General features: G+C 63.8%; 36 protein-coding genes (1 of these 36 running past the window's edge). 17 read left to right on the top strand and 19 right to left on the bottom strand.

Features of this window, described 5'->3' with window-relative positions:
• Positions 1–139: 139 nt before the first annotated feature.
• Positions 140–3,070: a bifunctional diguanylate cyclase/phosphodiesterase gene (locus tag I2H36_RS20305; protein ID WP_196263137.1), complete on the bottom strand. Its 2,931-nt coding sequence runs from the start codon at positions 3,068–3,070 to the stop codon at positions 140–142.
• Between the two features lie 274 nt (positions 3,071–3,344).
• Between I2H36_RS20305 and I2H36_RS07015 the strand changes: the two genes are divergently transcribed.
• Positions 3,345–4,259, top strand: coding sequence for a hypothetical protein (locus I2H36_RS07015; protein WP_196263136.1), 915 nt, complete (start codon positions 3,345–3,347; stop codon positions 4,257–4,259).
• 66 nt (positions 4,260–4,325) lie between these two features.
• Here the strand turns inward: I2H36_RS07015 and ssb are convergent, their stop codons facing one another.
• Positions 4,326–4,823 carry a single-stranded DNA-binding protein gene (ssb, locus tag I2H36_RS07010; protein ID WP_196263135.1) on the bottom strand — a complete coding sequence of 166 codons (498 nt, stop codon included), beginning with the start codon at positions 4,821–4,823 and terminating at the stop codon, positions 4,326–4,328.
• A 220-nt stretch (positions 4,824–5,043) separates the two neighbouring features.
• Here ssb and I2H36_RS07005 point away from each other — a divergent pair, with 220 nt between their 5' ends.
• Positions 5,044–5,853: a class I SAM-dependent methyltransferase gene (locus I2H36_RS07005; protein ID WP_196263134.1), complete on the top strand. Its 810-nt coding sequence runs from the start codon at positions 5,044–5,046 to the stop codon at positions 5,851–5,853.
• Positions 5,854–5,929: 76 nt separating this feature from the next.
• Here the strand turns inward: I2H36_RS07005 and I2H36_RS07000 are convergent, their stop codons facing one another.
• From I2H36_RS07000 to I2H36_RS06990, 3 genes are read right to left on the bottom strand one after another with little or no spacing between them, the layout of a single operon-like run.
• Complete coding sequence (locus I2H36_RS07000; protein ID WP_196263133.1) at positions 5,930–6,205, bottom strand: hypothetical protein; 276 nt, start codon at positions 6,203–6,205, stop codon at positions 5,930–5,932.
• Positions 6,206–6,234: 29 nt separating this feature from the next.
• Positions 6,235–6,621 carry a hypothetical protein gene (locus I2H36_RS06995; protein WP_196263132.1) on the bottom strand — a complete coding sequence of 129 codons (387 nt, stop codon included), beginning with the start codon at positions 6,619–6,621 and terminating at the stop codon, positions 6,235–6,237.
• Positions 6,622–6,653: 32 nt separating this feature from the next.
• Positions 6,654–7,262: a hypothetical protein gene (locus tag I2H36_RS06990; RefSeq protein ID WP_196263131.1), complete on the bottom strand. Its 609-nt coding sequence runs from the start codon at positions 7,260–7,262 to the stop codon at positions 6,654–6,656.
• 293 nt (positions 7,263–7,555) lie between these two features.
• Here I2H36_RS06990 and I2H36_RS06985 point away from each other — a divergent pair, with 293 nt between their 5' ends.
• The 3 genes from I2H36_RS06985 to I2H36_RS06975 are packed head-to-tail and all read left to right on the top strand — an operon-like array spanning position 7,556 to position 10,667.
• Positions 7,556–7,852, top strand: a complete 297-nt coding sequence (locus I2H36_RS06985) for a hypothetical protein (RefSeq protein WP_196263130.1) — start codon at positions 7,556–7,558, stop codon at positions 7,850–7,852.
• A complete protein-coding gene (locus I2H36_RS06980) occupies positions 7,849–9,669 on the top strand; it encodes an AAA family ATPase (protein ID WP_196263129.1) in 1,821 nt (606 codons plus the stop codon). The genes I2H36_RS06985 and I2H36_RS06980 overlap by 4 nt, the downstream gene beginning before the upstream one ends.
• The gene (locus I2H36_RS06975) at positions 9,666–10,667 is read left to right on the top strand and encodes a metallophosphoesterase family protein (protein WP_196263128.1); all 1,002 of its coding nucleotides are present in this window, start codon (positions 9,666–9,668) and stop codon (positions 10,665–10,667) included. Before I2H36_RS06980 ends, I2H36_RS06975 begins: the two co-directional genes overlap by 4 nt.
• On the opposite strand, the gene I2H36_RS06970 is transcribed toward I2H36_RS06975, so the two are convergent.
• Positions 10,664–11,314 (bottom strand): hypothetical protein, encoded by a 651-nt coding sequence (locus I2H36_RS06970; protein ID WP_196263127.1) that lies wholly within the window; start codon positions 11,312–11,314, stop codon positions 10,664–10,666. The two genes, I2H36_RS06975 and I2H36_RS06970, sit on opposite strands and share 4 nt — an antisense overlap.
• A 364-nt stretch (positions 11,315–11,678) precedes the next feature.
• Here I2H36_RS06970 and I2H36_RS06965 point away from each other — a divergent pair, with 364 nt between their 5' ends.
• Positions 11,679–12,350, top strand: a complete 672-nt coding sequence (locus I2H36_RS06965) for a trna delta -isopentenylpyrophosphate transferase (RefSeq protein ID WP_196263126.1) — start codon at positions 11,679–11,681, stop codon at positions 12,348–12,350.
• Between the two features lie 92 nt (positions 12,351–12,442).
• Positions 12,443–14,632: an SF1B family DNA helicase RecD2 gene (gene recD2, locus I2H36_RS06960; RefSeq protein ID WP_196263125.1), complete on the top strand. Its 2,190-nt coding sequence runs from the start codon at positions 12,443–12,445 to the stop codon at positions 14,630–14,632.
• A 175-nt stretch (positions 14,633–14,807) separates the two neighbouring features.
• On the opposite strand, the gene I2H36_RS06955 is transcribed toward recD2, so the two are convergent.
• Positions 14,808–16,691, bottom strand: coding sequence for a glycosyltransferase (locus tag I2H36_RS06955; protein WP_196263124.1), 1,884 nt, complete (start codon positions 16,689–16,691; stop codon positions 14,808–14,810).
• Positions 16,692–16,833: 142 nt separating this feature from the next.
• On the opposite strand from I2H36_RS06955, the gene I2H36_RS06950 reads away from it, so the two are divergent.
• Positions 16,834–17,643, top strand: a complete 810-nt coding sequence (locus tag I2H36_RS06950; RefSeq protein ID WP_343234409.1) for a transporter substrate-binding domain-containing protein — start codon at positions 16,834–16,836, stop codon at positions 17,641–17,643.
• 102 nt (positions 17,644–17,745) lie between these two features.
• Positions 17,746–19,479 carry a lysine--tRNA ligase gene (locus I2H36_RS06945; protein WP_196263122.1) on the top strand — a complete coding sequence of 578 codons (1,734 nt, stop codon included), beginning with the start codon at positions 17,746–17,748 and terminating at the stop codon, positions 19,477–19,479.
• A gap of 3 nt (positions 19,480–19,482) precedes the next feature.
• Here the strand turns inward: I2H36_RS06945 and I2H36_RS06940 are convergent, their stop codons facing one another.
• Entirely contained in the window at positions 19,483–20,115 is a 633-nt protein-coding gene (locus I2H36_RS06940) for a S24 family peptidase (RefSeq protein ID WP_196263121.1), read from the bottom strand.
• A 154-nt stretch (positions 20,116–20,269) separates the two neighbouring features.
• On the opposite strand from I2H36_RS06940, the gene I2H36_RS06935 reads away from it, so the two are divergent.
• Both I2H36_RS06935 and I2H36_RS06930 read left to right on the top strand, forming a co-directional pair.
• The gene (locus tag I2H36_RS06935) at positions 20,270–20,614 is read left to right on the top strand and encodes a DUF952 domain-containing protein (RefSeq protein ID WP_196263120.1); all 345 of its coding nucleotides are present in this window, start codon (positions 20,270–20,272) and stop codon (positions 20,612–20,614) included.
• A complete protein-coding gene (locus I2H36_RS06930; RefSeq protein WP_196263119.1) occupies positions 20,611–21,696 on the top strand; it encodes a quinone-dependent dihydroorotate dehydrogenase in 1,086 nt (361 codons plus the stop codon). The genes I2H36_RS06935 and I2H36_RS06930 overlap by 4 nt, the downstream gene beginning before the upstream one ends.
• 9 nt (positions 21,697–21,705) lie before the next feature.
• Here I2H36_RS06930 and I2H36_RS06925 read toward each other — a convergent pair whose 3' ends face one another.
• A complete protein-coding gene (locus I2H36_RS06925; RefSeq protein ID WP_196263118.1) occupies positions 21,706–23,043 on the bottom strand; it encodes an MATE family efflux transporter in 1,338 nt (445 codons plus the stop codon).
• An 8-nt stretch (positions 23,044–23,051) separates the two neighbouring features.
• Positions 23,052–23,315, bottom strand: a complete 264-nt coding sequence (locus tag I2H36_RS06920) for a DUF6460 domain-containing protein (RefSeq protein ID WP_196263117.1) — start codon at positions 23,313–23,315, stop codon at positions 23,052–23,054.
• Between the two features lie 95 nt (positions 23,316–23,410).
• Here I2H36_RS06920 and I2H36_RS06915 point away from each other — a divergent pair, with 95 nt between their 5' ends.
• On the top strand, positions 23,411–24,352 hold the full coding sequence (locus I2H36_RS06915; protein ID WP_196263182.1) for an alpha/beta hydrolase: 942 nt from the start codon (positions 23,411–23,413) through the stop codon (positions 24,350–24,352).
• 292 nt (positions 24,353–24,644) lie between these two features.
• Here the strand turns inward: I2H36_RS06915 and I2H36_RS06910 are convergent, their stop codons facing one another.
• From I2H36_RS06910 to I2H36_RS06895, 4 genes are all read right to left on the bottom strand, one after another.
• The gene (locus I2H36_RS06910) at positions 24,645–25,316 is read right to left on the bottom strand and encodes a response regulator (RefSeq protein ID WP_196263116.1); all 672 of its coding nucleotides are present in this window, start codon (positions 25,314–25,316) and stop codon (positions 24,645–24,647) included.
• Positions 25,317–25,444: 128 nt separating this feature from the next.
• Positions 25,445–25,897 (bottom strand): secondary thiamine-phosphate synthase enzyme YjbQ, encoded by a 453-nt coding sequence (locus tag I2H36_RS06905; RefSeq protein ID WP_196263115.1) that lies wholly within the window; start codon positions 25,895–25,897, stop codon positions 25,445–25,447.
• 2 nt (positions 25,898–25,899) lie between these two features.
• Entirely contained in the window at positions 25,900–27,618 is a 1,719-nt protein-coding gene (locus I2H36_RS06900) for a cisplatin damage response ATP-dependent DNA ligase (RefSeq protein ID WP_196263114.1), read from the bottom strand.
• Positions 27,615–28,670 (bottom strand): ligase-associated DNA damage response exonuclease, encoded by a 1,056-nt coding sequence (locus I2H36_RS06895; protein WP_196263113.1) that lies wholly within the window; start codon positions 28,668–28,670, stop codon positions 27,615–27,617. The genes I2H36_RS06900 and I2H36_RS06895 overlap by 4 nt, the downstream gene beginning before the upstream one ends.
• Positions 28,671–29,487: 817 nt before the next feature.
• Between I2H36_RS06895 and I2H36_RS06890 the strand changes: the two genes are divergently transcribed.
• On the top strand, positions 29,488–30,453 hold the full coding sequence (locus tag I2H36_RS06890; protein ID WP_246718676.1) for a class I SAM-dependent DNA methyltransferase: 966 nt from the start codon (positions 29,488–29,490) through the stop codon (positions 30,451–30,453).
• 1 nt (position 30,454) lies between these two features.
• Here the strand turns inward: I2H36_RS06890 and I2H36_RS06885 are convergent, their stop codons facing one another.
• A complete protein-coding gene (locus I2H36_RS06885; protein WP_196263112.1) occupies positions 30,455–31,273 on the bottom strand; it encodes an SDR family oxidoreductase in 819 nt (272 codons plus the stop codon).
• 270 nt (positions 31,274–31,543) lie between these two features.
• On the opposite strand from I2H36_RS06885, the gene I2H36_RS06880 reads away from it, so the two are divergent.
• Together I2H36_RS06880 and pdeM are read left to right on the top strand one after the other, a co-directional pair.
• A complete protein-coding gene (locus I2H36_RS06880; RefSeq protein ID WP_196263111.1) occupies positions 31,544–34,192 on the top strand; it encodes a ligase-associated DNA damage response DEXH box helicase in 2,649 nt (882 codons plus the stop codon).
• Positions 34,189–34,890: a ligase-associated DNA damage response endonuclease PdeM gene (gene pdeM, locus I2H36_RS06875; protein ID WP_196263110.1), complete on the top strand. Its 702-nt coding sequence runs from the start codon at positions 34,189–34,191 to the stop codon at positions 34,888–34,890. Before I2H36_RS06880 ends, pdeM begins: the two co-directional genes overlap by 4 nt.
• A 65-nt stretch (positions 34,891–34,955) precedes the next feature.
• On the opposite strand, the gene I2H36_RS06870 is transcribed toward pdeM, so the two are convergent.
• The 4 genes from I2H36_RS06870 to I2H36_RS06855 all read right to left on the bottom strand — a co-directional run bounded on the left by I2H36_RS06870 (position 34,956) and on the right by I2H36_RS06855 (position 40,917).
• On the bottom strand, positions 34,956–35,933 hold the full coding sequence (locus I2H36_RS06870; protein ID WP_196263109.1) for a nitrilase family protein: 978 nt from the start codon (positions 35,931–35,933) through the stop codon (positions 34,956–34,958).
• An 80-nt stretch (positions 35,934–36,013) separates the two neighbouring features.
• Positions 36,014–36,775 carry a TIGR02186 family protein gene (locus I2H36_RS06865; RefSeq protein WP_196263108.1) on the bottom strand — a complete coding sequence of 254 codons (762 nt, stop codon included), beginning with the start codon at positions 36,773–36,775 and terminating at the stop codon, positions 36,014–36,016.
• Positions 36,772–37,701 (bottom strand): sulfite exporter TauE/SafE family protein, encoded by a 930-nt coding sequence (locus I2H36_RS06860; RefSeq protein WP_196263107.1) that lies wholly within the window; start codon positions 37,699–37,701, stop codon positions 36,772–36,774. The genes I2H36_RS06865 and I2H36_RS06860 overlap by 4 nt, the downstream gene beginning before the upstream one ends.
• Before the next feature lie 102 nt (positions 37,702–37,803).
• Positions 37,804–40,917: an SEL1-like repeat protein gene (locus I2H36_RS06855; RefSeq protein WP_196263106.1), complete on the bottom strand. Its 3,114-nt coding sequence runs from the start codon at positions 40,915–40,917 to the stop codon at positions 37,804–37,806.
• Between the two features lie 364 nt (positions 40,918–41,281).
• Between I2H36_RS06855 and I2H36_RS06850 the strand changes: the two genes are divergently transcribed.
• Positions 41,282–41,692 carry a MerR family transcriptional regulator gene (locus tag I2H36_RS06850; protein WP_196263105.1) on the top strand — a complete coding sequence of 137 codons (411 nt, stop codon included), beginning with the start codon at positions 41,282–41,284 and terminating at the stop codon, positions 41,690–41,692.
• 287 nt (positions 41,693–41,979) lie between these two features.
• On the top strand, positions 41,980–41,991 hold the start of the coding sequence (locus I2H36_RS06845; protein ID WP_196263104.1) for an acyl-CoA dehydrogenase C-terminal domain-containing protein. 1,782 nt of this gene lie beyond the right edge of the window; only the first 12 of its 1,794 coding nucleotides appear in the window; the start codon lies at positions 41,980–41,982; its stop codon lies beyond the right edge, outside the window.

Genomic DNA, 41,991 nt, shown 5'->3' with positions numbered 1-41,991 from the left:
AGCAGCCCGGTAGCTCGTCAGGCTCATAACCTGAAGGTCACAGGTTCAAATCCTGTCCCCGCAACCAAACCTCATCAACCCAAAACCCTCGAATGGCCCAGCCTTCGAGGGTTTTTGCTTGGCCAAAACACCGCCCACCTCAGCGCAGACGAAAGCGCCTAAACAGTCCAGGGACCGCCAACCCAGGCAAAGCCTCAGAGTACAAATAACCCTGAGCGTAGTCGCAGCCAAGACGTGAAAGGCGTTGCGCTTGATCATGCGTTTCAACACCTTCGGCGGTGATCTTCATATTTAGACTTCGACCGAGGCCCGTGATGGCTGCGACGATCGCCTCATCGTCCGAATTCTGAGCGAGATCCTCAATGAACGTCCGGTCGATCTTCACGTGATCGACCGGGAAGTGCTTGAGGTGCATGAGAGACGCGTAGCCGGTCCCGAAGTCGTCCAAGGCAATGCTGATGCCGCTTTGGCGGAACTGCTTGAGTATAGCCGATATGCAGTCCGAGCTTCTGCCCAGCAGGACAGTCTCGGTGATCTCGACTTCGAAAGCCTCCGGTTGGACGTGTGCTCTCTGGAGAACTTCGAGGACTTCCTCCACCAGCCGCGGCTGGCTGAAATCGGCTGACGAGAAGTTCACAGCAACGCGGCCGAAGGGCAGATTGTCTTCACGCCAGAGGCGCATGTCGGCTGCGACCTTTCCAATGAGCTGTCGCCGGATCGCCGGAGCGAGATCCGCATCCTCAAAGGCAGCTCCGAAGATAGCCGGACCGAGAACACCCTTCATCGGGTGCTCCCAGCGCGCCAATGCCTCGAACCCGACAATCCGTCCGGTCGCAAGACAGATCTTGGGTTGGTAGTACGGAGTAATCTGGTTTCGGGCCAAACCCTCGCGCAGTTCAGTCCCCAGAGAGACACGCTTTTCGATCTCGCGCCGCATGGCGGGCGAGTAGGTCAGAACCCGGTTCCGGCCCTGCGCCTTGGCGCGGTAGAGGGCAATGTCGGCACTCTTCATCAAGCCTGCGGGATCGGAGTCGTGCTCCGGAAAGGCCGCGACGCCAATGCTGGCCCGGCTGGAAACGGTGCGCCGCTTATAGGTGAACGGCTCGCGCAATGCCCCTAGGATGCGCTCAGCACATTGTGCGGCCTCGTCCAGCATTGTCGGCCACGCCAGAAGCACGGCGAACTCGTCCCCTCCCAATCTCGCGACGATGTCGGAAGGGCGTACGATGCCGGCAAGGCGGCGGGCTGCCTCTTGGAGCAGGGCATCCCCGGCATCGTGGCCGAGAGTGTCGTTGACGTCCTTGAAATCGTCCAGGTCGATCAGGAGAAGGCTGACGCATGTCCTGCCGATCTTGGCGTTTGACAGAGCCTGTTCAAGGCAGTGGTGGAACAGCCCTCTGTTCGGTAGCCCGGTGAGGGAGTCGTGATTGGCTGTCCGCCAGATCGCTTCCTCCGCTGCTTTGCGGTCCGTAATGTCGAACGTAACGCCGATCACCCGATCGGGCGAGGCAAGCTCGGCACGAGAGCCGAACCAGAGCATCTTTCCGCTCGGGAGGATGTACCGGAACTCGGACGTGTAGGATCCCTGGGTCTTCACCACCTGGGCGAAGTGCTGGCGCAGAGCCCGGTCTTCGGGATGCACCTTGTCGAGAAACTCCGTCAGGGGACCAGACCCGACCCCGAGAAGGGACACGGCGTTCTGGGAGCGGGTGATGTAGTCCGTCCGAAGGTCCTGTTCCCAGGCGAACATGCGCCCTGCATGGAGGGCAAGCCGCAGCCGCTCCTCGCTCTCCCGCAATTTCTCCTCGACCTGCTTGCGGTCGTGAATGTCCGCAACGCTGCCGACCCATTCCCGGATGGTCCCGTCTGGATTCCGGAGGGCAACCGCATTCGCGAGCATCCAGCGGTATTCGCCGTCAGCAAGCTTGATCCGGAATTCATTCTGGTATGGGGTTCCTGAGGATACGGCCCACAGCCAAGCTGCCTTGACCCTGGCCAGATCGTCGCGGTGAACGAAGTCGAGCCATCCCTGACCCGCATACGCATCGCCGACGAGGCCGCCGATCTCAAGGGTGCCTTCGAGATGCGTCAGCGTTCCATCGGGGGCGGCAAGCCACAGCACAACGGCGCTCGCCTCTAGCAGGGCCTTATACTGCTCCTGCCGCTCTGCTGCGACCCGTTCAGTCGATTTCCAATCATGAATATCCGTGTAGGTGCCGAACCATCGCTCGATCTTTCCCTGTGAGTCGTACGAGGGCAGCGCCCGTGCTAGGATCCACCGATACTCACCCGAGTGGTGACGCAGGCGGCAGGTGGCCTCATAGGGCTCACCAGTGCGGGCGGAGTGCTGCCACCGAGCCCAGGTTCGCTCGCGGTCATCGGGGTGGAGCATCTCGATCCAGCCCAGACTTGTCGAGGTGCCAGCTGGTGCACCTGTGAACTCATACCAGTGCTTGCTGGTATATTCATCATATCCGTCGCTGTGGGCCCACCAGATCATGTGTGGCAGCGCGTCAGCGAGGGCTGCGAATGATCGTGGTTCCTGCGCAACGGCCTGCTCGGCCTGTCTGAGCTTGATCAGGTTCATCACGGAGGCGGCGAGAGCCAGGAGAGTCTCGGATTGCGCCTGCGTCAGACCTTCGGGTCTGGGCGCGGCATCGAGAACGCAGACAGTTCCGAGAGGAAGGCCGTCATCTGTCCTGATGACGGCTCCGGCATAGAAGCGAAGCCTGGGTTCGGCTTGCACGAAGGGATTGCCGGTAAAGCGCGGATCCTCAAGGGCATCCGGCACGATGAAAAGCTCGCTTTGAAGGATGCCTTGGGCGCAGAAGGCCATGTCCAGGGAGGCCTCCCGGAGATCGACCCCAACAGCAGCCTTGATCCACTGCCGCTGCTCATCCGCGAGGGTGATCAGGGCGATCCGTGTTCCACAGATGTGAACTGCAATCTTCGCGATGTCGTCGAAAGCCTTCTCAGGCTCCGCTTTCACAACAGCAAGGCTGTGCAGAGCCGCCGGACGATCAGCAGCCGCCCAGCGATGGGAAGGAGCTTCGACGACAGGTTTGGTCATTGCCATCCAGACCCTAACAAAAGGATCCTGCCGAAGAGGAAATGGCGGGGTGCCAAGCAACGCGGTAATTTAAATAGTGTATCATTTCATAAAATCTCAGGAGAGTTGTCAGGACAATACATCAGATTGTTTCCTAAAAACTGAATCTCAGATGTGGCCTATTCTCTACCCGGATCTCGGGGTCGGCTTTGAGAAGAGGATGGGATCCAATCCTCCGTAAGGCTGTTGTGACTTCAGGGTTGAGATTCATCATGATCTGAAAAGCCGATCCTCCATGGAGATTGCTTCCGCCTTCCGGATCATTCCGTCTGACGATGACGAAAAGCCGGGTGCCTATGCGGTCTTTCCTTACGACCGCGATCTGGTGCGGCGCTTTCGTGAAGCGTTCACGCGGGCCCGGTGGCGTGGAGCCGACGAGCGCTGGTTCGTTCCAGGCACGACGGCTGTCCAGCGGCTCAACACGTGGATGGCAAATGAACTGCAGAATCTGGATCGGCATGCCGACGAGAAGGGGCGTGATGCTTTTGCCTTCGAGCCTCTGGAAAGCCCCTATCTGACCGTCGCGGACGACCTGAGGGTTCGTACGCCCTATTCCCGCACGGTCGTGGAGGCGCTTCGGTCTATTCCATGGGCCTATTGGGACCCCGAGGAGCGGATCTGGCGGGTGCCGTTCCGATCCTATGAGGAACTTAAGGCGCGCTGGCCCGACATCGAAGAGGCGGCTCGACGCAATGAGCCGGCTGCCCGCCAGAAGCGGCGCGAGGAGCAAAGGGCTCACGTCTCTGAGGAAACAAACCGGCTCCAGACCGAGCGCCGCCGCAGGCGCTTTCCTGTGCCGGGGGACGACCTGCCGCCGATGGGCTTCCCAGTGTCCACTGAGCGGTGGGGCGTCGTGGTGTTCGAGGACATCGAGAGCGATCCCATTGAGGACCCTGGAATGGCTGATCTCTATCCGCATGTGCGGAGTGATCCGCCCCGCTACGTCTGGGCCCGATGGCGTATGCCGACCCTACAGGAGGTCTACCACACGAGGCCATCCCGTACAGACGAGGATCCTGAGCTTCGCACGAGCCGTGGGTGGTGGTGGTCAGGCCGCGAGGAACTGCGGGAGAGGGCGCGCAGGCTGCGCGAGGTGGAGCGGGCGCAGCGCGCTCGCCATGAGGCGAGGAAGGCCTCCGCCGAGGTTTAGGGCTACATCGGCATGAAAAATCCGGGCGTGGAGCCCGGATTTCGAAAAGTCTCAGTTCTGCGGTGATCAGAACGGGATGTCGTCGTCAAAGTCGCTGTGGCGGGAGGCGCCTGCCGGCTCGGGCCTGCGCTCCATCGGCGAGGATCGTCCGAAGTCGCCGCCTCTTGCGATCTGGCCCGGCTCCTCGTCGCCGAAGTCGGACCCGCCACCACCGCGGCTGTCCAGGATCGTCAGCTCCCCGCGGAAGCGCTGCAGCACCACCTCGGTCGAGTACTTCTCCACCCCCTGCTGGTCGGTCCACTTGCGCGTCTGCAACTGGCCCTCGATGTACACCTTCGAGCCCTTCTTCAGATACTGCTCGGCCACCCGGGCCAGGTTCTCGTTGAAGATCACCACCGAGTGCCACTCGGTCTTCTCCTTGCGCTCGCCCGAGGCCTTGTCCTTCCAGGTCTCGGAGGTCGCAATGCGCAGGTTCACCACCGGATCCCCGCTGCCCAGCCGGCGAACCTCCGGGTCCCGCCCCAGATTGCCAACCAAGATCACCTTGTTCACAGATCCAGCCATAATGGCCTCTCCACTTCATCGCTCCTGAACAGCTGCGGCATTCGCAGATGCCGCACGTTTTCAGGTCGGTTGCACATTCCTGCCCCAAGGTGGGCATCACCTAATGTTCTATATTTGTTCCACGTGAAACACAAGAGGCGAGTTGATCGTCCAACCCATTGAGGAGGGATACGAATGAGTTAGAACAAGGGCAGCCAAGCTGAACCTCCGGAGCCTTGCCATGACCGATGAGACCTTGAACGACGCGGCTGTCGCGGCCGCGTGGGATCGCAATGCCGCTCTCTGGACGGAGGAGGTACGGGCCGGGTTCGACTTCTACCGCGAGTTTTATACGCTTCCAGCCTTTCTGGATTTCATGCCGCCTGTTGCGGGACAGCAGGTCATCGATCTGGGCTGCGGCGAAGGCTCAAACACACGCCGCTTCGCGCAGCGGGGTGGGCTCATGACCGGGATCGATCTCTCTCGTGAGATGATCAAACGGGCCCGCGAGAAGGAGGCCGAAGAGCCTCTCGGTATTAATTATGAGCTTGGCTCCTTCAGCGCGCTCTCGCCTTTTGCAGACGAGCAGTTCGACTGCGCCGTGTCCACCATGGCGCTCATGGACGGTCCCGACTTTCCGTCTGCCATGCGTGAGGCCTGCCGGGTTCTGAAGCCTGGCGGGAGCGTATACTTCAGCATTCTCCACCCCTGTTTCGTCACTCCAGCTCTCCAGTGGCAAGCAAACGAGGAGGGTTCTTATCTGGGCCTGCGTGTTGGCCGCTATTTCGACAAAACGCCTTTCGTCGAACGCTGGCGGTTCGGCAGGCGTCCTCAGACGGCCAAGCTCGTTGCCTATGACGAACCCTTCGAAGTGCCGCGCTTCCCGCAGACGCTCTCCGACTACATCAATGCTGTCAGCGCAGCGGGGTTTCGGATTGTGAAGATGGAAGAGCCGCGGCCGAGCGCGGACTTGGCGCGCGAGCACGCATGGCTGAACCGGTGGTACCAGCATGCGCCTCTCGTGTTGTTCATCCACGCTGTCAAAGCGTGACGCCGATCAGCTGGGAGCGTCGGCGGATACAAAAAATAGCGGTGATGGGGATCACCGCTATTCTTAGAATGAATCGTTACTCGGCCGCTTGCAGATAGACCACCCTCGACTGCTCGTTCTTCACCTCGCGTAGGGTACGCGCCATGTAGGTGAGTTGCTCGATGGCCTTCTCGAGATCGTCTTTGGTGCCGACCTCGAGATCGTAAGCCTTGCGTCCCCGGTAGAGCCGGTTGACTTGGCTTTCCATCTCCGCGGCGGCTTCGCGGATGCGGTGAACGAGATTGTCTGCAATGACATTGGCGTTGCCGTCGACAACGCAGAAGCCGACGTCGCTTGCGCGAACCTTAGCCATGGGTTGATACCTCTTCTTGTTGTTTCGTCTCAGGCAACGGACCGCTCTCCATGCGCGGCATAGATGCCGAGGCGGCGGGCCAGAGAGTGCTTCGTTACGGGGCCGATCCAAGGCAGCGTCGCGAGATACTGCAGCTTGTCCGGGCTTGCGGTGTATTCCGCGAACAGGCGCTCACGCTCGTGCCAGACCCTATCGACGGCTTCGGCCTTCGCCGGATGGCGAAAACCCACGCGGGCCGTAGAGCCGAAGCTTAAAGCGCGCATGCAGCGCTCGAACGTGCGACGGCCGATGGCGGGCGTCACACTGGCATGGCAGATCGTCTCGATCACATGCTGCGCAAACTCGTCCGCCGTTTCAGGCATTGACGTCTCCACACCGGAGATGTCGGCCTGAAAGGCGCTTGCGTCGTTGCGCATGATCTCTTCAAGCCCAAAGCTTGGCATTGCTCTCACCGTATGTTCCAGGCCGCCTGCAGCAGCCGAACAAGCTTCGTTCCGGTTTTTCGAATCCGGCGCGGCGCCTGCCAGGAGAGGCTGGCTTCACGAGCTGGGTTCAGGCGTTCGGAACGTTGACGCGGGTTTTTCAAAACGAGGCGCGCACCTAACTCGGTACGAATGCGCCAGGCACCACTCGGGCTCTGAAAACCTTGACCATTCATGGGTTTAGGTGCAGAGCGCGGCTTCACTAAAATGGGGCTGGTACCCGTCTGGTGCAAGGGGCGCGGGACCGCCGGCACGGAGCCGGAAACGGTTCTCGCGGCCTTCGGCCAGACCGAAACTTCACAGCGCGCCACCTTCAGGCTCTGCGCCAATTCCACGCCTGTTGTGCCGATGCCGAAGACCGAGAGGGCGCAGGTGAAGGCTTCCGAGAACGGCTGCATGCCGCACCAGCTCTTCTCCGCCATGTGCAGAGGCCACGACCACAGGCCATCCTCACGCCGCTGGCCGAGGCTCTCGCGGTCGATGAAATAACCGGTCGTCTTATGTTCGAGGCCGCCCTCGCTCAGGAGCCATTCCTCGTTCTCGAAAATCGGACGCTCTTCCGTCATGGCGCTCATCGCGAGATCCTTGTGCCAAGGGGCCGTTCAGCACTGCCCTAATGAGGTCACATCCACGACGCATACAGGTGATGTGAACAAACCAAGAACATATCCTCGGCGGGCGCTGTGTCAAGCAAAGTCCGCTGTTTGAGACTGTAATCTTGGAGTAACGGACACTATGTGGAGGGTCGGGTGCCAGGATTGAAGACATCGTCCCCGATCCAGACCAAAAAGAGGCGAAGTCGTTGCGACGAAATAGCGCTGACGATAACTGAAGCTCGACCATTCCTTTGCAGCGGAGCCGCGATTCCATGACCAGCCTGTCACGCCTCGAAACAGACCAGCTTCGCCGCCTCGAGGAGATGCGCAAGACCTTCGACAAGCTGCGGGCAGAGCGCATCAGGGCGGAGGGCGAGGTCGAGCGGCTGACGCGCGAATTCGCCGACGCGCGCGCACTCGCCAAGGCCGAGCTCGGTACCGACGACGAAGCGCAGATCCAAAGCCTGATCGAGGAAGCGCAGGCGCGAAATGCCAAGCTCGCAGACGAGTTCGGCGTCGCCATGCGCGAAGTCGAGACGCGCCTCAAGCAGCTCGGGGACGAGCGTTGATCCTGTCGTCTTCCATTCATGATGTCACCCGCGCGGAGGCATTGCTCGCGCGGCTTGAGGGCCGGCGCGATGCCATCCGCGCGCGGGTCGTAGAGCTGACGCGCGAGATCGAGTTTGCGAAGGGCCGCCTTGCGGTCAAGGACGAGGTGGAGGCCTTCATCGAGGCCGTTCACGGCTCGGCGAGCCGCCGCAGCCTGTCGGCCTTCGAGACGCTGCTGACGGCGCTCGTTCAGGAGGTGTTGCCGGGCGAAAAGCCCGTGGCGCTGGAGCTGTCGACCGAGCGCGGGCTGGCCTCCCTCGACATCAGCCTGCGGCGTCCGGACGGCTCCCTCGAAGACGTGCTGGAGGACAATGGCGGCGCGCTCACCAATGTGATCGGCATGGCCCTGCGCCTGATCGCTGTGGTCAAGGCGGATGTGGCGCGCTTCCTGGCGCTGGATGAAGCGGATTGCTGGATTGCGCCGGAGCGCGTGTCATCGTTCTATACGGTGCTGGAGGATGGCGCAGCGCGGCTCGGCGTGCAGTGCCTGGCGGTCTCGCACCATGACCTGTCGCAGTTCTCCGGCAAGTTTCACATCGCCCGTATTGCCGGAGAGCCCGCCACCGGTGTCGAGGTACTGTCCTCCGATACCAGCCAGCTCTGGAATGACACGCAGCCGGGCCTGCGCTTCATCCGTCTCGTCAACGTGCAGGCCTACACGGATGCGACGCTGCATCTGAGCCCGGGCGTCAACGCGCTCATCGGGCCGAATAACCGCGGCAAATCCACCTTCATCCGTGCGCTTCGTGCGGTGTTCTACGGCGAAGCGCGCGACAGCCTCGTGCGCGCCGGCGCGAAGTCCGCCATGGTGGAGATCGGCGTTGCCGGGCAGCGGACCTTACGCTTCACCCGCCAGCCCCGCCGCTCGCCTGTCAACATCTGGTCGCTGCATGAGGTAGATGGTTCGGTGGTCGAAGTGCAGGGCATGCGCTACGAGACCGGCGGGCGCGCTGTGCCCAATTGGGTGGCCGATCTCATCCGCATCCGCAAGGTCGAGGATCTCGACGTCCATATCGCGCACCAGAAGTTCCCCGTGTTCCTACTCGGCGAGACGCCGTCGCGCCGCTCCGCCGTTCTCTCGATCGGCCAGGAGGCCGGCTATATCCGCGACATGCTCGTCATCCATCGCGAACGCTGCCGTCGTGACAACGATCTTGTGCGCAACGGCGAGCGCGAACTGATCGCGTTGAGCGAAACGCTCGACGGGCTTGCCGAACTTGGACCACTGAAGGAAAAGATTTCTGCTGCGCGCCGGCAGGCGGAGCGGTTAGCGATAGAAGCCGCGCAGCTTGAGCGGCTGCAGAAGCATGCGGCGCAGCTTGCCACGACTCGCAGGATGCTGGCGACCGCCGAGGCGCGCGCGCGCATCACCGAGGCCCTTCCTCCGGCGGAACAGCTTGCCGATCTCACCCGCTTGGTCGAGCGTGCCCGCGAGCGCGAGCGCATCGGGCGGCAGGTGCTGCAACTGAGTCGTGACTTGAAGCGCAGCCAAGCACGGCTGAATGCGCTGCATGGCTTACCCGAAGCCGTGCCGGCACTTGAAGACACTGCTTCGGCAAAAAATTTTCTGAAACGGATGAACGACCTGCGTGCGGCCTCTCAGATTGCCAGAAGCCGCATGGCACAGGTCGACGAGGGACTGACATCTCTGCAGGCCGAGATGGCGCGCCTCGTCGAGGAAACCGGCGGACTGTGCCCCACCTGCGGTTCGCCCGTGAAGCCCGAGACCCTGCTGGACCACCACACCCATTCGCCCACGGAGCGGCTCACTGCATGATCCTGACCGGAGATCGTCTCACCCCTGTTGCCTGCAACGGCATTCTCGTAATCGGGGATCCGCATGTGGGCTCGCGGCGTCCCGGGCGGCGCAAGGATGTGGTCTGGCCTCAGGCTGTGCTCGGCAAGCTGGAACGCTGCGTTGCCATCGCCAATGAGCGGCAACTGGCTGTGGTCATCCTCGGCGATCTCTTCGACCGGCCGGTCGAGACCGACATGGCGCTCAAGAACCAACTCGTCCGCATCCTCAAGAACTTTCACCATCGCCCCATCGTCAATGTGGGCAATCACGATATCCAGCACACGACCCTCACCGACAGCGATTCGCTGGCGCTTCTGGGCCTGTGCGATGTTGTCGACGTGGTGGCCGCATCGGCTCCGGTAGCTGAGTTCCAGATCGGAGCCCGCAGGGTCGGTGTCGGCATGACGCCTTACGGTCAGGCCATTCCCACCGATGCGCGCGGCTCCTTTTCCGGTGCCGATCTGCAGGCGTGGTTCACACATCACGACATTGCCTTCGACGGCGGGTATCCCGGCGCCGTCCCGCCCTTCGCGGTCGAAGGCTGCGATGTGCTCATCAACGGGCATATTCATAAGACGCAGAAGGCCGTTGTTGCGGGCCGCACCCGCTGGCTCAATCCCGGCAACATCACGCGCCAATCCGTTGACCTCATAGATCACGTGCCGCGCGCCTGGGTCCTCGATGGCGACGGCGAATTGGAAGCGCAGGCGCTGCCTTTCGAGAGCAACGTGTTCGATCTCACGGGGCGGGTGGTCGATGCCGCCGATGAGGCGCTGGTGGCGCGGGAAGTGGAGAGCGCCTTCGTGACCCTGCTCCAGGCGGAATCTTCGACCGAGTTGAAGCGCAGTGGCGACGGCTCGATCATCCGCGACGAGATCGAGGCGAAGTTTTCGGCCGACAGCACCTCCGATGACGTGCGCGCCATCGTGCGCTCGCTGCTGGGCGAGGCTGTGGAGCGCCACGCATCACAAGGCTAGAAGGCGAACGGATCAGCGAAGGGCAGGTGGCGCCGGCGCACCTGCGTCTCTGGCAGGATCGGGCGGCTGATATCGACAGCAACCAAGCCCTCGCAGGCGAGCGCCAGAACGGCCGCGACCCCATCCTGCGTGTTCATGACGGCGCTGGCGCAATCGACAAGCCGCATGGTGCCAAGTTCGTCGAGCTGGTGCAGGATGCGCACCCGGTCGCCCGCCGTCACCGGCGTGCGCTTGCAGGCCATAATCAGGCGCATGGTGGTAAAGCGCGGCTCCGCACGGATGCTCGCAGCCGTCTCAAACAAGAAGGGACGCCCGTCGGCAGCGGTAATGCCATGGATTGCAGCCGCGCGCAGCGGATGGACCAGCAGGTCGTCGTCCGTCACCACATCTACCAGATATGCCGACCCGTCGCGGACGATCTCGAAATCGGCTACATGCTCGACCATCTCGTCACCGATCGCGAAGGTTGCCGGATCGGCCGGCGCGCGAAGGGATTCCACATCCGCATCGAGTTCGCAGAGCGCCAGGAAATCCGCAACGAGGGCGTTTCGCGTGAGCGGCGTGGCCAGGCGCTTGGCAGCCCGACGGGCGCCGCCACGGCGGGCAGGGCGTCGATCCGAAAGGTCGAGGATCGCTTGCGCGGACATCCGGTCCTCCAGGGTGGCGGTTGAGACGAGGGTTCAGGCTGCCTCGGACAATACGGCGTAGGCTAAAATCCTGACTAATGAGAACATATATAGAACATGCATGTTGTGGTCAAATCATGACGCAGTCTTTGCACGCCCATGTGGATCTCATGATTCGAGCGATGACAACCCATTGTTGAGACAAAATGGCACACTGGCTAAGTCATTGGTGCAAAAGACCTAAATAAAAATTTCTATTACCGAACGATTGGACCTGAGAGCTAAAATTTGGTATAGAACAAAAAACGAACACGCCAGTTGCGCAAGTCGAGGTCGAGAAGAGCGTGAGCCGATATGCGGGCCCTGATAGAAGTTAGGATCGAGGATGAATACGACCGATAAGAAAATCTCCGAGGTGCTGGCCAAGTTTGGTGAGCCGATGGCCGGTAATGTTTGGCGGGTCCAGGGAACGGCCGTGGTCTATCACAAGACGCTTGAGCGGATTGCCGCCCAAGCCAATGTGGTCTTTGACGAACCCAAGATCATCCGCGCCGAGCGCGACGAGGCGGTGATCCAAGTCACCGGCCGCATGGGCGAGCGCATCGAGTGGTCGATCGGCGAGGCGTTGATCGGCGTGAACTACCGCGTCTCGGGCAAACAGGCGGCCTATGTCTATGCCATGGCCGAGAAGCGCGCGAAGGACCGCGTGATCCTCAAGCTCATCGAGCTGCATGGCTACGTCTATTCCGAGGAAGAGGCGGACGAGTTCAAGCAGGGTCGTCCGGGCTTTGCCGATCCGCATGTGGAGATCGAGAAGACCGAGTTGCAACCGCAGAAGAGCAGGGTCGAGGCCGCTGCCGCCGACGGCAAGGTCGAGGATGACCTGAAGGCGAAGATCAAAAAGGCCAAGACCATCAATGCGGTCACGGACCTGATGCTCCATGCCGACACGCAGAAGGTGCTCGCCGAACTGCCGGAGGGCATTCGCGACGAGATCCGTGACTACGCCAAGGCGCGGCTTGTCGAACTCGGATGGCCGACCAAGAAGGCAGCCTAACTTTCGCTGCGATCATGGGCGAGACGGAACGAAGCCGTCTCGCCCTTTTCTTTTTCTCGATGGCGTCCCGGCGCTTGTGGTCTCGCTGATCGATGCCGAAATCCTCCGCAATTGCGGCCTCCGATCAGGAGGCACTGCTCCTCTCCGAACATCTCGTCGGCTCCATCGAGCGCGTGACGTTCCACAACGATGAAACCGGCTTCTGTGTGCTGCGGGTCAAGGCACGCGGGCACCGCAAGTCCGTTGTCGTCGTGGGTCATGCGCCGTCGGTCGCCATCGGCGAGGTTGTCGAGGCGAATGGCGGATGGCTGCACGACCGCAATCATGGAGTCCAGTTTCGCGCGAGCGAGCTGATGACCTCGGCGCCAACCACTGCGGAAGACCTGCAGCGCTTTCTCGGCTCCGGTCTCCTGAAAGGCGTTGGGCCTTCCCTGGCCCAAAGGCTCATCGCATCGTTTGGCGCGCGCATCCTCGACGTGATCGAGACGAAGCCGCATGAGCTGACGCGCGTGCAGGGCATCGCGATGGCCAAGGCGCTCAGCATCGGTGAGGCCTGGGCCGAGCACCGGGCGCTGAAGGATATTGCCGCGTTCCTCAATGCCCATGGCATCGGGGGCTTTCTGCTCACGCGCATCTATCGCGCCTACGGTGTCGGTGCCATCGACATCGTGAAGGCCAACCCCTACCGGCTCGTCCTCGACATTCCGGGCTTTGAGTTCGCGCTCGCCGATCAGGTGGCGCTGCAGCTCGAAGTGGAGCCTGCCGCCGCCATCAGGTTGCAGGCCGGTCTCACGCATGTTCTCTCGGAAGCTGTGAGAGAAGGCCATTCCGGGTTGCCGGCGGACGAGTTGCTGCGGCAAACGAGCCGTCTGCTCGAAATTCCTGAAACTGAGTTGAAGCCCGCGCTCGATGCGCAATGTGCGGCAGGCCAGCTCGTCTCGGATGAACTCGATGGCCGCCGCAGCATCTTCCTCAAAGGCCTCTACGGCGCTGAACTCTTTATTGCGCAGCGCCTGAAGGAGATCGCACAGGGACTGCACCCCTGGCATGGGTTCGACCCTGAACAGGTAATCGCCGAGGCAGAAGCCGCCATCGGTGTGTCGTACTCGCCGAGTCAGCGCGAGGCCCTGGCCTCCGCCTGCCGCTCAAAGGTGCTCGTGGTCACCGGTGGCCCCGGTGTCGGCAAGACAACGCTGATCAGGAGCCTGACGCATCTGTGCACGCAGCATGAGTTGACGATTGCCCTGTGTGCGCCGACTGGGCGGGCCGCGAAGCGGTTGTCGGAAAGCACGGGCTTTCCGGCCAAGACCGTCCACCGCTTGCTTGAGGCAGCGGAAGGGGGCTTCCGGCGCAATGCGAAGATGCCGCTCGACTGCAACCTTCTCGTGGTCGACGAAACCTCGATGCTCGACATCCGCCTGATGGCCGCCCTGCTGCGTGCGCTGCCGGATGAAGCGTCGCTCGTTCTCGTGGGCGACGTGGACCAACTGCCCTCCATCGGTCCGGGACAGATCTTATCCGATATCATCGCGTCCGATGCCATTCCGGTGGTGCATCTGAGGGAAGTGTTCCGGCAGGAGCGGGAGAGCCGCATCATCACTGTGGCTCATGCGATCAACCGCGGCCTCGTGCCCGATCTCGGACATCAGCCGGATTCCGATTTCTACTTCGTCGAAGCCGACACGCCGTCGGAGGCCATGGCCAAGATGACAATCCTGATCCGCGACCGCATTCCGCGGCGGTTCGGCCTCGATCCGGTGCGCGATATTCAGGTGCTGTGCGCGATGAACCGCGGGCGCCTCGGCACGCATATGTTGAATGGAGAACTGCAGCAGCTCTTCAATCCGCCGGGTCTTGAGAGCCTGCACCGGGCCGGATGGAGCTATGGGCCCGGAGACAAGGTCATGCAGGTCCGCAACGATTACGAGCGCGACGTCTATAACGGCGAGGTCGGCATCGTGCGCGAGGTGCGCCGCGATCACGGGGAGCTCACCGTTGCCTTTGACGACAGGCTGGTCGTCTATTCCCTCGCGGAACTCGACGAGCTGGTGCTCGCTTACGCGGTGACGATTCACAAAGCGCAAGGATCCGAGTATCCGGCCGTCATCATTCCCGTTGCCCTGCAGCAGGCCTCGATGCTGCGGCGCAAGCTGCTCTATACAGGGGTGACGCGGGCAAGCCGGCTGGTAATCCTCCTGGGCAGCCGAGCCGCCCTGGTTCAGGCTGTCGGCTCGGAAGAGGAGCTGCGCCTTTCTCGGCTCCGGCAATGGCTCCAGGGCTGATCCCTTCCGCCTAAGCACAAAGAGCTCTATATCTGATCCTGCACAGGCAGCATCTAGAGCAGCGAATGAGCACAGAGACCGAACACACCGACCACCAGGAGCAGCGGACCCGCCTGGGCCTCATTGCGGGAGCGGTCCTGTGCCTGGTGGCCTCGGGCGGTCTTCTATGGTGGCGCTATGGCGGCGCCGTGTTTAATGACTTGGTGACCTCCACTCTGGCCTGGTGCTTCTGAAACAGCCCGGCCCGCGACGTGCGGGCGAGACCATGACTCGTCTTGTTCCAGCGGAACGGCGCGATGGCCAGTTCCCACAAGCCTCTCCAGGCAGCAACACTGACGAGGCCGTAATACAGCGGCAGCAGCAGGATCCAAGGCAGGAGCCGCCAGAGCTTGCGTCGGTGCAGGGCCACGCAGGCCGGGATGAGCACCGAAGCTGCGCCGGACAGAAAGAGTGTCAGGGCATAAGCGTTGAACGCCGCTGTCCAGCGCATGTCTGGAAAGTGTTCGGGACCAACAAGCCATGATCCCACGTAGAGTGCAGTGAAGAGCGGATAGACTAGGGCGCTGAACACGGCTCCCCAGGTCAGGGCGAGGGCGCCGGAGAAGCGCCAGAGCCCGAGTTGGCGCAGCAGGACCCAGGGCCTGCGCGTATGGCTCGCGGCGGTCTGCACGTAGCCTTTCATCCATCGCGTCCGCTGCCGCATCCAGAGGCGAAGCGTGCCCGGTGCCTCCTCAAGGGTGGAGGATGGAAGATCCTTCACCTCGTAGCCGAGCCTAGCCAGGCGAATGCCGAGATCGGCATCCTCGGTGACATTCCAGGCATCCCAGCCATGGACCTTCCGCAGCACGGCGGTGCGGAAATGGTTCGAGGTGCCGCCCAGGGCAATAGGACTGCCGATCTCCGCCAGCCCCGGATTGAACACGTCGAACAGGGCCGCGTACTCGACGGTGAAGAGTCGCGTGAGCCAAGTGTCGTCCGTGTTGTCGATGGTGAGCCGCGCCTGCAGGCAAGCGACGCGCGGCGGCGCTTCGGCGAAGCGCGACACGGCCAGGCGCAGCTGACCCGGGTCGGGCACATCCTCGGCGTCGTAGATCACCGTGTAGCGGCCTCGTGCCAAGGGCAGGGCGACGTTGAGCGCGCGAGGTTTCGTGCGCGGCTCGCCCGGCGGCGCTATCAGGATATCGATATTGCCTGGAACATCGATGGAGCGCAGAGCCTCCAGCGTCTCGCGGTCGTCTGCCTCGAGCATAAGCTTGATGTCGAGTTTCGAGGCGGGATAATCGAGCCGCGAGAGGGCCTCAAGGAAGCGGGCGACGACCCGCTTCTCCCGATAGAGGGCTGCGATGATCGTGTAGACGGGCAGGTCCGCATCCTCGATGCGGTGGGTATGATGGTTGAGCTCGATAGGATTGTGCAGGGATGCCGTTGCGATCCGCAAAATGATCATGCTGAGAAACAACGGACCCAGGAGGATGCCCATGATCCCGGTGCTCAGTTCAGGGGCAAACCCCAGGCCGAACACGATCAACGTCAGAGCCACAAACAGAACGGCGATCTGCCCATAGCTGATATCCGTCGCGAGGTGAGGGGCCTTGTCGGCCAGATCATGGGCAGCCCGCCGGGCGATCAGCGGGCTTTGGGCGCGAAAGACGGCTTCCCTCAATCGCGTGGGTGTGGTGATCGCGAGCAGCCGGCGCCGTGAGCGGGTCTTGAGAAGGTCCACTAGGGCATGGCCGCGCGGCGCGGCGACGAACTTGAGCCTTGCCGTTGCCAGAGGCGCCAAGCCCGCCAGGACACTGTCCGGATAGCGAACGTCCGATGGCAGGCGCGGGGCTACAACGAAGGGCAGGCCGAGTTCGACCGCGAGAGCCCTGTAGAATTCATCCTCGGAGACCATCCCCTCCCGGATGAGGAATTCATCGGCCCCAACACCGGCCGCCTGGGCGAAGACGGCAGCCTGCCACAGGACTTCGGGGGCATGCCCGTGGCTGCTGAGAAATCCAATCTCGATCGGCAGTGCGGTTGACTGTGCGGCCCTGTCCGCTAGACCCTGCCTCATGAGCGTCGGATGCTTCCTGTGGGCATTCCTGAGCAGCGCAAGGGCAAGAGCAAGGAATGTCGCGTCGATGGTCCTAAATATCGTTACATTGGTCGCCTGCCTTTTCCATAAGATCAAGTCCCTTGGCCTTGCCGGGATAGTCGTGCCTCTGATTTTTGCCCTCACCGCCAGCGCAGCTCAGGCTCAAGGAGTGAACCTCCCGAATTTCTGGGATCCGAGGACGCAGATGGAACGTCCGGAGCTGCCTGCTACCCGCACGATCCGCTTTCTGGTCGACGACGACTTCCCGCCACTCCACTTTCCGGGTCTCGACGGCAACCCGACCGGCCTGTCGGTGGAACTCGCCCGGGCTGCATGCGAGCGCCTAGCCCTTGCCTGCACAATTCAGGTGCGCCGCTTCGATACGCTTCTGAGCGCTCTCAGCGAGAAGCAGGGCGACGTCGTGGCGGCCGCCATTCCCATCACGGCGGAGCTGCGGCAACGCTTTGCCGTCTCCGGTGCCTATTTCAAGATCCCGGCCCGCTTTGCGGTGCGAAAGGACAAGAGTCAGCCGACGCCGGACGCGAGGGCATTGCAGGGCAAGACCCTTGGCGTGGTCGGCGGTACGGCCCACGAGGCGTATGCCAAGGCATTCATGGGCGGTGCTTCCCTCAAGCCCTATCCGGAGCTGGCAGCGGCGCAGACCGCTTTGAAAGCCGGTGAGATCGACTACCTGTTTGCCGATGGCCTCGGTCTCGCCCTCTGGATCGGTGGTGAGGAGGCGGCGGGATGCTGCGACTTCTCGGGCGGTCCGTATCTCGAGAGCCGCTTTTTCGGCGAGGGCATCGGCTTCATCGCCCGCACCGAGGACGACGCCCTGCGGCGAGCCCTCGATTTCGCCCTCCAGCAGCTCTGGCGGGAGGGAAAATACGCCGAGCTCTATCTGCGCTTCTTCCCCACGAGCCCCTACTGAGGCTTTCAAGCCCTCAGGGAACGGGTTTACCGCATTGACCCTCGCGGGTGTCATCCCTAGTGTGCCGCGCTTCTGGAAACATTTTCCGCAAGCACTAGGCCCATGTCTCGAACCCTGTCTCTCGATCCTGCCCTGATTGAAGCCGCCCAGACCGCCAATGCCTGGCCCTTCGAGGAGGCGCGCAAGCTTGTCGAGCGGCTCAAACGGACGGACAAGAAGGAAGCGTTGTTCGAGACGGGCTACGGCCCCTCGGGCCTGCCACATATTGGTACCTTCGGCGAAGTGGCGCGCACCAGCATGGTGCGGCACGCCTTTCGGGTGCTGACGGGCGACACCATTCCGACCCGCCTCGTCGCCTTTTCGGACGATATGGACGGCCTGCGCAAGGTGCCGGACAACATCCCCAACAAGGATCTGGTGGCCGCCTCCCTTGGAAAGCCCCTGACTCAGGTGCCGGACCCGTTCGGCACCCATGAGAGCTTCGCGCACCATAACAATGCGCGGCTGCGCGAATTCCTCGATGCCTTCGGCTTCGATTACGAGTTCATGTCGGCGACCGAGTGCTACAAGGCCGGCAGGTTCGATAAGACGCTGCTCACCGTGCTCGAGCGTTACGATGCCGTGATGGCGATCATGCTGCCGTCACTGCGCGAGGAGCGCCAGCAATCCTATTCGCCCTTCCTGCCAATCCACCCGAAGACTGGCATCGTGATGCAGGTGCCCATCGACGAACGCAAGCTGGATGCCGGCACCATCGTGTGGCGCGATCCTGAGACGGGCGAGCGCTTCGAGACCCCGGTCACCGGCGGCCATGCGAAGCTGCAATGGAAGCCCGATTGGGCCATGCGCTGGGTGGCGCTCGGCGTCGATTACGAGATGGCCGGCAAGGACCTGATCGACAGCGTGAAGCTCTCCGGGGAAATCGCCAAGGCGATTGGCGGCCTGCCGCCGGACGGGTTCAACTACGAGCTATTCCTCGACGACAAGGGCCAGAAGATCTCCAAGTCGAAGGGCAATGGCCTCACCATCGACGAGTGGCTGACCTACGGCACGCCGGACAGTCTGCGGCTGTTCATGTTCAACAAGCCGCGCGAGGCCAAGAAGCTCCATTTCGACGTGATCCCGCGGCAGGTGGACGACTACCTGACCTTCCTGGAGAAGTACCCGGCGCAGGATGCGAAGATGCGCCTGATGAACCCGGTCTGGCATCTTCACGCAGGCGCGCCGCCGGCACCCGAGCTGGTGTCGTCTGAGGGCTCCAACCAGCCGGGCACGACGATCTCCTTCTCAATGCTGCTCAACCTCGTGGCGGTGGCGAACTCCGAGGACCCGGCGGTGCTCTGGGGCTTCATTCGCCGCTATGCACCGGGCGTTTCGCCGGAAACGCATCCGCGCCTCGACAGCCTCGCGAAGCGCGCAGTGCGCTACTTCGAGGATTTCGTGAAGCCGCAGAAGACCTATCGTCTGGCGGACGAGGTGGAGGCCGCATCCCTGCGACGCCTGGATGAGGTGCTCGGATCCTTCGAGTCAGGCGAGCGTCCCGCAACGGCGGAGGCGATCCAGGACGAGATCTACAATGTCGGCCGCGCCGAGCCGCGCTACCAGGACTTCAAGGCCAAGGGCGCCACGCCCGAACGTCCGGGCGTGTCCATCGAGTGGTTCAACACGATCTATCAGGTGCTGCTCGGAGAGCCGCGCGGTCCGCGCTTCGGCTCGTTCGTTGCCCTCTATGGGGTGAAGGAGACGCGCGCGCTGATCCAGAAAGCCCTCAATGGCGATCTCGTGCGCGGCCACGAAGACTTCCTGAAGCAGCGTGAGGCGAACCGCGCGGCCTGAACCTTACTGCCGCGCCCACATGATCCGGGCCGCCCAGGCGATCTCCTCGGTGGGGATCACCTGGTCCTCCTGGTCCTTCACGAGAGAGGTCATCTCCAGGGTCTTGGCCGAGCGGCGCTTCAGTTCCTTGGCCAGGATCTGCCCGCTCGTGGTGCACACCACTAGCCGGTCTCCCTTGCGGGTGCTGGCGGTGGGCGAGACGATGAGCACATCCCCGTCCCGGTAGAGTGGCGCAAGCGTGTCGCCGGTGACCTCGAGCGCGAAAACCTTCTCCTGGCCGAAGTCGGGGAACTCAAGTTCGTCCCAGCCGGAGCCTTCCGTCGGCGTGCCGTCTTCGTTGAGGATCTTCGCCGACGTTGCTTCCTCCATGCTGATTAGGGGGATCATGGAGCGACGCAGGGAGCCAGTGGGTTCGACGAGGCGCAGGAAATCCTCGAGCGTGGCACCGGTCGCCTTCAGGATTTTCGAAATCGACTCCGTCGAGGGCCAACGCTCTCGGCCCTCAGGGCTCACACGCTTTGATCTGTTGAAGCTTGTTGCATCGAGACCGGCCTTGCGGGCGAGGCCCGATGCGGTCATGCCATGACGTGATGCTAACGCATCGATCGCAGCCCAAACGCGCTCATGGGACAACATTGTAAAAAACCTTCGCTAGAAGCGAATAACTGAAAGCGAACCTATGATTAGGAATTAAGATTGTTCTAAGGCATAGACAATGGGATCCCACCTCTTGAGACAATATGTCTAATCAGGATTGCTCCTGAAGCGACGCACAAGTAATTGGATTATCATGCGCATAATCTACAAAATCTGCCCGTCAGTGCTCTGGCAAGAAGCTGAAAAGGTCGGTTTCTTCACGGGCGCACCTATCGATATCCAAGATGGGTACCTCCACTTCTCAACTGCCGAACAGGTTCGTGAGACGGCGGCCAGACACTTCGCAGGCCAAAGCGATCTCCTGCTGATCGCTATTGATGCCGACTCGCTTGGGTCCACCCTGCGTTTCGAGCCGTCCCGAGGCGGTGATCTCTTCCCGCATCTCTATACCCATCTACCCCTATCGGCTGTCCGGTGGGTGAAGCCGCTGCCTCTGGGCGCGGACGGTCAACACCTGTTTCCGGATCTCGACGCATGATCGGCGCACTGTTCTCTCTCGCAAAACCCGCACTGCATGCGCTTGATGCCGAGACGGCACATCAGCTGACGATCAGGGGGCTGTCGCTGATGCCGGTGATGCCAACGCCTGCGGACGATCCCAGCCTGTCCGTCGAGGTGTTCGACAAGACCTTCCCCAATCCTGTTGGACTTGCTGCCGGTTTCGACAAGCAATGCGAGGTGCCGGATCAGCTTCTTGGTCTCGGCTTCGGTTTCGTCGAACTTGGCGGCGTCGTGCCGAAACAGCAGGCGGGCAATCCGCGTCCGCGGGTGTTTCGTCTCACGCAGGATGAGGCGGTGATCAACCGCTTCGGGCTCAACAGCGACGGCCTCGATGCGGCATGCCGGCGCCTGACGCAGCGTCGCGGGCGTCCCGGTATCGTCGGCGTCAATATCGGGGCGAACAAGGACTCGGTCGACCGCATCGCCGATTATGTCCTGTGCATTCAGCGCCTGTGCGGGCTTGCCGATTTCCTGACCATCAACGTGTCCTCGCCCAACACGCCGGGCCTGCGCGATCTGCAGGGCGAAGCGTTTCTCGACGATCTTCTCGCCCGCAGCATCGGGGCGCGGGACAAGGCGGACCAGGGCAGGTCCAAGACGATCATTCTGCTGAAGATCGCGCCTGACATTTCGCTCGATACGCTCGATGCCATCGTGGCCACAGCGCTCAAACGCGGCATCGACGGGCTGACCGTTTCCAACACCACCGTCGCGCGGCCGGAGAGCCTGAAGGAGAAGGCGCTGGCATCTGAAACCGGCGGCCTCTCCGGCAAGCCCCTCTTCGTCCCCTCCACGAAGCTTCTGGCCGAAGCCTTCCTGCGGGTCGAACGCAAGATCCCGCTCATCGGCGTCGGCGGCGTGGATTCCGCAGAGGCCGCCTGGGCGAAGATCCGCGCCGGTGCCAGCCTCGTGCAGTTCTACTCGGCCATGGTCTACAAGGGCCCTGGCCTCATCGGGGACATCAAGAGCGGTCTGGTGCAGACGCTCACGCGTGAAAAGACATCGCTGGCGCAGGCGATTGGCCGCGACGCATCGGCGATAGCCCGGGGAGAGTTCTGAGATCCAACCTCACCCGAGGCTGGCGAAGGTCTTTCTCGCTAGCTTCGGGTAGAGGATGAACTGGCCCAGGCCTCTCGCGCTTAAGAAAACGAGCAGCGCAATCCAGAGCGCCGTGTTCCCGAGATTGCCGACGGCGAGAAGAATGCCGGCATAGATCACGAAGGCAATGACCATCAGGTCACGCATCGAGCGGGTCCAAGTCGCACCCGTGTAGATGCCGTCGAAAGCGAAAGCCGCAGCACCGACGAACGGGGTCAGGGCTGCGAAGACGAGATAATCCCGCGCATAAGCCCGCACGTCCGGGTTGGTCGAGACGAAGTCGATGAAAGGTCCGCCGCCGATCAGGAAAAGCGCCGAAACGGCAAGACCGAAGCCGAGGCTCCATCCCAGGCTCAAGCGGATGGCGCGGCGAAAGCTGCGCTCGTCGCGGGCGCCGATGCTCTGACCGCACAGGGTTTCGGCCGCGGTGGCGAAGCCGTCGAGGAAATAGCCGCCGATGAGGAACATGTTGTAGAGCACCGCATTCGCTGCGAGCGTCACGTCGCCGGAGCGCGCCCCCATGGCGCTGAAGATCGAAAACGCCAGGATCAGGGCCACGTTGCGGATCATGATGTCCCGGTTCATGGCGAGCGTCTGCAGCATCGCCGCCCGGTTCAATACCTCCGCCCAGGTGACGGCCAGCGGATTCGAGCCGAGCCGGCGCAGCACGAGGATGCCGAGGCCCGCACCCAGCACCTCGGCCAAAGCCGTACCGATGGCCGCACCAGCGATGCCGTAGCCAAGACCCAGCACCAGCGCCATGGTCAACACGATGTTGGCCACATTGATCGCCACCTGAAGCAGCAGGCCGAGATCCGTGCGGCCGCGCCCCAGGGTGGAGCCCAGAATGACGTAGTTCGCCAGGGTGAAGGGCGCCGCCCAGATGCGGATGAAGAAATAGGTCGAGAGCGCCTCGGTCACCGCCTCGCTCGCGCCCGCCATCGAGAAGGCAAAGGCGGCAATCGGCCATTGCAGAAGGATCAGCAGCAGACCTGTGATCGCTGCCACCAGAAACGCACGAGCGAGCGTCACGTCGACCTCATGCCGGTTGCCCGCTCCGGTGGCCTGGGCCGTGAGACCGGCGGTCGCCATGCGCAGCGATCCGAAGCTCCAGAACACGAAATCGAAGATGACGGCGCCGAGCGCCACCGCGCCGAGAAGATGCGCCTCGCCCAAGCGGCCGATCACCGTCGCGTCGACGAGCCCGAGCAGGGGCGTCGTCACATGCGACAGGGTCATCGGCAGCGCCAGCGCCAGGATGCGCCAGTGGGAGATGTCCAGCCGTTGCGTGCTCGAAGAGCCGTGCATCGTGAACCTCAGCGCCGGCTGCCGAACAGGCGGGAGATGAGCCAGAGCGGCACCACGATGACGGCGCCGTAGAGGATCCAGAGCCCCACCTCCTGGACGGTCTCGAAGCTGAGGTCGAGAACGGAGGCGATCCAGTCGAACAGGCCCTCGATCAGCCCCAGGGGCGTGATGCCCAGGAAGGCCAGGAAGGCGCCGACGAGGAGCGACAGGAAGATCAGCTTCACCAGCACCGAGCCGGGAGAGCCGCCGAGAAAACGGTTCAGGTTGGACATGCTTCTCATCTTGTCAGAAAGCGTAATGGACCTTGGGCTTTGCGTGTGCTTCATCGCAGGGGCCGGCGATGAACGCAACCCAACCCGAGCTCCGCATGATCGATCCAGCCCTCTTCGATCCCTCCGCCATCAGCGAGGAGATCCGTGCCCAGAATGCCGAGATCGTGGCCAAGCTCTCGAAGCTCGGGCGCTACTGGGAGGCGCCTCCGGCCCTGATCCGGGAAAACCGCCGCAAGGGCATCGGCCCGTTCCCGCTCATGCCCTTCAGCAGCAGGGCCCAAACCATCATCATCGACGGACCCGACGGCCCCATTCCGCTGCGCATTATCGCCCCGGAAAACCCGCGTGGAGCCTATCTCCACATCCATGGCGGCGGCTGGACCATCGGCACCGCCGACGAACAGGACCCCTGGCTCGACCGGCTGGCGGAGCGGTGCGGCCTTGCGGTGATATCCGTGGAGTATCGGCTTGCGCCCGAGCATCCGTTCCCAGCCGGTCCGGACGACTGTGAGGCGGCGGCCCTCTGGCTGATGCGTGAGGCGGAGAGCCGCTTCGGAACTTCGCGCCTGTTCATCGGCGGCGAGTCGGCGGGCGCCCATCTCTCGGCCCTGACCCTGCTGCGCCTGCGCGACAAGCACGGGCTCAGCCCTTTCCGGGGCGCGAACCTCTTCGCCGGCTGCTACGATGTCAGCCTGACCCCGAGCGCCGCCAATTGGGGCGACGAACCCCTCATCCTCAACACTCCTGGCGTCAAGATCTTCGCCGACAACCTCTGCGGCCCGGACCTCGACCGGTGCGATCCCTCCGTCTCGCCGCTCTATGCCGATCTGAAGGGAATGCCGCCTGCGCTCTTCTCGGTGGGAACGCGGGATCTGCTTCTCGACGACACGCTGTTCATGGCCTCCCGCTGGGTCGCGGCGGGCAACAAGGCGGATCTCGCGGTCTGGCCGGGCGGGTGCCATGTGTTCATCCGGTTCGACAGTGCACTCGCCGAGCAGGCGCTGTCGCAGATCGACAGCTTTATCGAGGGGCTGTAATGACGCTCATTGCTATAAGTGAAACACAGGCAATGAACGCAATGAATGTGACAATTCTCGGCCAATAAAGACCTGCTCTTTTGGCCTCTTCCAGCCAAGCGATGCTGAAGATCCTCATTTGCCAGTTGGGGTTATACAGCCAGAGAAAAGAATATCTCTTCCCCTCTCGACGGCATACATCTCGAATAATGAGATCGTCCAGGATGACTTGGAGAAGAGCCAGCACGCCTCCGACAATGAACAATACAGCCGTCGTGCTGTTCACTAAGGCGTTCCTGTGCCCGCCTGATCGTCAGTCCGCCCCGCCCTGGGAGGGGCGCTGTGTGACGCCGATCTTGGATGCGGCGATGACGGCCTGGGTGCGGCTGTCGACTCCGAGCTTGTCGAGGATGGCGGAGACATGGGCTTTCACGGTGGCTTCCGAGACGCCGAGCTCGTAGGCGATCTGCTTGTTGAGCAGGCCCTCTGACAGCATGGTGAGCACGCGCACCTGCTGCGGGGTCAGGGTGCCGAGGCGACGGACGAGGTCGGCGGTTTCCGCATCCTCGGCGGCCGAGAGGTCCACGTCCGGCGGGGTCCAGGTATCGCCCGCGAGCACCGCCTGGATGGCACCGCCGATGCTGTCGATGTCGATGGATTTCGGGATGAAGCCGGATGCGCCGAAATCCATGGCCCGGCGGATCACGGTCGGCTCTTCCGTTGCGGAAACGATCACCACCGGCAGCTCGGGATACTGGGCTCTCAGGGACATCAGGCCGGAAAAGCCCTGGACGCCCGGCATGGTCAGGTCGAGCAGGATCAGGTCGACGTCGCGTTCCTGGGAGAGGATAGCGTTCAGGTCATCCATGCCGTTCGCTTCCATCACCCGGGCCTGGGGCATGATGGAGGCAACCGATTGCCGCAGCGCACCGCGAAACAGCGGATGGTCGTCGGCAATGATGATCGTGGTGGACTGACTTTGCACGTGTGCCTACTCCCACGAGACGCTTGCCCTGTGCCTTAGCCGGAACCTTGATAGAATGGCAAGGCGGCATGAGCTGTTCCTGGCCATTCTAGGGGAATCTCCGGAGGCGTCCCATTCAATCATGTGGATTACGCCCCGATCAGGTGCACGATCAGGTCGCGGGTGTGCGGCCGGTCCCGGTGCTCGGCCAGGTAGACCCCCTGCCAAGTGCCCAGCACCATCTGGCCCTCCACCACGGGGATGCTCAAGGAGACCCCGGACAGCATGGTCCTGATATGGGCCGGCATGTCGTCCGGCCCCTCGGTGGAATGGACATAGCCGGCCTCGCGGGGCGCCAGACGGTCGAGAGCCGTCAGCAGGTCCTGGCGTACATCAGGGTCGGCGTTCTCCTGGATGAGCAGCGAGGCCGAGGTGTGACGGCAGAACACCGTCAGCAGGCCGTTCAGGATTCCGGTGCCGAACACCCAGCGCGACAGAGCCTCCGTGATCTCGATGAAGCCAGGGCCTTCGGTCTCCACCACGAGCCGGCCGTTCACCTGTTGGGTCACGCTCGCCTCGGAGAGGGTTTCCACGTTCAGCATCGTCAGGCCTCCTGATCCTTCAACGGATGAACCTCCTGTTCGCCCCGCTCCAGGATTTTCTCCAAGGTCTCGATCCTGTCGGCCTCGGCCGCGGGCTTGTCCCAGCGGATGCGGTTGATGCGGGGAAAGCGCATGGCCACGCCGGATTTGTGCCGGGTCGAGCGCTGCAGGCCCTCGAAGGCGACCTCCAGCACGAGGCCCTTCTCCTTGCCGTATTCCACCTCGCGCACCGGGCCGAAGCGCTTGACCGTGTGGTTGCGGACATAGCGGTCGAGCTTCACCAGCTCTTCGTCGGTGAAGCCGTGATAGGCCTTGCCCACCGGCACCAGCTCCTCGCCGCTTAGGCCCTCGCGCCAGACGCCGAAGGTGTAGTCGGAATAGAAGGACGAGCGCTTCCCGTGGCCGCGCTGGCCATACATCATCACGGCATCGACCAGGTAGGGATCGCGCTTCCACTTGTACCAGTAGCCCTTCGGGCGGCCGGGCAGATAGGGGCTGCTCGCCCGCTTGATCATGCAGCCCTCGATGGCATCCGCATCGAGGCCGGCCCCGACGGAGGCCGGGTCGGTGCGGGCTGCCGCCAAGTCCTCCCAGGTCTCGAAGGGCACCATGGGCGAGAGGTCGATGCGTGGATCGTCGAGCTTTGCGACAAGCGCCTCCAGGCGCCGGCGCCGCTCGGCGAAGGGCAGGGCGCGCAGGTCCTCCTCGCCCTCGAACAGGATGTCGTAGACGCGCAGATGTGCGGGAAACTCGGCGATGAGCTTCGGCGTCACGGCCTTCCGGTTCAGGCGCTGCTGCAGCACGTTGAAGGTCTGGACGCGTCCGTCGCGCACGATCAAAAGCTCGCCGTCGATGGCGCCCTCGAAGTCGAGCGCCTCTACAAGGTCGGGAAAAGCGCGGGACACGTCCTCGCCGGTGCGGGAATAGATCCGCCGCACCGGGCGCCCGTCGCTCCCACGGCCGGCAGCGGCCTGGAGGCGGATGCCGTCCCATTTCCACTCGGCCAGGAACTCCGACGCTTCGAGCTTTGCAAAGTCCTCATCCTCCAGCGGATGCGAGAGCATCGACGGGCGGAACGGGGCGGGATTGCCGGATTCCGGCTTCTCGCCCCGGCCTTCGACCCAGGCGAAGAGATCCTCGTAAGGCGCCTCCAGCCCGTGCCAGACCAGCTCGACCTCGTCGGGCTCGATCCCGCCGAGCTGGGCGACGGCCGTCTTGGCGAGGCGCGCCGACACGCCGACGCGCAGCTCCCGGGTGATCAGCTTGATCAGCGCCCAGCGCCCGGTCTCGTCCAGCGCGTCCATCCATCCGGCGACCCGGGCCGGCAGGTCGCTTTTGCTGGTGGTCGCCAGAGTCTCGATCACCTCGGTGAGGGTCGGGACATGAGGCGGCGGGTTGTTGTGGCCGATGGTGGGTGTGCCGTCGGCCGGTGCCACGCTCTCGTGCCCCGGCGCAGGCCAGATCAGGGCCACGGTCTCCGCGAGATCGCCCACATAGTGATAGGACATCCGGAACAGTTCAGGGTCGGTCCGCTCCTCCACGAGGCCGCGGATCAGGCCGGGCTTGGCCTCCTTGAACATCAGCGCGCCGGTCATGGCGGCCAGCGCATAACCTCGGTCGGGATCGGGGGTGTGGCGGAAGTAATCCACGAGCAGCCGCAGCTTGGCGTTGCGGCGAGGCTCGTAGCCGAGGCGGTCGAGGAGGGCGGCGAAGCGGTTCATGCGTTGCCTCCCGCATCCGCCGGGGCCGCGGAAGCCTCCTCCGCCTCACCCTCGTCGCCATAGCCCAGCATGTGCAGGGGACGCGCCTTGATGCCGTGAGTGGTGCACCAATGGACCAGGGCGTCCTCCTGGCCGTGGGTGACCCAGACCTCGCCGGCGCCCGTCTCCTGGATCGTGCGGCAGAGATCGTCCCAGTCGGAATGGTCGGAGATCACCAGGGGCAGCTCCACGCCCTTCTGCCGGGCCCGCGCCCGTACCCGCATCCAGCCGGAGGCGAAGCAGGTGACGGGATCGGGAAAGCGGCGGGACCAGAGATCCTGGATCGAGGAGGGCGGGCAGATCACGATGGCGCCAGCGAGCTTCGAGCGCTCGGCGGCCACGACCTTGGGCGTTTCACCGAGGGGAATGCCTTCCGATTTATACAACTCGGTCAGGCGTTCCATGGCGCCGTGAAGATGGATCGGCTGGTCGTAACCCTCCTCGCGCAGGAGTGCCATGACCCGCTGCGCCTTGCCGAGCGCATAGGCCCCGACGATATGGGCGCGTTCCGGAAACAGGGCAACGGAATCGATGAGCTTGCGCACCTCCGCCCGGGTGTTCGGGTGGCGGAACACCGGCAGGCCGAAGGTCGCCTCGGTGATGAACACGTCGCAGGGCACGACCTCGTAAGGCAGGCAGGTCGGGTCCTCGGCCCGCTTGTAGTCGCCCGACACGACGACCCGGGTGCCGCCGGCCTCGATGGTGATCTGCGCCGAGCCCAGCACGTGGCCGGCCGGCGTAAACTGCACGGTCACATCGCCGATGCGGATGCTCTCCTGCAAGATCGCTTCCTGCGTCGAGTCGGCGAAGTCCTCGCCGTAGCGCACGCCCATGATCCGCAGGGTCTCCCGCGTGGCCATGACGGAACGATGCCCCGAGCGGGCATGATCCGAGTGGCCATGGGTGATCAGCGCCCGTTTCACGGGACGGACCGGATCGATGTGGAAGTCGCCGAGGGGGCAATAGAGCCCTTGCGGGGTTTGGGTGAGGATGTCGGTGGAACGCAGCGCCATGGGTTAAGAATATAGGGTCCGGTTGGGGGATGTCAGATTGGAATAGCGGTGTGTGCGATGGAGTTCCCGGCGGTCATCTCGGACGAGCGGAGCGAGATCCGGGATCGGGTGCAGGCTGAGGCGGATCCTCCCCGCTGTCATTCCCGCGCAGGCGGGGATGACAGTGTTGGACTGGTCTCGCGATCCCGGATCGGCTTTGCCGTCCGGGACGACGCTGTTGCTCTGGTTGTCAAACAACCAACACCTTGGGGCCCGCAGCCGTTGGGCTGCGAGCCTGAAGGTGGATCGAGGGAGGCGTGTCGTGCAGCCCGGCTCGATGGGTGTGGGAAATGTGAGAGCCAAGCTGCTCGTCACGCGCGGTTTGTTTCAGCGGACCTGGATCAAGCCAGGATCGGCCACCCGCGATCACAGGTGTGCGAGACCTGCGGCGGGACCGCTCCCCACCCCACTCTTGCGACGCCTCGCGAGCGCGCCCCTCGTCGGGCGAGGATGTCCCCAGCTATAGCCGAGCTTAGGACGATTGTCAAGAACAAAATAGGAACATGTTCACCGCGGGGCTATGCCCTCTCCCCTCTGCGGGAGAGGGGCCGTGATTATCCTGACCACTCCCTCCCGCAGAGGGGGAAGGGCACCCGTGCCCTATTCTGCACGCGATCCCGGATCGACTGCGCCGTCCGGGATGACAGTCATGGTGTCATTCCCGGCCAGAGATGTCGCAGCCATCGCAGGGGAAGGGAATCCATCCTACAGCGCTTGATCGTGAACCCCTTCCATCGCTTTCGGCTCGTCCATGATTACACTGAGGCCTGCCCGACCATTGACAGCCTGTCCGCTCTCCCGCATCCACACGCTCATGCCGCCAGCCTCGACCGCCCGATCCACCGGCGATTTTCGCGCCGACCGCCGCTACGAATATGCCCGCGCCGCCTTCGACGAGCGCGACTTCGAGGCCGCTGCCGATCTGGCCCGGCAGGTGCTGGAACTCGCGCCGGATTTTGCGGCCGCCCATGCCATGCTGGGGCGCGCTCTGGCCGAACTGGGCGCCCGGGAAGAAGCCGTGGGCGCCCTGCGCCAGACTCTTGTCTTGGAGCCTGTCGATGAACTGGGCGTACGCCTCGACCTCGCCAGGCTCGGCGCGTTGGCGCCCGGCGAGGCGATCACGGACGGTTATGTGCGGGCGCTCTTCGACGATTACGCGCCTAAATTCGACCAGCACCTGACCCAGAGCCTTCACTATCGCGGGCCGGCGCTGATCGCCGATGCCCTGCGCCGCGCCTGCTCCAAACAGACTCTGGATTATCGCTTCGGCCTCGCCCTCGATCTCGGCTGCGGCACCGGGCTGATGGCGCAGGCGCTTGAGGGGCTGTGTTCATCCATCGAAGGCGTCGACCTCTCCCCGGGCATGTTGGAGAAGGCTGGGAAGACGAAGCTCTACGATGCCCTGCACGAGGGCGAGCTCGTGTCGTTTCTCTCAAGCTGCGCCAGCGCGGAGGCCGACCTCGTGGTGGCGGCCGACGTGTTCGTCTACATGGCGGCGCTCGATGCCGCGTTCCGCGAGGCGCACCGTGTCTTGCAGCGCGAAGGGCTGTTTGCCTTTACCGTGCAGGCGCATGAGCGCGAGGGCTTCATCCTCGGCGAGGATGCTCGTTACGCCCATAGCGAGACTTACCTGCGCGAACTCGCAGAGACAGCGGGTTTCACAGTAGTGATCTTCGAGCGGGTGTCGACCCGGGAGGATCGCGGCGTGCCGGTTCCCGGGTTTTTGTGCGTCCTGCAGCGATGACTTATTCAGCCGGCATCGACGGATGCGGCGCGCTCTCGTAGCAGCCCACCACTGACTGGTCGAAGTCGATGATCGAGCCGGTCATCATGCCGGATTCGGTGGATGTCAGGAACGCCACGGCGCGGGCGACCTCGAGCGGGTCCAGGAGGCGGCCGAAGGGCTGTTCCTTCTCGGCCTTCTCGAGCCAGCCATCCTGCGCGCCGTGGTAGAGACGCACGATGCGGTCCTCGCCGGGCGTGTTCATCCAGCCGATGTTGAGGCCGTTTACGCGGATGCGCCAGGGCATGAGGCTGAAGGCGGCGTTCTTGGTCAGCGTCGCAAGCGCGCCCTTCGAGCCGCAATAGGCCGAGATGAAGGGCTGGCCGCCATGGGCCGACATGGACAGGATGTTGACCATCGTGCCCTCGATCTTTTCGCGCCGCATGATCTTGGCGGCCTCCTGCATCAGGAAGAACGGCGCGCGGACATTGACCGCGAACATGCGGTCGAAGAGCTCCGGGGTCGTGTCGAAGATCGTGCCGCGGTCGGTGATGCCGGCGGCGTTCACCAGCACGTCCACGCGCCCGAAGACGCTGTCGGCCCGCGCGGTGACCTGGCGCGCTTCCTCCACGCTTTCGAGATCGGCTCGCACGAATTCCGTGTGGCAGCCCTGGTTGGAGATCTCGCGGGCCACCGCATGCCCGCGCTCCTCGTTGCGGCCGCAGATCACGATGCCCTTGGCGCCGCGCTCGGCCAGCGTGCGGGCGATGGCCTCGCCCACCCCTTGCGTCCCTCCGGTGACGACCGCGATGGCATTCTGGAACTGGGTCTCGTGCGGCATGGCGTTGGTCCTCTCAAATATCGTTTTTGGCGTTGGCTGACCTGAAGCGATCCTGGGCCTGATGGCAAGCGGGCAGATAGGGGCGTTCACATGTTCTGAGGCTTTGCCTTGTGTCATCCCCGGCGAGCCGAAGGCGAGGGAAGGGGATCCATAAAGCTGAGGGTGCGGGTGGCTTCCCTTCTCCTCCGCTGACGCGTCCTCCCGGGAATGACAGAGAGGGCGATACCCAACCATAGCGGAACCATTCCGGCAGCCTTATCTTGAGCATTCATGTCTCGAGTCTCCGCCTCCCTTCTCCCCAAGACCTTTCGTGACTGGTTCAAGAGCCGCGGCTGGAAGCCGAGGGAGCACCAGCTGGACCTGCTCGCCAAGGCTGGGCAAGGCCGCTCGGTGCTGCTCGTGGCGCCGACAGGCGCAGGCAAGACGCTCGCCGGGTTCCTGCCGAGCCTTGTGGAGCTGGCGGAACGGGGGCCGAGCCGAGGCACGGCCAAGGACAGGCGAGGGCTCCATACCCTCTACATCTCGCCCCTGAAGGCGCTGGCGACCGACGTCGCCCGCAACCTCGAGATTCCAGTGGCCGAGATGGCGCTTCCTATCCGGGTCGAAACGCGCACCGGCGATACGCCCTCCCACAAGCGCGCCCGCCAGATCGAGCGGCCGCCGGACATCCTGCTCACCACGCCTGAGCAGCTGGCGCTGCTGCTGGCGCACGCGGAGGCGCAGGAATTTTTCAAGGATCTGCGGCGCGTGGTGCTGGACGAGCTGCACTCCCTCGTGACCTCGAAGCGCGGCGACCTCCTGTCGCTCGGCCTCGCACGGCTGATGATGATCGCCCCGCAGGCGACAGCCGTAGGGCTGTCGGCCACGGTGCGCGAGCCGGATGATCTCAGGCGCTATCTCGTGCCGCAGCGCGCCGCGAACACCTCCCCCTTGAGGGGGGAGGTCGCACCGCAGGTGCGGGAGGGGGTGGGAAACGCGACTTCCCCGAATGTCGCGGTGCCACCCCACCCCGGCGCGCTGACGCGCTCCGACCCTCCCCCTCAAGGGGAGGGTGAAGAACGACTCGCCGATCTCGTCGTCGTGCAGGGCGGCGCGCAGCCCGACATCCGCATGCTCGACCTCGACGAGCGCCTGCCGCTTGCCGGCCACACGGCGTCCCTGTCGATGCCGGCCATCTACGATCTCATCCGCTCGCACAAGACAACGCTTGTCTTCGTCAATACGCGCCTGCAGGCGGAATACACGTTCCAGGAGCTGTGGAAGCTCAACGACGATAACCTCGCCATCGCGCTCCACCACGGTTCGCTCGACGTGTCGCAGCGCCGGCGCGTCGAGGAGGCGATGGCGGCGGGAAGGCTCAAGGCGGTCGTTTGCACGGCGACGCTCGATCTCGGCATCGACTGGGGCGATGTGGACCTCGTGGTGAATGTGGGCGCGCCGAAGGGCGCGTCCCGCATCATGCAGCGCATCGGCCGCTCGAACCACCGCATGGACGAGCCGTCGGAAGCCTATCTCGTGCCGGCCAACCGCTTCGAAATCCTCGAATGCCGTGCCGCGCTCGATGCGGTCCACGAGGCCGCGCAGGATACGCCGGATGCGCGCATCGGTGCCCTCGACGTGCTGTGCCAGCATATCCTCGGCATGGCCTGCGCCGGGCCTTTCGATCTCGCGGATTTGTACGAGGAGGTGCGCTCCGCCGCGCCCTATGCCGGGCTGACGTGGGAGGATTTCGAGGCCTGCGTGGCTTTCGTGGCAACGGGCGGTTATGCCCTTCGGGCCTATGAGCGCTTCGCCAAGATCGTGAAGGGCAACGATGGTTTGTGGCGCGTGCGCGATGCCAGGGTGGCGCAGCAATACCGGTTGAACGTCGGCACCATCGTCGAGTCGAGTATGATCAAGGTGCGCCTCGGCAAGAGCATGCGCTCGCGGCCCGGTACCGTACTGCCACGCGGAAGAATCCTCGGCGAGATCGAGGAATATTTCGCCGAGACGCTGACGCCCGGCGACACGTTTCTCTTCGCCGGCGAGGTGCTGCGCTTCGAGGGCATCTCCGAGGACGAGGTCCTCGCCACCCGCGCGGGCGCCGGCACCGACCCGATGATCCCGTCTTATGAAGGCGGCAAGTTCCCGCTCTCGACCTTCCTGGCGGCTCGCGTCCGCGCGATCCTCGCCGACCCGTTCGAGTGGGACCGTCTGCCGCCGCAGATGACCGAGTGGCTTTTGCAGCAGCGCCGCCGCTCCATCGTGCCGGGACAGCGCGACCTCCTGGTCGAGACCTTTCCGCGCAGCAACCGCTTCTACATGACCTGCTTTCCCTTCGAGGGCAGGCTCGCGCACCAGACGCTCGGCATGCTGCTCACCCGCCGCCTGGAACGCGCCAAGCTCAAGCCCCTCGGCTTCGTGGCCAACGATTACGGCATCGCGGTCTATGCCTCGGGCGACATCGCAGGCCGCGCGGCGCGGGAGCCCGGGTTCCTGGACGAGCTGTTCTCCGAGGACATGCTGGGCGACGATTTGGAGGATTGGCTCGCCGAATCCTCCCTGATGAAGCGCACCTTCCGGCAATGCGCGGTCATTGCCGGGCTGATCGAGCGCCGGTTCCCGGGGGAGAAGAAGACCGGCCGGCAGGTGACGATTTCCACCGACCTCGTCTACGACGTGCTGCGCAAGCACGAGCCCGATCACGTTCTGCTGCGCGCCGCCCGGGCGGATGCGGCAACGGGACTCCTCGACGTGAGGCGCCTCGGCATGATGCTTGAGCGCATCCGGGGGCGAATCATCCACAAGCCGCTCGACCGGGTTTCTCCTTTGAGCGTGTCCGTCATGCTGGAGATCGGCCGCGAGCGCGTCTATAGCGACAATGCGGACGAGATTCTGGCCGAGGCGGAAGCAGCGCTTCTCGACGAGGCTTTGGCGTGACGGCATTGCAGAAGAACAAACAGACAACGCACGAAATCGAGCTCAAGGGGCAGCTGGCGCTGCTCGACCTGACGGGGGCGATGTATCTGCCGGCCCACGATGCATTGCTCGTGGCTGATCTCCATTTCGAGAAGGGCTCGTCCTTTGCCCGGCGCGGCATGATGCTGCCGCCCTACGACACCCGCGAGACGCTTCTTGCTCTCTCCGACGCAGTGTTCCGCTTCAACCCGAAGACCGTGATCGCGCTCGGCGACAGTTTTCACGACATCGGCGGGCCGGAGCGCCTCGGGACCGAGGAGCGCACCACGCTCACGCAGGTGCAGCAGGGCCGCGACTGGATCTGGGTCACAGGCAACCATGACCGGATCCTGCCTGACAGCATCGGCGGGCAGGTGGTGGAGGAGATGGCGCTCGGCTCGCTGACGCTTCGCCACGAACCCATGGCAGGCGAGCAGGTTGAGGTCGCCGGCCATCTGCATCCGGTCGGCAAGGTGGTGATGCGCGGGCGCTCGACTCGCCGGCGCTGCTTCCTCACGGATGGTAGCCGCTGCGTGATGCCGGCGCTGGGCGCCTATGCGGGCGGGCTGAATGCCTGCGATGCGGCGTTCAAGCCGCTCTTCGCCAACGGCTTCACCGCGCATCTGATCGGCACGGAGCGGATTTTCGCCATCGCGAAGTCGATGCTCTGCCGGGATTAGGGTACAGGCTTCCACTGTCACTCCGGGCTCTGCTGCGCGGCTCCGGAATGACAATAGGGCTGCCTTTACTCCACCGTCTTCACCACAGGAGCCTCCGAGAATCGTGCCAGCCGCGGGGCGAGTTCATGCCCCTGCGGCTGCGTGAGAAGCCCGTAGAGGTCCGGGCGGCGGCCGCGGATCCAGCGGCGGCCGGTGGCGAGCGGCAGGAGGTCGAGGTCGAGATCCGCGACGACCAGAGCATCCTCGGCTTTCCAGGTTTCCGCGATGATCCGCCCATAGCAATCGATGATCATGGCGTTGCCGGTGCGCACCTCGCCGTCATCCTCTCCGACGCCGTTGGCAAACAGCAGGAAGTAGCCGTTGTCATGGGCGCGGGCAGGCAGCCAGCGCAGAAGCCATTCGCGTCCCTTGGGGCCTCGGAACTCCGCTTCGATCGCCTCCGGATCATTATGCCGGTTTTCCCAGAGCCCAGGGTCGATCAACCCCATGGCCTGCGGGCTGCGGGAATGGCAGCCGCCGGTCTGGTGCGGCGCCATGACGATATCGGCGCCGAGCAGGGCCGTGGCGCGGGCGTTCTCGACGAGGTTGTTATCCCAGCAGATGAGAACGCCGACCTTCACGCCCCAGGGCGTGTCGAACACCGTGTAGCTGTCGCCGCTCGCGATGCAATCGTTCTCGAACGCGTGGAGCTTGCGGTGACGATGCACCTGTCCGTCGGGCATGCACACGACATAGGTGTTGAAAAGCCTTCCATCGTCTGACCGCTCGATCAGGCCGACGCCAATGGCCATGTCGAATTGTGCCGCGAGCTTGAGGACCGTCTGAGTCGAGGGCCCTGATGGAACGGCTTCCGAGAGCGCCTCGATGGGCTCACGGGGAAGGTCCCGCACATGCCAGTAGCCCGTGAGGCACATCTCGGGAAAAGCGAGAATTTTCACCTGCCGCCCGGCGGCCTCCCGGCAGAAGCGCTCAACCACCGACATGTTATAGGCCTTGTCATTGGCCTTATGGTGAAACTGAACCGTTCCGCATTTGAGAATCATCGCATCAAACCTCTGCCGTTCCATCCGCAGGATCGCCCGCTGGCCCTTGCACGTAAAGTCTTGGAGTGACGCGCCTTGGATCAGTCGCGTCGGAAGATGACGTTGGCGAGCCAGCCGAAGAAGATCGCGATCACGGCCGTTGCAAGGCCATATAACAGCGACCAGTCGCGGGCGACGACGCCGACCTGCTCCTCGAAGCCCGTCTTCACCAGCTCGAAACTGGTGTTGGTGCGGGCCAGGATCACGGTGTCGGCAAAGAGCGTCACGTCCACATCGTAATTTCCGGGCGGCGCCGTGGCCGGCAGCGGAATTCCCGCGCGGAAAATGTCGGAGGTCAGGAAGGTCACGCCACGCTCGTTCTCGATATAGAGACCTTCCTGGGCCTTCAGGCGATGGAGCGCCTCGCGGAACGGCTTGTCCGCGCCGTCGCGGGCATAGGTGAAATCGTTGGCGCTGATGATCGACTCGAGGCCGACCTTCTGCCGCTGGCGCAGCTGGTCGCTGGTGATCTCCGCAATCGGCCGGGAGGTCATCACGCTGATATAGGCGGGCACCGAGGGAAATTTCTGCTGGTCCTGGTTGATCCAGACGGGACCAAGCCGCTCCTTCTCGCGCACGGTCAGGAACTGCCGCGGGCCGCGCACGGTCACCACCACGTCAAAGCCCGTGGCGCGGGCGACCGTCTGGGCGTCGCGCTCGATGGCGCCGAACACCGCGATCTCCGTGCCGGTATAGTTGGAATTGATAAGGACCCGATGGTTCGACAGAGACGTGATCAGGGTCTCGGCCCGGGCAGGAGCGAGGCTCGCCAGGAGGAGCAGAAAGAGGCCAAGAGCCCTCACTGGCGCACCTCCTGGACGGAGATGGAGAAGGGCTCCTCGGGCTGCAGCACGAGTTCGAGCCCGAAACGCAGGCCCACGGCCAGCAGCAGGATCGCCAGCAGGAAGCGGAACAGCTCCGCCCGCAGATGGCGTCCCATCCGGGCACCGAACTGGGCGCCAAAGACGCCGCCGACGATGAGAAGGATCGCCAGCACCATGTCCACCGCCTGGTTGGTGACAGCGTGAAGAATGAGTGCCACGAGCGTGGTGCAGACGATCTGGAACTGGGAGGTGCCGACGACCACGGTGGTGGGCACGCGGAAAACATAGAGCAGCGCCGGCACCACGATGAAGCCGCCGCCGATGCCGAGCAGCGCGCCGGCGAATCCGATGAAGAGCGAGAGCCCGAGGATCGGGATGACGCTCACATAGAGCTTGGAGCGGTAGAAGCGCATGCGCAGGGGCCAGCCGAGATAGGGCGCATGCTCGCCCGCCCGGCGGCGTAGCCGCACCGCGCCGCCTTTCCGCCGGTGCCAGAACTCCCGGATGCTCTCCTTCAGCATCAGGCTGCCCACGATGGTGAACAGCGTCACGTAGGAGATGACGATGACGAGATCGAGCTGGCCGGCGCGGCGCGCGGCCGCGAAGAACCAGACGCCGAGGGCGGACCCGACGAAGCCGCCGGCCACCAGAATGGCGCCGAGCTTGTGATCGAGGGCATTGCGCCTGAGAGCGCCGAGCACGCTGGTGGTGGAGGAGGCGACGATCTGGGCCGATTGGGTTGCCACCGCAACCGCCGGGGGAATGCCGAGGAAGATCAGGAGCGGCGTCATGAGAAAGCCGCCGCCGATGCCGAACAGCCCGGAAATGAAGCCCACCGCCGCACCCATCCCGAGGATGAGAAGAACACTCACAGGCATCTCAGCGATAGGCAAATAGATTTGCAACCCGGTTCCCCTATGGCCGGTGCAGCCACTTCGTTGTTACAGCATCATGCAGGCGATGTAACGGTCATGTTCTGAACGGAAGATGACGGAGCCTGCCTGCCTTCAACTCCTGTCGAGCAAAGATCGATCCAGGGCCGTCGTCCATTCCGGAATTGCCGCCGGAGGCTCGTTCGCAATCGGGTCCACGGCGCGCGGGCGCCACTGATCGACGGCGGCCTTGGCGCTCTTCAGATCCGCTGGGCCGAGGCGAGCGGCCAGCTCGTCCCGCTTCCGGGCGGCTTCCGCATCGCCCTGGGCGGCCGCGAGAGAGAACCATTGGAACGCCTTGGGGAGGTTGGGCTTCGAGCCGATGCCGCGGGTGAGCAGCAGGGCCGTGTTGAACTGGCTGTCGCGAAAGCCCGCCTCTGCGGCCTCATTGTACCAGCGCAGGGCCGTGACATAGTCTGGCTTAGCATGGGCCCCGGAGGCAAGCAGAGTTGCGAGGTTGTGCATGGCGCGGACATGGCCGCCCAGGGCCGCCCGCTCATACCAGAAGGCAGCCTGCTTGAGATCGCGCCCGACGCCGAGGCCTTTTTCGAACAGCGCGGCAAGCCGTTCCTGAGCCGGTGGAAGACCCGCCTGGGCGGCGCGCTCGAAGAGGCGGATGGCGGCTGCCGGATCCTCGACCACGCCGCGCCCCTCGGTCAATCTGGCGCCGATCTCGTATAGGGCTGCCGCGTCGCCCGACAGGGCCGCTTGGCGCAAACCCATCGGAATCTCAGCCGGGATGTCACCGATCGTTGCCGGATCGACGAGGAATCGGCCTGCCGCCAAAGCGACCGGGGTTGGAGATTGCGCTGCAAGGCTGGTGGGCTGAAACAGGCTCAAGTCCTGCTTCGCCGCAGGAGCCGTCGGTATGCCTTGTGCTTCCGCCTCGGGAGCTTGGATCACCTGAGGAGCAGTCGCCGACGCGGAGGATGAAGCGCTGTGCTCTCCCGACAGGATCTGTGCGGTCCCGGCCGCCAGGACCAGAAACGCGAGCCCCAGAAGGAGAGGGCGGCGGTGGCTGTCGAGGGTTCGGCGCAGGCGCTCGAACAGCGATGGCAGAGGTGGCTCGGCCGCCTCGTCGCTTCCCTCCTGCTCGTCCCGCGTGAATCCTTCTCCCTGCGTCTGTGGCGAGGGTGTGGCTTCTGCGAGGTCCGGCGTCGCATTCTGCGCAGCCCTTCGTGCCGCCGCGATGAAGCTCGCACGGACGTGGCCTTGATCGGCGTCCGAGGCTGCAACAGGCGTGACCTCTGCCGGTCGTGGCTCATGCACGGGAGCGTCGGGAACAGAGAGCGTGGTCTCCTCCATCCGGGACAGTGTGACCGCGTGAAGCTTGCGCACGGCCGCTTCGAGACGATCTGCGGGCGGCAACTCTGAGGGCTGGGGCGTCACGCTGTCGGCAACCGGCGCAGCTTGGTTCGGCAGGCGGGATGCCAACGCCTCCAGGGCCTCATGAACCGACTTCAGGGTTTCCTGCGTCTTCCGGTCCGAGCGGGTGTGAAGAGCTTTCAGCTCGATGACGCCATGCTTGAGGGTATCCAGATCGCCTGTATCCGGCAGGGCCGAACGGATGTCGTTCAGCGCGGCCCTGGCCGCCCGCTCGGCGATCCTGGAAACCTCGTTCTGCAAATTCGCCAGATGCCCGGCCGCTTCTTCCAGGGCTTTGTGCAGAGGTTCCCCATGCGCGGATTCGAGGCGCTCCGTCAGTGCTGCGACCTGCCGCTCCAGGGCATCGAAGCCCGCTGGCTGTGCGGGTGTGCGTTCAAGCTTTTCGTCGATGGAGCGGAGCAACCCGGCCACGTCGGCGGTGTCCGACTGCCGACCGAGCTGCTGCAGTTCCTGCTCGATCCGATCGAACCGCTCCAGGAGAGGTTCGTGAGAGAGGGCCTCGCGCTCGGCTGCTGCATCGCCGTCAGGGGAGCGGCCGCTGGACAGGTTGGCCATGCGCTCGGTCAGGAGCGCCAGCTGTTCGCTGATCGGCGCGAGTTCAATCGGCTTTGGGTCCGGGCGGCGGACAAGGAGATCGAGGCGGCGATCCACGCTTTCCAGCAATTCCGGAACCTTGCTCGTGTCCTGGGCCGTGGCGGTCACGAAGAGGGCCGAGCAGACATCATCGAGGGACCGCTTCAGGGCGGTGAAATCGCTCTTGCCGACCTGATGGAGGCGAAGCTCGACGATCTGCCGGCCGAGAGCTTCGATCTCGCTGGAGAGCCGGTCCATCTGCTGCGGTTCGGCGCGGGTCGCCAGATCCTGGCGCAGGTCCACGATCTGGCCGCTGAGGAAGTCGATCACCGAGCGGTCGATGCCGGCCTCGGCCATGCGGTCGATCTTGTCGGTGATGCGCTCGATGCCGAGGCCGAGGTTCCGATGCAGCTCATGATTGACCCGCTCGGAGAGGGTCTGGACCTCCTCGTAGAGAACGCTCATCGAGCCGGCGAGGGTGTGCAGATCCTTGGTTGTGGGGCCCTGCTCAAGGTCCTTGGCCATGGAACCGAAAGACGCACCCAGGGCAGCGATTTCGTTGCGGGTCGCCAGATGCTCCATGCCGGATCGGAGCGTGTCGATCTCAGAGCGGATCGTCTCAACGGCTGGCATGAGATCCGTGTTCGGCTGCTCGAGGCGAGTGGCGAGCCGGGACATGTCGGCCCGCAGGCCGGTCAGGGATTCCGCCACCGGAGCGAGCGCCTTGAGCGCCTCCTCCATGGGGAACTCGACGCGCGGCGCGACCCGGCGCTCGACCGTGTCGAGGCGTTCCTTCAGAGACGACAGGGCCTGGGACAGGATGGCCACGATACGCTCCTGCTGATCCGTGGACATGCGGGCGGCATCGTTGAGGCGGGTCTCGGCCTGCTCAATCCAGCTTGCCATCGACTCCAGCGCGATGGCCGTCCGTGAGGCCTGCTCCTGCGCCTGCCGCTCGTTCTCGGCCGCGATGGCCGCCTTGAGGGCCCCGTAATCTTTCTTCGACTGCGGGCGCGGCGCGGACGACATCCGGCCAATCAAGGTTTCGAGATCGCTGCCGGCCGTCCGGCGGGGCTTGGGCCGAAACGAGGGTGTGGATTGGTCGTCCATCTCGGCCAGAACGGCCGCCGCCCAGTCATCAAGACTCAAGCCTGCCCGGCGTGCCGCGGCCATCGCCAGCTCGCGGGCGTCGAGGTCGTCAAGTCTTGAGAGGACGGGTCGTCTCATCATGGGCTCGCGGGGATACGCCGGGACTCTCAAGACGATGACAAGCCCCGTGCCGATCCTCGTCTGACGGGTAAGGGGCAGTGGAGAGGGGCGAATCACGACGCCTCCAAACCCTTCATCCGGAGGTTCAGCTTTCGTCGAGCGTAGTAAAAAACCCGTTAAATGGAGAGGGTTTCGAGCAGATTGCCTATCAGACAGGCAGTATCTTCCCCTTCGTCATGCCGCAGGGGGCGGGTTCTTCTGCCCTATCGGCACATGATGTCTGTAATATTCTTGCATATTATGAAATGTATGTTCTATCATTTCGTTACCAAAGGGGATGTGCGCTGGGCACTGAGCCGAGAACAATGAGATGACGGGGCATTCCATGGATCCATACGCAATCGGCGCCAAAGCTGGAGATGCAGCAGAGGGTGCAAAGCACTACACGATCGGCGACCTTGCACGTGAGTTCGGGGTGACCCTCCGCACGCTCCGGTTCTACGAGGATCGGGGTCTCCTGTCCCCCCGCCGGGATGGCACCGCCCGAATCTACGATGCCCGGGACCGCGAGCGCCTCTCCGTGATCCTCAAGGGCAAGCAGCTCGGCTTCACCCTGACCGAGATCCGCGCCATGCTGGCCGAGGAGCGCTCGGGCAACGGCCCGGCCATGAACCTCAAGCTGTCCCTCGACCAGATCGAGGACCAGATCCAGCATCTTGAGCAGCAGAAGAAGGAAATCGAAGAGGCTCTGGCCGAACTCCAGGCCCGCCGTGCCGGTATAGCTGCCGCGGCCTGATCTCCCGCGTTCTCAGGCCACCAGAACAAACCCTCCGGCATCAGGCCCTGCGCCTCGATGTCGGAGGGTTTTTGTTTGTGCGCGTAAGATTGCGGAAGGAGGAGCACGGCCTAGCAGCAGCCGGGAGCCTTCCTGGCCGAGAGACCAGCCTTCACCACTCCCCCGAAAGATTTAAGGGCGCGCCTCTTCCAAACGATGCCGGATAGTTTATATGTGAACTATCCGCTTGGCCCGCATCTTCTCGTATGGGAAGATTCGGGTTGGAATCCGATCTGGGAGACATCCGAATGCCGGTCTAC

This window comes from Microvirga terrestris, assembly GCF_015694425.1.
GTDB classification, from domain to species: domain Bacteria; phylum Pseudomonadota; class Alphaproteobacteria; order Rhizobiales; family Beijerinckiaceae; genus Microvirga; species Microvirga terrestris.
This window is presented reverse-complemented; position numbering and strand designations above follow the sequence as displayed.

Bases quoted from the DNA above. Each gene is read 5' to 3' on its own strand.
- I2H36_RS20305 (WP_196263137.1), bottom strand. From the start codon at position 3,070: ATGACCAAACCTGTCGTCGAAGCTCCTTCCCATCGCTGGGCGGCTGCT.
- I2H36_RS07015 (WP_196263136.1), top strand. From the start codon at position 3,345: ATGGAGATTGCTTCCGCCTTCCGGATCATTCCGTCTGACGATGACGAA.
- ssb (WP_196263135.1), bottom strand. From the start codon at position 4,823: ATGGCTGGATCTGTGAACAAGGTGATCTTGGTTGGCAATCTGGGGCGG.
- I2H36_RS07005 (WP_196263134.1), top strand. From the start codon at position 5,044: ATGACCGATGAGACCTTGAACGACGCGGCTGTCGCGGCCGCGTGGGAT.
- I2H36_RS07000 (WP_196263133.1), bottom strand. From the start codon at position 6,205: ATGGCTAAGGTTCGCGCAAGCGACGTCGGCTTCTGCGTTGTCGACGGC.
- I2H36_RS06995 (WP_196263132.1), bottom strand. From the start codon at position 6,621: ATGCGCAACGACGCAAGCGCCTTTCAGGCCGACATCTCCGGTGTGGAG.
- I2H36_RS06990 (WP_196263131.1), bottom strand. From the start codon at position 7,262: ATGAGCGCCATGACGGAAGAGCGTCCGATTTTCGAGAACGAGGAATGG.
- I2H36_RS06985 (WP_196263130.1), top strand. From the start codon at position 7,556: ATGACCAGCCTGTCACGCCTCGAAACAGACCAGCTTCGCCGCCTCGAG.
- I2H36_RS06975 (WP_196263128.1), top strand. From the start codon at position 9,666: ATGATCCTGACCGGAGATCGTCTCACCCCTGTTGCCTGCAACGGCATT.
- I2H36_RS06970 (WP_196263127.1), bottom strand. From the start codon at position 11,314: ATGTCCGCGCAAGCGATCCTCGACCTTTCGGATCGACGCCCTGCCCGC.
- I2H36_RS06965 (WP_196263126.1), top strand. From the start codon at position 11,679: ATGAATACGACCGATAAGAAAATCTCCGAGGTGCTGGCCAAGTTTGGT.
- recD2 (WP_196263125.1), top strand. From the start codon at position 12,443: ATGCCGAAATCCTCCGCAATTGCGGCCTCCGATCAGGAGGCACTGCTC.
- I2H36_RS06955 (WP_196263124.1), bottom strand. From the start codon at position 16,691: ATGAGGCAGGGTCTAGCGGACAGGGCCGCACAGTCAACCGCACTGCCG.
- I2H36_RS06945 (WP_196263122.1), top strand. From the start codon at position 17,746: ATGTCTCGAACCCTGTCTCTCGATCCTGCCCTGATTGAAGCCGCCCAG.
- I2H36_RS06940 (WP_196263121.1), bottom strand. From the start codon at position 20,115: ATGTTGTCCCATGAGCGCGTTTGGGCTGCGATCGATGCGTTAGCATCA.
- I2H36_RS06935 (WP_196263120.1), top strand. From the start codon at position 20,270: ATGCGCATAATCTACAAAATCTGCCCGTCAGTGCTCTGGCAAGAAGCT.
- I2H36_RS06930 (WP_196263119.1), top strand. From the start codon at position 20,611: ATGATCGGCGCACTGTTCTCTCTCGCAAAACCCGCACTGCATGCGCTT.
- I2H36_RS06925 (WP_196263118.1), bottom strand. From the start codon at position 23,043: ATGCACGGCTCTTCGAGCACGCAACGGCTGGACATCTCCCACTGGCGC.
- I2H36_RS06920 (WP_196263117.1), bottom strand. From the start codon at position 23,315: ATGTCCAACCTGAACCGTTTTCTCGGCGGCTCTCCCGGCTCGGTGCTG.
- I2H36_RS06915 (WP_196263182.1), top strand. From the start codon at position 23,411: ATGATCGATCCAGCCCTCTTCGATCCCTCCGCCATCAGCGAGGAGATC.
- I2H36_RS06905 (WP_196263115.1), bottom strand. From the start codon at position 25,897: ATGCTGAACGTGGAAACCCTCTCCGAGGCGAGCGTGACCCAACAGGTG.
- I2H36_RS06900 (WP_196263114.1), bottom strand. From the start codon at position 27,618: ATGAACCGCTTCGCCGCCCTCCTCGACCGCCTCGGCTACGAGCCTCGC.
- I2H36_RS06895 (WP_196263113.1), bottom strand. From the start codon at position 28,670: ATGGCGCTGCGTTCCACCGACATCCTCACCCAAACCCCGCAAGGGCTC.
- I2H36_RS06885 (WP_196263112.1), bottom strand. From the start codon at position 31,273: ATGCCGCACGAGACCCAGTTCCAGAATGCCATCGCGGTCGTCACCGGA.
- I2H36_RS06880 (WP_196263111.1), top strand. From the start codon at position 31,544: ATGTCTCGAGTCTCCGCCTCCCTTCTCCCCAAGACCTTTCGTGACTGG.
- I2H36_RS06870 (WP_196263109.1), bottom strand. From the start codon at position 35,933: ATGATTCTCAAATGCGGAACGGTTCAGTTTCACCATAAGGCCAATGAC.
- I2H36_RS06855 (WP_196263106.1), bottom strand. From the start codon at position 40,917: ATGATGAGACGACCCGTCCTCTCAAGACTTGACGACCTCGACGCCCGC.
- I2H36_RS06850 (WP_196263105.1), top strand. From the start codon at position 41,282: ATGGATCCATACGCAATCGGCGCCAAAGCTGGAGATGCAGCAGAGGGT.